This window comes from Nisaea nitritireducens, assembly GCF_014904795.1.
GTDB lineage: Bacteria > Pseudomonadota > Alphaproteobacteria > Thalassobaculales > Thalassobaculaceae > Nisaea > Nisaea nitritireducens.
The window spans coordinates 1-52,082 of sequence record NZ_JACZFS010000029.1 but is presented as its reverse complement, the minus strand read 5'-3'; the positions used below and the strand labels follow the sequence as shown (position 1 = coordinate 52,082).

47 protein-coding genes and 1 tRNA gene are annotated in these 52,082 nt (G+C 61.3%); 28 read left to right on the top strand and 20 right to left on the bottom strand.

Annotated elements, in window-relative coordinates:
* Positions 1-205 precede the first annotated feature (205 nt).
* Positions 206-2,284, top strand: coding sequence for a methyl-accepting chemotaxis protein (locus tag IG629_RS10425; protein ID WP_193171888.1), 2,079 nt, complete (start codon positions 206-208; stop codon positions 2,282-2,284).
* A gap of 225 nt (positions 2,285-2,509) precedes the next feature.
* The gene (locus tag IG629_RS10420) at positions 2,510-3,034 is read left to right on the top strand and encodes a GrpB family protein (protein ID WP_193171887.1); all 525 of its coding nucleotides are present in this window, start codon (positions 2,510-2,512) and stop codon (positions 3,032-3,034) included.
* A 29-nt stretch (positions 3,035-3,063) separates the two neighbouring features.
* Here the strand turns inward: IG629_RS10420 and IG629_RS22945 are convergent, their stop codons facing one another.
* The 3 genes from IG629_RS22945 to IG629_RS10405 all read right to left on the bottom strand — a co-directional run bounded on the left by IG629_RS22945 (position 3,064) and on the right by IG629_RS10405 (position 5,883).
* The gene (locus IG629_RS22945; RefSeq protein WP_193171886.1) at positions 3,064-4,215 is read right to left on the bottom strand and encodes a methyl-accepting chemotaxis protein; all 1,152 of its coding nucleotides are present in this window, start codon (positions 4,213-4,215) and stop codon (positions 3,064-3,066) included.
* The gene (locus IG629_RS10410; RefSeq protein WP_193171885.1) at positions 4,216-4,749 is read right to left on the bottom strand and encodes a PAS domain-containing protein; all 534 of its coding nucleotides are present in this window, start codon (positions 4,747-4,749) and stop codon (positions 4,216-4,218) included.
* 192 nt (positions 4,750-4,941) lie between these two features.
* Positions 4,942-5,883 (bottom strand): GlxA family transcriptional regulator, encoded by a 942-nt coding sequence (locus IG629_RS10405; RefSeq protein ID WP_193171884.1) that lies wholly within the window; start codon positions 5,881-5,883, stop codon positions 4,942-4,944.
* 84 nt (positions 5,884-5,967) lie between these two features.
* Here IG629_RS10405 and IG629_RS10400 point away from each other — a divergent pair, with 84 nt between their 5' ends.
* Genes IG629_RS10400 through IG629_RS10380 form a run of 5 tightly spaced genes read left to right on the top strand, consistent with a single transcriptional unit; the run spans position 5,968 to position 12,308 of the window.
* Positions 5,968-6,876, top strand: coding sequence for a BKACE family enzyme (locus IG629_RS10400; RefSeq protein ID WP_193171883.1), 909 nt, complete (start codon positions 5,968-5,970; stop codon positions 6,874-6,876).
* Positions 6,873-8,315: a carnitine 3-dehydrogenase gene (locus IG629_RS10395; RefSeq protein WP_193171882.1), complete on the top strand. Its 1,443-nt coding sequence runs from the start codon at positions 6,873-6,875 to the stop codon at positions 8,313-8,315. The genes IG629_RS10400 and IG629_RS10395 overlap by 4 nt, the downstream gene beginning before the upstream one ends.
* Positions 8,315-9,475: an acyl-CoA dehydrogenase family protein gene (locus IG629_RS10390; RefSeq protein ID WP_193171881.1), complete on the top strand. Its 1,161-nt coding sequence runs from the start codon at positions 8,315-8,317 to the stop codon at positions 9,473-9,475. Before IG629_RS10395 ends, IG629_RS10390 begins: the two co-directional genes overlap by 1 nt.
* 6 nt (positions 9,476-9,481) lie before the next feature.
* On the top strand, positions 9,482-11,530 hold the full coding sequence (locus IG629_RS10385) for an acetate--CoA ligase family protein (protein ID WP_193171880.1): 2,049 nt from the start codon (positions 9,482-9,484) through the stop codon (positions 11,528-11,530).
* On the top strand, positions 11,523-12,308 hold the full coding sequence (locus IG629_RS10380) for a carnitinyl-CoA dehydratase (RefSeq protein WP_193171879.1): 786 nt from the start codon (positions 11,523-11,525) through the stop codon (positions 12,306-12,308). Before IG629_RS10385 ends, IG629_RS10380 begins: the two co-directional genes overlap by 8 nt.
* Positions 12,309-12,315: 7 nt before the next feature.
* Here IG629_RS10380 and IG629_RS10375 read toward each other — a convergent pair whose 3' ends face one another.
* The 6 genes from IG629_RS10375 to IG629_RS10350 all read right to left on the bottom strand — a co-directional run bounded on the left by IG629_RS10375 (position 12,316) and on the right by IG629_RS10350 (position 18,282).
* Entirely contained in the window at positions 12,316-13,956 is a 1,641-nt protein-coding gene (locus IG629_RS10375; protein WP_193171878.1) for a Na/Pi cotransporter family protein, read from the bottom strand.
* 42 nt (positions 13,957-13,998) lie between these two features.
* Positions 13,999-14,823, bottom strand: a complete 825-nt coding sequence (gene phnE, locus IG629_RS10370) for a phosphonate ABC transporter, permease protein PhnE (RefSeq protein WP_193171877.1) — start codon at positions 14,821-14,823, stop codon at positions 13,999-14,001.
* Entirely contained in the window at positions 14,823-15,635 is an 813-nt protein-coding gene (phnE, locus tag IG629_RS10365) for a phosphonate ABC transporter, permease protein PhnE (protein ID WP_193171876.1), read from the bottom strand. Before phnE (IG629_RS10365) ends, phnE (IG629_RS10370) begins: the two co-directional genes overlap by 1 nt.
* A complete protein-coding gene (phnC, locus tag IG629_RS10360; RefSeq protein ID WP_193171875.1) occupies positions 15,632-16,477 on the bottom strand; it encodes a phosphonate ABC transporter ATP-binding protein in 846 nt (281 codons plus the stop codon). The genes phnE (IG629_RS10365) and phnC (IG629_RS10360) overlap by 4 nt, the downstream gene beginning before the upstream one ends.
* 68 nt (positions 16,478-16,545) lie before the next feature.
* Positions 16,546-17,505 carry a phosphate/phosphite/phosphonate ABC transporter substrate-binding protein gene (gene phnD / locus IG629_RS10355; protein WP_028467005.1) on the bottom strand — a complete coding sequence of 320 codons (960 nt, stop codon included), beginning with the start codon at positions 17,503-17,505 and terminating at the stop codon, positions 16,546-16,548.
* 297 nt (positions 17,506-17,802) lie between these two features.
* Complete coding sequence (locus tag IG629_RS10350; protein ID WP_193171874.1) at positions 17,803-18,282, bottom strand: MarR family winged helix-turn-helix transcriptional regulator; 480 nt, start codon at positions 18,280-18,282, stop codon at positions 17,803-17,805.
* A 340-nt stretch (positions 18,283-18,622) separates the two neighbouring features.
* Between IG629_RS10350 and ectA the strand changes: the two genes are divergently transcribed.
* From ectA to IG629_RS10325, 5 genes are all read left to right on the top strand, one after another.
* On the top strand, positions 18,623-19,123 hold the full coding sequence (gene ectA / locus IG629_RS10345; RefSeq protein ID WP_205620695.1) for a diaminobutyrate acetyltransferase: 501 nt from the start codon (positions 18,623-18,625) through the stop codon (positions 19,121-19,123).
* A 67-nt stretch (positions 19,124-19,190) separates the two neighbouring features.
* On the top strand, positions 19,191-20,465 hold the full coding sequence (gene ectB / locus IG629_RS10340) for a diaminobutyrate--2-oxoglutarate transaminase (protein ID WP_028467002.1): 1,275 nt from the start codon (positions 19,191-19,193) through the stop codon (positions 20,463-20,465).
* A 45-nt stretch (positions 20,466-20,510) separates the two neighbouring features.
* Positions 20,511-20,897: an ectoine synthase gene (locus IG629_RS10335; RefSeq protein ID WP_193171873.1), complete on the top strand. Its 387-nt coding sequence runs from the start codon at positions 20,511-20,513 to the stop codon at positions 20,895-20,897.
* A 55-nt stretch (positions 20,898-20,952) separates the two neighbouring features.
* Positions 20,953-22,413, top strand: coding sequence for an aspartate kinase (locus tag IG629_RS10330; RefSeq protein ID WP_193171872.1), 1,461 nt, complete (start codon positions 20,953-20,955; stop codon positions 22,411-22,413).
* A 118-nt stretch (positions 22,414-22,531) separates the two neighbouring features.
* Complete coding sequence (locus IG629_RS10325; RefSeq protein WP_193171871.1) at positions 22,532-23,575, top strand: ABC transporter ATP-binding protein; 1,044 nt, start codon at positions 22,532-22,534, stop codon at positions 23,573-23,575.
* A gap of 7 nt (positions 23,576-23,582) precedes the next feature.
* Here the strand turns inward: IG629_RS10325 and IG629_RS10320 are convergent, their stop codons facing one another.
* On the bottom strand, positions 23,583-24,149 hold the full coding sequence (locus IG629_RS10320) for a TetR/AcrR family transcriptional regulator (protein ID WP_193171870.1): 567 nt from the start codon (positions 24,147-24,149) through the stop codon (positions 23,583-23,585).
* Between the two features lie 75 nt (positions 24,150-24,224).
* Here IG629_RS10320 and IG629_RS10315 point away from each other — a divergent pair, with 75 nt between their 5' ends.
* Entirely contained in the window at positions 24,225-24,632 is a 408-nt protein-coding gene (locus IG629_RS10315) for a RidA family protein (RefSeq protein WP_193171869.1), read from the top strand.
* 134 nt (positions 24,633-24,766) lie between these two features.
* The gene (locus IG629_RS10310; RefSeq protein ID WP_193171868.1) at positions 24,767-25,279 is read left to right on the top strand and encodes an N-acetyltransferase; all 513 of its coding nucleotides are present in this window, start codon (positions 24,767-24,769) and stop codon (positions 25,277-25,279) included.
* Between the two features lie 95 nt (positions 25,280-25,374).
* Here the strand turns inward: IG629_RS10310 and IG629_RS10305 are convergent, their stop codons facing one another.
* From IG629_RS10305 to IG629_RS10285, 5 genes are all read right to left on the bottom strand, one after another.
* The gene (locus IG629_RS10305; RefSeq protein WP_193171867.1) at positions 25,375-26,664 is read right to left on the bottom strand and encodes an ABC transporter substrate-binding protein; all 1,290 of its coding nucleotides are present in this window, start codon (positions 26,662-26,664) and stop codon (positions 25,375-25,377) included.
* Positions 26,665-26,675: 11 nt separating this feature from the next.
* Positions 26,676-27,536, bottom strand: coding sequence for a carbohydrate ABC transporter permease (locus IG629_RS10300; protein ID WP_226886601.1), 861 nt, complete (start codon positions 27,534-27,536; stop codon positions 26,676-26,678).
* The gene (locus IG629_RS10295; protein WP_319025063.1) at positions 27,526-28,425 is read right to left on the bottom strand and encodes a carbohydrate ABC transporter permease; all 900 of its coding nucleotides are present in this window, start codon (positions 28,423-28,425) and stop codon (positions 27,526-27,528) included. Before IG629_RS10295 ends, IG629_RS10300 begins: the two co-directional genes overlap by 11 nt.
* Before the next feature lie 148 nt (positions 28,426-28,573).
* Positions 28,574-29,284, bottom strand: coding sequence for an aspartate/glutamate racemase family protein (locus tag IG629_RS10290; RefSeq protein WP_193171866.1), 711 nt, complete (start codon positions 29,282-29,284; stop codon positions 28,574-28,576).
* A 17-nt stretch (positions 29,285-29,301) separates the two neighbouring features.
* Entirely contained in the window at positions 29,302-30,003 is a 702-nt protein-coding gene (locus IG629_RS10285; RefSeq protein WP_193171865.1) for a GntR family transcriptional regulator, read from the bottom strand.
* 140 nt (positions 30,004-30,143) lie between these two features.
* On the opposite strand from IG629_RS10285, the gene IG629_RS10280 reads away from it, so the two are divergent.
* From IG629_RS10280 to IG629_RS10250, 7 genes are all read left to right on the top strand, one after another.
* Entirely contained in the window at positions 30,144-31,844 is a 1,701-nt protein-coding gene (locus tag IG629_RS10280) for a thiamine pyrophosphate-binding protein (protein ID WP_226886600.1), read from the top strand.
* 2 nt (positions 31,845-31,846) lie between these two features.
* On the top strand, positions 31,847-32,986 hold the full coding sequence (locus tag IG629_RS10275; RefSeq protein ID WP_193171864.1) for an enolase C-terminal domain-like protein: 1,140 nt from the start codon (positions 31,847-31,849) through the stop codon (positions 32,984-32,986).
* Positions 32,983-34,236, top strand: a complete 1,254-nt coding sequence (locus IG629_RS10270) for an NAD(P)/FAD-dependent oxidoreductase (protein ID WP_193171863.1) — start codon at positions 32,983-32,985, stop codon at positions 34,234-34,236. Before IG629_RS10275 ends, IG629_RS10270 begins: the two co-directional genes overlap by 4 nt.
* Positions 34,237-34,282: 46 nt before the next feature.
* Positions 34,283-35,260: a TRAP transporter substrate-binding protein gene (locus IG629_RS10265; protein ID WP_028466989.1), complete on the top strand. Its 978-nt coding sequence runs from the start codon at positions 34,283-34,285 to the stop codon at positions 35,258-35,260.
* 113 nt (positions 35,261-35,373) lie between these two features.
* Positions 35,374-35,904 (top strand): TRAP transporter small permease, encoded by a 531-nt coding sequence (locus tag IG629_RS10260; RefSeq protein WP_028466988.1) that lies wholly within the window; start codon positions 35,374-35,376, stop codon positions 35,902-35,904.
* A gap of 5 nt (positions 35,905-35,909) precedes the next feature.
* On the top strand, positions 35,910-37,220 hold the full coding sequence (locus IG629_RS10255; protein ID WP_193171862.1) for a TRAP transporter large permease: 1,311 nt from the start codon (positions 35,910-35,912) through the stop codon (positions 37,218-37,220).
* Positions 37,221-37,369: 149 nt separating this feature from the next.
* Positions 37,370-38,548, top strand: coding sequence for an acyl-CoA dehydrogenase family protein (locus IG629_RS10250; RefSeq protein ID WP_193171861.1), 1,179 nt, complete (start codon positions 37,370-37,372; stop codon positions 38,546-38,548).
* Positions 38,549-38,559: 11 nt separating this feature from the next.
* Here IG629_RS10250 and IG629_RS10245 read toward each other — a convergent pair whose 3' ends face one another.
* Together IG629_RS10245 and IG629_RS10240 are read right to left on the bottom strand one after the other, a co-directional pair.
* Positions 38,560-39,351 carry a DODA-type extradiol aromatic ring-opening family dioxygenase gene (locus IG629_RS10245; protein ID WP_193171860.1) on the bottom strand — a complete coding sequence of 264 codons (792 nt, stop codon included), beginning with the start codon at positions 39,349-39,351 and terminating at the stop codon, positions 38,560-38,562.
* Positions 39,352-39,355: 4 nt separating this feature from the next.
* The gene (locus IG629_RS10240) at positions 39,356-39,793 is read right to left on the bottom strand and encodes a DoxX family protein (protein ID WP_193171859.1); all 438 of its coding nucleotides are present in this window, start codon (positions 39,791-39,793) and stop codon (positions 39,356-39,358) included.
* Between the two features lie 126 nt (positions 39,794-39,919).
* Here IG629_RS10240 and IG629_RS10235 point away from each other — a divergent pair, with 126 nt between their 5' ends.
* The 7 genes from IG629_RS10235 (at position 39,920) to IG629_RS10205 (ending at position 46,396) form a co-directional block, all read left to right on the top strand.
* Complete coding sequence (locus IG629_RS10235) at positions 39,920-40,825, top strand: LysR family transcriptional regulator (RefSeq protein WP_226886599.1); 906 nt, start codon at positions 39,920-39,922, stop codon at positions 40,823-40,825.
* 125 nt (positions 40,826-40,950) lie between these two features.
* Positions 40,951-41,871: a phosphate/phosphite/phosphonate ABC transporter substrate-binding protein gene (locus IG629_RS10230; protein ID WP_193171857.1), complete on the top strand. Its 921-nt coding sequence runs from the start codon at positions 40,951-40,953 to the stop codon at positions 41,869-41,871.
* 201 nt (positions 41,872-42,072) lie between these two features.
* Positions 42,073-42,930 (top strand): phosphonate ABC transporter ATP-binding protein, encoded by an 858-nt coding sequence (gene phnC / locus IG629_RS10225; RefSeq protein WP_028466981.1) that lies wholly within the window; start codon positions 42,073-42,075, stop codon positions 42,928-42,930.
* Between the two features lie 57 nt (positions 42,931-42,987).
* Positions 42,988-43,905, top strand: coding sequence for a phosphonate ABC transporter substrate-binding protein (gene phnD, locus IG629_RS10220; RefSeq protein WP_028466980.1), 918 nt, complete (start codon positions 42,988-42,990; stop codon positions 43,903-43,905).
* A 110-nt stretch (positions 43,906-44,015) separates the two neighbouring features.
* Positions 44,016-44,855 carry a phosphonate ABC transporter, permease protein PhnE gene (gene phnE, locus IG629_RS10215; protein WP_036554759.1) on the top strand — a complete coding sequence of 280 codons (840 nt, stop codon included), beginning with the start codon at positions 44,016-44,018 and terminating at the stop codon, positions 44,853-44,855.
* A gap of 11 nt (positions 44,856-44,866) precedes the next feature.
* A complete protein-coding gene (phnE, locus tag IG629_RS10210; protein WP_193171856.1) occupies positions 44,867-46,207 on the top strand; it encodes a phosphonate ABC transporter, permease protein PhnE in 1,341 nt (446 codons plus the stop codon).
* Positions 46,208-46,319: 112 nt separating this feature from the next.
* Positions 46,320-46,396: transfer RNA gene (locus IG629_RS10205), tRNA-Met, on the top strand.
* A gap of 398 nt (positions 46,397-46,794) precedes the next feature.
* Here the strand turns inward: IG629_RS10205 and IG629_RS10200 are convergent.
* The 3 genes from IG629_RS10200 to IG629_RS10190 all read right to left on the bottom strand — a co-directional run.
* On the bottom strand, positions 46,795-50,367 hold the full coding sequence (locus IG629_RS10200) for a hydantoinase B/oxoprolinase family protein (protein WP_193171855.1): 3,573 nt from the start codon (positions 50,365-50,367) through the stop codon (positions 46,795-46,797).
* 65 nt (positions 50,368-50,432) lie between these two features.
* A complete protein-coding gene (locus tag IG629_RS10195; protein ID WP_193171854.1) occupies positions 50,433-51,716 on the bottom strand; it encodes a TRAP transporter large permease in 1,284 nt (427 codons plus the stop codon).
* Positions 51,716-52,082 (bottom strand): TRAP transporter small permease subunit (locus IG629_RS10190; RefSeq protein WP_193171853.1); only part of this gene is annotated, 367 nt, incomplete at its 5' end. The genes IG629_RS10195 and IG629_RS10190, both read right to left, overlap by 1 nt.

Genomic DNA, 52,082 nt, shown 5'->3' with positions numbered 1-52,082 from the left:
GGGCCGTTTTCTATTGTTCAGAATTAGTGGCGCGCAATAAAAAGCCAAGCTCTCGGGTGAAAGCCTGGCTTTGAGACAGCTAACGTGATTGTCCGGCGGCATTGTTATCAAATGGGCGTGCCGGTATGTCGGCATACGGGCTCCGTTTTACCGGTTCCAGTGTCGTCCTTTCAGCGTGAATGTCATCTCGAAACCTGCTAAGTCCATGACTCTTGGTAAAAAATCAGAATGTGATCCATCGGCCATGAAATTCAAACACAAGATCATGGGTGCGTTGCTGGCAGCGGGTATCCTGCCCATGATCGTAAATTCCGTGTTCGATATCTCCCGCACGTACAACATGGCCGAAGAAGCGGCCCGTGCAGAAATCGCCTCCGTCATCGACCTGAAAGGGGAGATGGTCGAAACCTATTTTGGAACACTTCTCAGCATTGCCCGCACGCTTGCAATTAATCCAGTCGTCACTGATGCAACGCGGGTTTTTACCGCCGCTGTTGACCAGCTAGACACGTCTGAAGATGTTGCCGTACGCACCCGGAACCTAAGGGAGCGTTATCTCTATCAACAGGAAAACACAACAGGGGCCACGTCGGCCGATCTGGCCCGATGGATGAAGATCGACCCGGTCGCGGAGAAGCTTCAACACCTTTACATTTCGGACAATCCCCGAAAAATTGGTGAGAAACACCTGCTTATGGCGGCTGACGATACGAGTCGATACTCAAGCCTGCATCAGCTCTATCACCCATTTTTTAAAGAGTACCTGGAAGAATTCGCGTTCTACGACATCTTTCTGTTCGAGCCCAAAGAAGGCCGTATCGTCTACTCTGTCTTCAAAGAGCTCGATTATGGCACCTCCTTCGTTGACGGTCCTTACAGCGGCTCGGCTTTTGGACGTGCAGTTCAACAAATTATTCGCGATCAGTCGGATGGCCTCGTCTTTGTAGACTTCGAACCCTACGAGCCATCATACAATCAGGATGCCTCATTCTTGCTTGCGCCCCTCAAGGACAATGGCGAGTTGATCGGTATTATTGCTTTCCAGATGCCGGTCGATCGTATCAACGCTATTGTAAACAAGGAAATTGCGGGCTTCGAGACCGCCGAAACCTTCCTTATCGGGTCAAACGGGCAACTCCGCTCCGTTCCGGAGAACGCTGACAACCTTGCCATTGGGTCATCTTTGTCCAGCGAAGTTGTCACAAAGGCCCTTGGTCGTTCGGAAGGACTTATTGCCGCGGAAAATCATAGAGGTGTACCGGTAATCGCCGGGTTTGAGCAGGTGAGCCTGCCTGGGCTTGACTGGAAAATCATCCTCTCCGTCAGGGATGAAGAGGCGATGGCGGATGCCTATGCCTCGGTCAGCGACGCCCTTATCAGACTTGGTGCGTTCAGCCTGCTCATCTTGGCTTGCGGCTATGGTTTGGGTGTTTATCTCCTGCGTCCTGTTCAGGCACTCGGCAGAGATTTTCATGAAACCGTCGTCGGCGCGATGAATGCTCTGCATAAAGCGTCAAAACAGTCCAAGATTGCAGCGGAATCGATGGTCACAATGGCGGAAGCAACAAGCCGTCAAGGTTCTGTTGTCAAAGAAAACTCGGTTGCGGCAGCTCAAAATGTTTCCGTCGTCGCGGCCGCGATGGATCAAATGGCATCCTCTATTCAAGAGACTGTCAAAGGCGTGACTAAGACCTCAAGCCTCACTGATGATGCGTCCGAAAGGGCGAACGTAGCGACGTCTTCGCTCCAGCATCTGGAAACCGCAACACAACGGATCGCCGGTGTGGTCACCTTAATCAAAGACATTGCCAACAAAACCGACCTTCTTGCTCTGAACGCCTCTATCGAGGCGGCCCGGGCAGGAGATGCCGGGCGCGGTTTTGCTGTTGTCGCGGAAGAGGTCAGAAAACTAGCAAACCAGACAACCAGTTCCACTGAGGAAATAGGCACAGAAGTCGACAATGTCACCAATGCTGTCCAGGAGAATGTTTCCTCCATTCTCGGGATCACTCAGGCCATCGAGCTTGTCCGTGACCAAGCAACGACCATGTCTGCCTCCGCCGAAGAGCAAGGCGCCGTGACGTCAGAGATCACCGGCAACATGCTTGATACGGCTCAACGTGTATCGGCTGTTGATGAAAATATAGGGGGTGTTGAATCGGCCTCAGCCGACGCGGCCGTTGCAGCAAGAGACGTGATGCAACAGATGCAAAGCGTCGATGAAGCCGAAAAGAAAGTTATTGAAGCAATTGATGCTTTCCTCAAGAAATTCAAAGATATTTAGCCTTGGGGAAAGCCTTGAAGGTCGCGTAATGCGAACTCTCGCAGATTTCGTCGGACTCTGTCACAGGAAAGCAGGTAGCGCCGATATGAGGATATAATCGTCTGACGCGATCAATCTTCTATGTGCGCATTCAGATCCCGGTGAAACGGCTCTGGCGGATAGGAAGGTCGTTCAGTTACGTTGCCGGATGCCGCGCAACACCAAGGCAGGAGCTGTGACACCGCGATGCGTGATGACGGCGAGTCGATCGGTCTGCGGCAGGGAACACTTGCCATTATGCGGTATGATCCCGTGTGGGCCGGGCTATTCGAAGAGGAGTGCGCAAGCATCTGCGCGGCCGTGCCGGAACTCGAACTGACTGTTGACCACATCGGAAGCACCGCTGTTCCAGGACTATCGGCGAAGCCGATCCTCGATATCGCTGTCCGTGCCTTGCCCATTCATGAAAACCGCATCGCGGCAGCGCTTGTACGCTTGGGCTATATCGATCGGGGCATCCGCAGCGGCCGTCTTTTCATCCGTCTCCGAGGGACTGATATTCGGACTCACAATCTTCACTTATATGCACCGGACGATCCGGACTGTCGCGATCAATTACTTTTCCGCGATGCTCTTAGACAAGATGCTCAACTCTGCAAGCGCTATGCCTCACTCAAGCACGATCTTGTGGATGCGCTTGGCGGGGCACGTGCCGGCTATGCTGACGGCAAGACCGACTTCGTCAGAGCCGTCCTTTCCTCAGCGGGTTGAAGATTTACTCCACCCCAGAAGGATGGAAATCAGACTACAGTCCGAACCCTGTTCAGGAAATCGCCGACGACGGATCTCAATGATTCCGCCTGCACTGACAGTTCGGTCGCCGCACCATTCACTTCGTGTGCCGTGCGGTTGGTTTCCTGTGCCGACGCGGTGACCGCGGTGATGTTTTCCGTCACTTCGGTGGTCCCAGCTGAGGCCTGCTCGATATTGCCGGCAATTTCCCGCGTGGCGGCGGACTGTTCCTCCACCGCAGCGGAGACGGCTGCGTTCGCTTCGCTGATCGTGTTTACCTGGGTGGAGATGTCGCGGATACCGGTGATGGTGTGTTTGCTTGCTTCCTCGATACTCCGGACGAAGCCGTTGATTTCCTCGGTTGCGCCGCTGGTCTGATTGGCCAGCGCCTTGACCTCGTTTGCAACCACGGCAAAGCCTTTGCCAGCTTCACCGGCCCGCGCAGCTTCAATTGTGGCGTTGAGTGCAAGCAGGTTCGTCTGTTCGGCGATCTCGCTGATGATCTTGAGGGCGCCGACGATGTTCGCGGTTGCCTGTTCCAGACTGTCCACGCGCTGGGTCACCTGACCCGTGAGAGCGGCGGCGTCATTGGCGACGCTGGATGCGTGCGAGACCTGCTGGCTGATTTCCGTGATCGAGGACGAGAGCTGCTCCGAGGCCGAGGCAACGGACTGGACATTGACCGAGGCTTCCTCGGCGGCAGCGGCCACTGAGGTCGCCCTCTCGCTCGTGTCCGACGCGATATTCTGCATCGACTCAGAAGAGGACATCAGCTCGGTCGACGCGGAGGCGACAGTCTCGACGATGCTCTGCACGGTCGCCTCGAAGGCAGCGGTCGCACCGGAAAAGTCCTGGACCCGCTTGTCGATTGCCGCCAGGGCGGTGTTGACGGAACGGGATGCGTTCAGGAAGTCTCCCTGCATCCCGGTCTCAATGATCTTGCGGTAATACTTGTTCTCGCTGACATGGGACATGCAGGCTGCGGATTCCCGAAGATAGGAATCGCAGCGGTCGACGAGATCGTTGATCAGGTGGAGCAGTTCCGCTGTCTCCGAATTTCCGGAGATCTGGGTAATCCGCTGATCGAAATCACCTTTTACGAGCTTCTTCAGGACGGGAATGGCGGCCTTGACGTCCTTGGTGCTGGCTGATCCGAACATCTAAACCCCCAATGCAAACATGAGTTCGTTGAATGACATGTTCTTCGAGCGGAGAAGGTCGAGGACATGCTTTTCGCCGGCTGCCAGGGCATCCTTCGGGCTGCCGGCACTGCGCTCTATCTTGAGCAGCTGTGTGTAGAGCGGCTGGATATGCTCGCGGATCACGTCGTGGTTCGGCGCGCGCCGGTTGCTGTGATAGCCGATGATCGACTTGTTCGCGCCAAAGTTCGGGGTCACATGGGCGAGGACCCAATAGTGATCGCCGTTCTTCGCCCTGTTATTCACGTAGGCGAAGATCTCGTCTCCGCCCTTGATGGTGTCCCACAAGAGTTTGAACACCGCGCGCGGCATCTCCGGGTGGCGGATGATGTTGTGCTGCACGCCGATGCATTCGGCAGGCGTGTAACCGGCGAATTTGTAAAATGTCCGGTTTGCGTACCGGATTTTTCCGGCGACATCCGTCTTGGTGACGATCAACTCGTCCGGCGCCAGCGATCGCTCGACGCGGGTTAGAGGCGCATTTTTATTGTGCATTTAACACCTGTCAGTACTGAAGCAAGCCGCGCCCCGTGTCGGGAGCAGCAGCGATAACCCAAGGAATCAGGGGGTAAGGCGGAAGGTCAGATTGTTCGGCATGCATAGCTGGAGATGCGGAAAATTGGAAGACGCATCATGGATTGAGATGTTTTGTCGCAATTTCTTCACTGTGGGATAAGGCTTTAGCCCTCATGCCCCGAGATTGCGGGGCGCCCGGCCGTGCGTGGCGCGGAATGCGCGTGTGAAAGCGCTCGGATCGGAATAGCCGCAGCGTAGGGAAATCTCGGCAATCGAGAGATCGCCGTCGCGCACCAGCCGCAGTGCTTCCGCCATGCGGAGCTGACGGTAGACGGTCCTCGGCGTTGCTCCGAAGGCCCGGCGGAAGCGGTCTTCCAGATCGCGTTGCCGGCATCCGGCAGCGCGGGCCAAATCGGCAACGGATAACGGTGTTTCCAGATTGCCTCGCATTACTGTCAGCGCCCTTTGCACCCGGCGGTCACCTGGCGTCGTCCCTCCGCGCGCGCCGGCATTCTCGTCTCCTTGCATGAAAAGGCCGGCGATTTCGATGGAGATTGCGGCGCCGTGTGTTGAGGCAATCAGGTGCTGCATCAGCTCGAAAGCGGTCGTGGCCCCGCCTGCACTCATCCGGTCCCGGTCGACGATCCAGCGCTCCCGGACGGCGGTCACGTCCGGAAAGCGTTCCGAAAAGCGCTCGAACTCGTCGAAATGAATGGTCGCACTGTAGCCGTTCAGCAGGCCCGCCTCCGCCAGCAACCAGCTCCCCGCATCAAGCCCGGCCAGCGTCTCGAACCGGTGTGCGGCCGCCCGGAGCGCGTCGAGGCAGGCAGGCGTGCCGTAGGTCCGGTAGGCGTAGCTTGGCAGGATGAACAATGCATCGCCGCCGGGCATGTCCGACAGTTTGCCGTCGGGCATCAGCTGCATGCCGCTTGAGGACGTGACCGGCCCACCATCGAGGCTAAGCAGGCGCCAGCGATAGGCGGTGCGGCCGAGAGCATCGTTCGCGGCCCGCATCGGCTCGACGGTGTTGGCGAGGCAGTAATTGGAAAAGCGGTTGAACAGCAGGACCGCGATTTCCTGGGTGCCGTCGCTCTGATTGATCCAAATGGGCATGATAAAGAGCTAAAACGGCATGATGACTTCTGTCAACGCATCCTAGGCTGGCGGCGTTTGAAAGACTGCTTATGGGAGTTTGCGATGCCGCTCGACATGAACCGCGAGGTTTTCATCACCTGTGCCGTAACCGGTTCCGGAGGCACGCAGGACCGCAGCCCGCATGTGCCGCGCAGCCCGCAGCAGATCGCCGAGAGCGCGATTGCCGCCGCCAAGGCGGGTGCGGCCGTGGTGCATTGCCATGTGCGCGATCCCGAAACCGGTGCGCCTGCCCGTGACCTGAAGCTCTATCGCGAACTGACAGACCGTATTCGCGATGCCGAGGTGGACATGGTGCTGAACCTGACATCCGGCATGGGCGGCGATCTGGTGTTCGGCAGCCCGTCCCAGCCGCTGCCGCTGGTCGAGGGCACGGACATGATCGGTGCCGAGGAACGTGTCGCCCATATCGCCGAGTGCCTGCCGGAGCTCTGCACGCTCGATTGCGGCACCATGAACTTCGCCGAAAAAGACTACGTCATGACCAACACGCCCGGCATGCTCGAGGCGATGGGCTCGATGATGACGAAGCTCGGCGTGAAGCCGGAGATCGAGGCTTTCGATACAGGTCATCTCTGGCTGGCCAAGAAGTTGGTCGATGACGGTGTGCTGGAAAGCCCCGCCCTGGTGCAGCTCTGCATGGGCGTGCCGTGGGGCGCGCCGGACGATCTGAACACGCTGATGGCAATGGTGAACAATGTGCCGGCTGACTGGAACTGGTCGGCCTTCGCGCTCGGCCGGCACCAGATGCCCTATGTCGCCGCTTCCGTGCTGGCTGGCGGCAATGTCCGCGTTGGCCTGGAAGACAATCTCTGGCTCGCCAAGAGACAGCTCGCGACCAACGCGCAGCTGGTCGAGAAGGCGGTCACCATCATCGAAAATCTCGGCGCGACCGTGATCGGCCCGGATGCCGTCCGCAAGAAGCTCGGCCTCGTGAAGCGGGCCCCGAAATGAGTGCTGCACGCAAAACAGCCGCCATTATTGGCGGCGGCGTCATCGGTGGCGCTTGGGCGGCGCGCTTCCTGCTGAACGGTTGGGACGTCCGGCTGTTCGATCCGGATGCGGAAGCCGAGCGAAAAATGGCGGAAGTACTGGGCAATGCCCGGCACGCCCTGCCGATGCTGTACGAGACCGCACTCCCGGCGGAAGGCACGTTGAGCCACGTCGAGACCATTGCGGATGCGGTCACCGGTGTTGACTGGATCCAGGAGAGCGTGCCCGAGCGGCTCGACCTGAAACACAAGGTCTTCGCGGAAATCGAGGCGGCCACCGGTGTGCAGACGCCGATCGGCTCTTCCACCTCCGGCTTCAAACCCTCGGAGCTGGGTGAGGGGGCTGTAAATCCGGGACGTATCTTTGTCGCCCATCCGTTCAACCCGGTCTATCTGCTGCCGCTGATCGAAGTGGTGCCGGGGCCGGGGGCGGACCTGGGAGTGATCGAGAAGGCCGAGGGCCTGTTGCGTTCCGTTGGTTGCTACCCGCTTCGGGTCCGGGCCGAGATCGACGCCCATATCGCCGACCGCTTCCTCGAAGCTGTCTGGCGGGAGGCGCTCTGGCTGGTGAAGGACGGTGTCGCGACCACCGAAGAGATCGACAATGCGATCCGCTACGGTTTCGGCCTGCGCTGGGCGCAGATGGGCCTGTTCGAGACATACCGGATTGCTGGCGGCGAAGCGGGCATGGCCCACTTCATCGCCCAGTTCGGCCCGTGCCTGCAATGGCCCTGGACCAAGCTGATGGACGTGCCGGAGCTGACCGACGATCTGGTGAAACAGATCGCGGACCAGTCCGACGCCCAGTCCGGCGCACTGTCGATCCGGGAACTGGAACGGCTGCGGGATAACAACCTCGTCGCCATGATGCGAGCGCTGAAGGGGCAGGGCGCCGCCGTCGGCAAGCTGATCGCCGAACATGAAGGCACGCTGGCCAAACCGGCGACGGAAGGCGCGCTGGTGCGCTCCGTGGACCGGATCGTGCCGGTCGACTGGACCGATTATAACGGCCACATGAACGAGAGCCGGTATGGCCAGGTCTTCTCGGACGCGGCTGACGCGATGATGAAGCTGGTCGGTGCGGATACCGCCTATATCGATAGCGGCAAAAGCTACTTCACGGTCGACAGCCGCATTCGCTACCTCAACGAAACCCTCGCCGGTCAGCGCATTCATGTCGACAGTCAGGTGCTTGAAGGCAAGGGCAAGAAATATCGCGTCTTCCACCGGATGAAGAACGAAGCGGGTGAGGAGCTGGCGACGGGCGAGCAGCTTATGATCCATGTGGATCTGACCACCCGCAGTTCTTCTGTGCCGGATGCCTCCGTTCTGGAAAAGCTCGAAGCCCTTGCGGCGGCTCATGCCACGCTGCCGCAACCGGATCCGTCGGAGGTGCTCTGATGCATTTCGGGCTGAGCGAAGAGCAGGAGATGATCGTCTCCACGGTGCGGGATTTCGTCGAGACCGAGATTTATCCACATGAAGCCGAGGTGGAGAGGACTGGCGAGGTGCGCCCGGAGTTGGCCGAGGCGATCAAGCAGAAATGCCTCGATATCGGTTTCTATGCCTCGAATTTCCCCGAAGAGGTTGGCGGCGGCGGGCTGAACCATCTCGATTTCGCGCTGGTCGAGCGTGAGCTTGGCCGTGGCTCCATGGCGTTGACCCATTTCTTCGGCCGTCCGCAGAATATCCTGATGGCCTGCAAGGGTGACCAGATCGAGCGTTACCTGACCCCGGCGGTTAAGGGCGAGCGGATGGATGCGCTTGCCATGACGGAGCCGGGGGCCGGGTCTGACGTGCGCGGCATGACCTGTTCGGCGAAGCGGGACGGCGGCGACTGGGTGCTGAACGGCAGCAAGCATTTCATCTCCGGCGCCGATCATGCGGATTTCATCATCGTCTTCGTGGCGACCGGTGAGGACGACACCCCGCGCGGCCCGAAAAAGCGGATCACGACCTTCCTTGTGGACCGGGGCACGCCGGGCTTCACCATCCGCGACGGCTACAAGTCCGTCAGCCATCGCGGTTACAAGAACATGATCCTCGAATTCGACGATTGCCGTCTGCCGGACGCCCAGGTTCTGGGCGAGGTCGATGGCGGGTTCGAGGTGATGAACGAATGGCTCTACGCCACCCGCATCACGGTCGCCACCATGGCCGTCGGCCGGGCCCGGCGTTGCTTCGACATGGGACTTGCCTATGCCGCCGAGCGCAAGCAGTTCGGCCAGGCCATCGGCAAGTTCCAGGGCATCAGCTTCCAGCTCGCCGACATGATCACAGAGATCGACGCGGCCGACTGGCTGACACTCGCGTCGGCCTGGAGGCTCGATCAGGGGCTGCCGGCCAACCGGGAGATCGCCAGCGCCAAGGTCTACGCCTCGGAGATGCTGGCACGGGTGACAGACGCCACGCTGCAGATCTATGGCGGCATGGGGCTGATGGACGATTTCCCGATCGAACGGTTCTGGCGCGATGCCCGGGTTGAGCGGATCTGGGACGGCACCTCGGAAATTCAGCGTCACATTATCAGCCGGGAACTTCTCCGGCCGCTGGGCGCCTGACGCATCATGACATCAGGTCTTGAACGGCTGCTCCGGCCCCAATCCATCGCAGTGATCGGGGGCGGCGCCTGGTGCACGAATGTCGTCGCCGAATGCCGCAAGATCGGCTTTGAAGGCGCGCTCTGGCCGATCCACCCGAAGCGGGAGGAGATCGCAGGCGTTCCGACCTATGCCTCGATCGCGGATCTGCCGGACGCGCCGGATGCCACTTTCATCGGCATTAACCGCCACGCCACCGTCGATGCCGTGGCGGAACTGTCGGAGGTGGGGGCGGGCGGCGCCGTTTGTTTCGCAAGCGGTTTTCGCGAGGCGGACAGGGAAACCGGTGACGGTGCGGCCCTGCAGGAGCGGTTGCTGGAGGTCGCGGGCGGCATGATCCTGCTCGGCCCGAACTGTTACGGGTTGATCAATTATCTCGACGGTGCGGCCCTCTGGCCGGACCTGCATGGCGGGAGCCCGGCCAAAAGCGGTGTGGCAATCGTCGCCCAGTCATCCAACATCGCCATCAATCTGACCATGCAGCGGCGTGGCCTGCCGCTGGCCTATGTGGTGACCGTCGGCAATCAGGCGCAGACCGGTTTCGCCGAAGTCGGCATGTGCCTGCTGGACGATCCTCGTGTAACAGCGCTTGGCCTTTATATCGAGGGTGTTGGCGATCTCAGGGCTTTCGAGGCGCTGTCGGAGAAGGCGCGCAGGCTCGGCAAGCCCATCGTTGCGCTCAAGGTCGGCCGGTCTGATGAAGCGCGGACGGGGGCTGTCTCTCACACCGCCTCCCTTGCGGGGAGCGATGCAGGCGCGACGGCGCTGCTGGAGCGGCTAGGCATTGCCGAAATACGCAGCCTTCCGGCCCTGCTGGAGACCCTGAAACTGCTGCATGTGACAGGGCCTTTGCCATCGAACAGGATCGCTTCCATGTCCTGCTCCGGCGGGGAGGCCAGTCTGATGGCCGACACCGGCTTGTCGCGCGGCGTTGTCTACCCGCCGCTGGAAGACGCGCAGCGCTCGGATCTTGCCGGTGCGCTCGGCCCGAAAGTGACGCTCGCCAATCCGCTCGATTATCACACCTATATCTGGGGCGACGAAGCGGCGGTCGAGAAGACCTTTACCGCCATGATGCAGGGCAGCGGTCTTGCGCTCGGGATCGTGGTGCTCGACTTTCCGAAGGTTGAGCTCGGCGGCGCCGCCGAATGGAATCAGGTGATCCGCGCTGTCCACAAGACAATGGCGAACAGCGGAAAGCCGATGGCGATCCTCGCGTCCCTGCCGGAGAACCTTCCGGAAAAGGTGGCGGAATCCCTGTTCGATCTCGGTATTGTGCCTTTCACCGGCATGGATGAGGCTCTGACCGCGATCGCTGCCGCGGCCTGGCTTGGGGCGGATCGCTCGCCTTCCGAGCCGCTGCTTCTTCCCGGGACGCCGGGAAATCTGCGCACTTATGCGGAGCGGGAGGCGAAAGAGGCTCTGGCCCGTCAGGGCCTTTCCGTGCCGAAGAGTATCGAGGCGTCTAATGCGGAAAGTGCGGCGGCGGCCGTCGGCGAAATCGGTTTTCCCCTGGTGCTGAAAGGCATCGGGATTGCGCACAAGACCGAGGCGGGGGCGGTCCGGCTAGGGCTCGCAAGTGCGGAAGATGTGCGTGTAGCGGCTTGCGCCATGCCGACGGAGCAGTTCCTTGTCGAGCAGATGGTCTCCGGGGCTGTCGCGGAATTGCTGGTCGGCGTGACGTTGGATCCGGCGCATGGTTATGTTCTGACGCTTGCCGCCGGCGGCGTGCAGACGGAGATATTGAAGGATAGCGCGATGCTGCTGCTGCCCGCCTCTGATGCGGAGATCGAGGCGGCGTTGGACAGGCTCCGGATCGCGCCGTTGCTTAACGGTTATCGCGGTGCGCCGCCTGCGGACAGGGTGGCGATTGTCGCCGCTGTACAGGCCGTGCAGGATTTCGTGGCCGCCCATGACGGGCGGGTCAGCGAAGTGGAAATCAACCCGCTGCTCTGCTTGCCCGAGGGCGCGGTTGCAGTGGATGCCCTGATCAGGATGGGAGACGACAATGAGTGAAGGCCCGATCAAGACCCGGCGCGATGGCCATGTGCTTGAAGTCACGCTGGACCGGCCGAAAGCCAATGCCATCGATCTCGCGACCAGCCGGATCATGGGGGATACCTTCGCCGCCTTTCGGGACGATCCGGAGCTGCGGGTCTGCATCGTCACCGGTGCGGGCGAGAAGTTCTTCTGCCCGGGCTGGGATCTGAAAGCGGCCGCCGCCGGTGATGAGGTCGACGGGGATTACGGTGTTGGCGGCTTTGGCGGTCTGCAGGAACTGCGCGGCTTGAACAAACCGGTGATCGCGGCTGTGAACGGGATCTGCTGCGGCGGCGGGTTGGAGCTCGCTCTCTCCGCCGACATCATCCTCGCCGCCGATCACGCGACCTTCGCGCTGCCGGAGATCCGCTCCGGTACCGTGGCTGACGCGGCGACGGTGAAGCTGCCGAAGCGCATTCCCCATCACATCGCCATGGAAATGTTGTTCACCGGGCGCTGGATTGAGGTCGAGGAGGCCGCGCGCTGGGGGCTGGTGAACCATGTCTACCCGGGCGCGTCCCTGATGGACGAGGCGCGGGCGCTCGCCAAGCATCTCGCCTCAGGCCCGCCCTTGGTCTTTTCCGCCATCAAGGAGATCGTCCGCGAGGCCGAGGACATGACCTTCCAGGACGCCATGAACCGGATCACCAAACGCCAGTTCGAGACCGTCGACCGGCTCTATTCATCGGAAGATAACCGGGAAGGCTACACCGCTTTCGCCGAAGGCCGCGATCCGATCTGGAAGGGGCGCTGACGCGGCTCTATTCGTCCCGCAGACGGCTTTCTGCGATCTGGCCTGTGGATTCCAGGATCGGATAGGCGACCGAGGTGATGTGGCTGTTTATCCGCTTCAGGTCCCGCAGCACGTCGAGATGCAGGGAAGAGCTGTTCAGCGACTCCGTCTTGCCATCGCGGATGCGATTGTAGTGCGCTTCTGAGTATTTCTGCTCCAGCTCGCGGATATGGACCTTCTGCTCCATCAGGCGTCTGGCGAGACGCGCATCGCCGGTCATGAAGATGCTGAGCGCCAGCTTCAGGTTGGCCAGCACGTCGCTGTGCAGTGCCTCCAGCTCCTCCAGCCCGTCCTTGGAGAAGACGCTGCCGTCTTTCAGCTTCTTGGCCGCAAGTTCCAGCAGGTTCTTGTCGATGATGTCGCCGATATGCTCGAGATTCGTGGTGAAAGTCAGGATCTCGACAACGCGGCGGCTTTCCGCCGGGTCCAGTTCCTGCCGGGACAGTTTGGTCAGATAGATCTTCACGGCTTCGTGCAGGGAGTCGACGATGTCGTCCTCGCGCTCGATCTCCTTGATCTGGTCGAGGGTGCCGTTGCGCAGCACGTCCATGGTCCGGGACAGCATGTATTCGACGGTGTCGCCCATCCTAAGGGTTTCCCGGGCGGCGGCGGAAAGCGCCACTGACGGCGTGTCGAGGCTTTCCTCTTCCAGATGCTTCGGGGCGAGGACGTCGTCCGGCCCGGCCCGGTCCGGCAGGATGCGGACGACGAGACGCGCCACCCAGCCGACGAACGGTAGGAAGATTATGGCGACCACGAGGTTGAAGCCGGTATGGACGTTGGCGATCAGGTGCGCTGAATCGACCGAAAAGTCCGCAAAATACGGCACGATCCAGGGGATGAAACCGAAGGTCAGAATGACCCCGGTTGCGCGCATCAGGAGATTGCCGACAGGCACTCTGCGAGCAGCGGGATCAGAGCCCCAGTTCATCGCCACGGGGGTGATGGCGCTGCCGATATTCGCGCCGAGCACCATCGCGATGGCCAGATGTATCTCCATCACGCCAAGCGAAACCATCGTCATGATCAGGACAACCACGGTCAGGCTCGAATGGGCGATCCAGGTCAATAGCGCAGCGAACAGGATCGCCAGCAGCGGCTCGCTCTGCAGCGGGGCAAGCAGGAGGGACACAGTCGGCCCCTCGCGCAGTGGAACCGATGCCAGCATGACCATCTTGATCGCCAGCAGCATCAGGCCGAGGCCGATGAAGAACCGCGCGATCGCCCGGCGGCGGGAGTTTTCCGACGACAGGAAAGCGGTGACGCCGATGAACAGGAAGACCGGCGACATCCAGGAGACGTCGAAAGCCAGAACCTGAACAACGATGGTGCTGCCGACATCCGCACCGAGCATGAGAGCCAGGCCGGCAGGAACGGCAATCATCCTGCGGCCGCCGAACGACCCGACGATCAGGGCCGTTGCCGTGCTGCTCTGCAGGATGGTTGTGACGCCGAGGCCGGTGAAGAACGAGCTGAACCGGTTCCGTGTGGCCGCAGAGACACCTCGGCGAATCCCGGAGCCGAAGGCCCGTGTCACTCCCGTACGCACCATGCGGACGCCCCAAAGAAGCAGGGCGACTCCGCCGGCAATGTTGATCAGTAGTTCCATGGGCCTGTCCGCGCCTCGGCCGGGCGCTGTTTGATAACGCTGCTAGATAATTGCGTGCCGCACTTTGGCCGACACCCACTCGCTGACCAGCACCGTGATCAGGATCAGGATGAAGATTATGGTCACCTGGGGCCAAGCGAGGACATTCAGCGACTCTTGCAGTCGCAGTCCGAGCCCGCCGGCACCGACCAGCCCGAGAACTGTTGATTCCCGAATATTGATGTCCCAGCGGAACACAGTGATCCCGGCGAAGGCGGGAAGGATTTGCGGCACGACCGCGTAATCCATGATCTGCGCCTTGCTGGCCCCGGTGGCGGAAACAGCCTCGACCTGGGTAGCGTCGATTTCCTCGATGGCTTCATACAGAAGCTTCGCAACGAAACCGATGGACCGGAAGGCGATGGCGACAATGCCGGCCATCACGCCGGGACCGATGATTGCCACCAGCAACAGGGCCCAGATCAAGGAGTTGATCGAGCGGCTGGATACAATGATCAGCAGGGCGACGGGCCGAATGAAGCGCGTGCTGGGCGTGGTGTTGCGGGCAGCGAGAAAGGCAACGGGGACTGCCATGAAGAGCGCCAGCAGGGTGCCGAGCGTGGCAATCGCGATGGTGTCCCAGAGCGGCTCCAGCAGGTTGGGAAGGTACTCCCAGCGCGGCGGGACCATCCGCGATCCGATATCCAGCGCTTGACGTGGAGCGTCATAGACGAAGGCCCAAATCGTGGTCTTCGTCATAATCTGCCAGCAGAATATGAAGAAAGCGGCCAGTACCAGCCAACCCAGCCAGAGAGCAAGCTCCTGCTTGGTCGTGCGTTTGCGCCAGACCGGCCCGGACGTCACTTGTTCGGATGAAGTATCTGTCATCACTGGAGCCATTTCCGCACGTAGCCTGATGAATATTCAGCCGCCATCACGATCAGGATGATCAGGATCAGAATTGCGGCGGCGGAGTCGTATTCGTACCGGTCCATCGCCGTATTCAGCGTGGCGCCGACACCGCCGGCCCCGACAATGCCGATGACGGCGGACTCGCGGAAATTGATGTCCAGGCGATAGAGGCTGAGCCCGATCAGGCGCGGCATGACCTGCGGCTGGATCGCGTAGGTCACGATCTGCCACCAGCCGGCGCCGGTTGCACGGACGGCCTCGGCCTGACTCTCGTCGATATCCTCGATATCCTCGGCCAGCAGTTTGGCGAGGAAGCCGATGGTGGCGAAGGAAAGGGTCAGGAACCCGGCAAAGGGCCCGAAGCCGAACATCGCGACGAATAGAATAGCGATGATGATTTCCTGAAAGCTCCTGGACAGGGCAATGATCGCCCGGCAGACAGCATAAACAGGTAAGGGGGCGATGTTCCGGGCGGCACCGATCCCGATCGGGACCGAGATAGCGACGCCGGCCACGGTCGAGGTGACAGCCATCGTCAGGCTTTCTTCCATGCCGATCAGGATGTCTTCCCAGCGGCTGGTGAAGTCAGGCAGGAGGAAGCCCTGAATGAAGCGGAGGCCGCGGTCGAGACCTTCCCAGACGCGCATCCAGTTGACCTCGACCGAGCCTACGGCGAGGACCATGTAGAGCAGCGCGCCGAGATAGAGCGTCCAGCGCAGCCAGGCGCGCTTGATGAAGGGGGGACGCGACCAGGTGGTCGGAAAGGCGGGTGCGGTGGCCGTCGTCATGTCAGCCCCGCAAGACGTTCGCGGTCGAGTGCGGCGGCAATTTCCTCGGCACTGTCTTCTGTGCCTTCAGCATCTTCGTCGACCTTGCGGATTGTCGCGGACCAGTCTTCTTCACCGTAGATCCGGGTCAGCACGTCCGCATCCAGCTCATCCGGGCTGCCGTCGAAGACGACTTTGCCGCCCTGCAGGCCGATGATGCGTTGCACAAATTGCTGAGCGAGAGCCACGTCATGAATGTTGATGATGGCGGGCAGGCCGCGCTCGTCGCAGATCTCGATGATGAGACGCATGATCTGGCGTGAGGTTTTCGGATCGAGCGAGGCTGTCGGCTCGTCGATCAGTAGCAGGTCCGGATCCTGCTCGAGCGCCCGGGCAATGCCGACGCGCTGGCGCTGGCCGCCGGACAGGGCATCGGCCCGCTTGTTTACATGCGCGCTCAGACCGACTCGGTCGAGCAGGCGGTAGGCGTTCTCGACGGATTCCGGCGGGAATTTGCGAAAGAAGCTGCGCCAGAAACCGACATAGCCGAGACGTCCGGAAAGCACGTTCTCCATGACGGTGAGGCGTTCGACCAGGGCGTATTCCTGGAAGATCATACCGATCCGCCGCCGGGCCTGACGCAGGCCGCCGCGGCTCAGTTGCGTGATATCAAGATCGCCCAGAGAGATTTTCCCGGCCGATGGCTCAACCAGCCGGTTGATGCACCGGATCAGCGTGGATTTACCGGCTCCCGATGGCCCGATCAGGCCAACGACCTGACCGGGCTCGACCGTGAAACTCACGTCGGTGAGCGCCCGATCGCCTGTCCCATAGACTTTTGACAGACCTTCAAGTCGCAACATTAAGGGCGCTCCTCAACTCATTTTGGCGATCGCTTGGAGCGATCGCCTGTCAGGTTCAATCGGGTGGATTACTTGCAGGCGTAGGAAACGCCGTTGGCCGTGTCGATCTTCCGGATCACGTCCCAGTATTCCTTGTAGGTGATCGGGATGAACTGCTCTTCACCGGAGCGCTTGAACTCTTCTTTAAGAGCCGAGCCTTCCCAGTTGAAGCTGAAGAACGCTTCCTTGATCTTTTCCTGCAGTTCCGGCTTCAGGTTATAGGCATAGCCGAAGCCGGTGGTCGGGAAGGTCTGCGACTTGTAGATCGAGACAACCTGATCCTGCTTGATCACGTCGCGGGCGACCATGCGGTGCCATACGGAGTTGGCGATGGCGGCAGCCGGGTAATCCTTGTTGGCAACGCCGAGGATGGAGTTGTCGTGCTTGCCGGAGAAGACCGGCTCGAAATCGCGCTCCGGAATCATATTGTAGTCGGCTTTCAGGATGGCGGAGGGTGCCTTGAAGCCGGAGTTCGAGGTCTGCGAGGTGAAGGCCATCTTCTTGCCCTTGATATCCTCGACCTTCTCAATACCGCTGCCCGGATAGGTGATGATTTCCATGTTGTAGCCGAAGTTACCGTCCTTCGACGCCATCATGGCGAAGGAAACGAAACCGGCGCAGTTCACGGCGAGTGGGTTGGAGCCGGTGTTGAAGCCCGCGACATGCAGGCGGCCGGCGCGCATGGCTTCAATCTGGGCGGCGTTGGACTGAACCGGGAAAAACTGGACCTTCTTGCCGGTCACGTCTTCCATATGGCGCAGGAAGCCGTCCCACACCTTGGCATAAACGGCCGGATCTTCGACCGGCGTATAGGCGAAGATGAGGGTGCTTGGGTCGACCTGCTGGCTCGGATCGGTCGGCGTATCGGCGACCAGATCGCCATTCTTGTCCTGGAACCGCGCATCGAGGGCGAAAGACATGCCCGACCATCCCATGGTCACGGCGCCGAAAGCTGCGGCTGCAAAACCGATAATCCCGCGTCTATCCATAACGGGTAACCTCCCTGTTTTTCCGATTGGCCCTTCCTTTAGCGGAAGTGCGGTTTCATTTGAAGATGTAGGCTTTCGTTCGAAAGCAAACTTTTCGACAGAATGAGCGAATTGTCGAGAGGAACCGTAGAGCGGGGTGTAGAATCTTCCGGCGAAAAGGCGCGCCAGCAGGACATCTCCCTCCTTCCGTAAGCCGTTATCCGGGATTTAGGCAAATCAACGGTGCGTTCGAATCGCACCGTTTGCTGGGGAAGGCTTGTTTCTGGGGAAGGCTTGCGGACTCGGTTTTGCAGTGGGTCAGGCTTCGCGGTCGAGTTCGCCGATATCCAGCACCGGCGCCGCGTCTATTTCCTCGGCGTCGAGCATCGTGGCGATCCGCTCCAGGCTGGCCACCAGCATCATCTGCTCCCAGTCCTTGAGCTTGTCGAAACGCTGCCGGAAGACTTCCTGCAGGTCGTCCGGCGCCTTGGCGAGCTTGATGTGTCCACTGTCGCTCAGGCGAAGCCAGACCTGACGGCGATCACTGGAGCCGCGCTGCTTTACCACCAGCCCCTTGGCTTCAAGCTTGTGGACCAGGGATGTTGTTGTCGCCTGGGTGATGCCGAGCCGGGCTGCGATGGTCCCTGCTGTGCACTCACCTTCGTCGGCAAGGGTTTGCAGCAGCAGAAGCTGAGACGCGGTCAGGCCGGATTCCCGGGATAGCGCCCGGGCCCGGTTTTCAGTGGCCCGCAGGATGCGCCGCAGAACGACCAGGGCGTGTTGTGATTGGTGGTCCATCGTGACTCCGAAAGCTCGCGGCGCGACTATGAACCGTGTCGGCGATAGCGAGAATTTATTTTAGTTTTACGGGCTAAATATATTTACGAATTTTGCGATGCTCTCTTTCTTGTTGGCGCCATTTGGGGGCGTAATTACGACATGAATCCAGTGCGTGGCGACTGAAAAACAGTGGGTTTTTGAATGTGAATTTTTATAGTGTTCTAATTGCGACGCAGTGTCGGACATTGACAAAATTAGTTTGTCTAACTAAATAACGGCCACCTACTCAAGAGGGGTGGCTATGAAGATCGAGATATCTAAAGACGGATCCCGCCATAAAGCGGGCCGAAAAAATGGTGTGACCTTTCGTCGTCCGACATCGACGGACGGTGCGTCAGTGTGGAACCTGATAGGTGACCTGGACGCACTCGACGATAATTCCATGTACTGCAACCTCCTGCAGTGCACGCATTTCGCGGAGACCTGCGTGGTTGCGGAGTTGGACGGGGACGTGATCGGCTGGGTATCGGCCTATCTTCCGCCCGCCAAGTCCGGAACCCTGTTTGTCTGGCAGGTCGCGGTTGCTCCCCAGGCGCGCGGACGAGGGCTTGCGAAAGCCATGCTGCGCGACCTGCTGAAGCGGGGCGCCTGCGAGGATGTCACGCATATGGAGAGCACGATTACCAAGGACAACGAAGCGTCCTGGGCTCTCTTCCGGTCGATTGCCGGGGAGATCGAAGGCGATCTCAATCACAATCCCCATTTCCGGCGCGATCAGCATTTCGATGGTGAACACGCGACGGAACATCTGGTCCGCATCGGGCCAATCGAGCGCGAACGCTACGCCAGCGCGGCCTGATCGCCGCTGCCGTGCCTTCTCCCGGCGCTCGCCCAGCAAAAAAATATCAGGCTACAAGGAGCCGACAATGACAACGGATCTCTCCATTTACGAGAATGTCGAATCGAACGTGCGCAGCTACTGCCGCAGTTTTCCGACGACCTTTACCAGTGCCTCCGGCGCGGAAATCACCGGCGCGGACGGCAAGACCTATATCGACTTCCTGGCCGGCTGCTCATCCCTGAATTACGGGCATAACGACGAGGACATGAAGCAGGCGCTGGTCGACTACATCACCAGCGACGGCATCACCCACGGTCTCGATTTCCATACCGAAGCCAAGGGCGCCTTCCTGGAAGCGTTCGACCGGATCATCCTGCAGCCGCGCGAGATGGATTATCGGCTGCAATTTACCGGCCCGACCGGCGCCAATGCCGTCGAAGCGGCATTGAAGCTCGCACGGAAGGTCACCGGGCGTGACCGGATCGTTGCTTTCACCAACGGCTTCCACGGCGTGACGCTCGGTGCGCTTGCCTGCACCGGCAACGGCTATCATCGCAAGGGCGCGTCCCGCCCGCTCGATGGTGTCGACCGCATGCCGTACGAGGGCGCGCTCGGCAATGGTATCGACTCCCTCAAGGTGCTTGAGGAAATGTATCGCAATCCGTCCAGCGGTTTCGAGGCGCCGGCAGCCTTTATCCTGGAAACAGTCCAAGGCGAGGGCGGTCTGAACGATGCCAGCGCCGAATGGCTGCAGGGCGTCGAACGACTGGCCCGCGAGCTCGGCTCGTTGCTGATCATCGATGATATTCAGGCCGGTTGCGGCCGGACGGGCACCTTCTTTTCCTTCGAGAAGATGGGCATTGCGCCGGACATCGTGACCATGGCGAAGTCGCTCTCCGGCATGGGCCTGCCCTTTGCCATGGTGCTGCTGCGTCCGGATCTCGATATCTGGTCGCCGGCTGAGCACAACGGCACGTTCCGCGGCAACAATCACGCCTTCGTCACGGCCCGGGTCACTCTGGAGAAATTCTGGTCCGACGCGAGCTTCTCCCAGAAGGTCGAGGCAAAAGCTGAGTTGCTGGAAGAGCGGCTCAAGAAAATCGCCATCAAGACCGGCGGCAAGGTCAAGGGCCGTGGCATGTTCCGCGGCGTCGATGTCGGCTCCGGCGAGCTGGCGGACGAGATCTGCCGGGAATGTTTCGAGAACGGCCTGATCATCGAGACCTCCGGCGCCTTTGGCGAAGTGGTCAAGGTGCTGGCGCCGCTGAGCATCGATGTTGGACTTTTTGAGCAGGGCCTCGACATTATGGCCAATGCTGCCGATAGCGTGATCAAGGCTCGGCAATCCAAAGCAGCCTGATCTCCAGATCCGATTTCAAATAACCTGAATAAACGAGAGTTAAAGATGATTGTCCGTACCTATGACGAATGCCGCGACACCGACCGCCATGTTGTGACGGAAGGTTGGGAAAGCGTTCGCATGCTGCTGAAGGACGACAAGATGGGCTTCAGCTTCCATATCACGACCATCTTCCCGAACAGCGAGCACACGTTCGAATACAAGAACCATTTCGAGTCCGTCTATTGCGTGTCCGGCGGCGGTTCGATCACCGATCTTGCCAAGAACGAAACCCACGAGATCAAGGTGGGGACCATGTATGCCCTGAACCTGCATGACCGGCATGTCCTGAGGGGCGGCCCGGAAGGCATGGTCGTGGCCTGCTGCTTCAATCCGCCGGTATCCGGCCGCGAAGTGCATGACGAGACCGGCGCCTACGCCGCTGATGTCTAGGACGCGGCCTGATCGGGCCGCGCCGCATCGCAGACGAAACTCCTCGGGGGACATCATGTTAGAGCCAGTCGAGCCGTATCATAGTCATACGGTGGAGAAGATCGGCGGTACGTCGATTGCCAACACTGAAGCGATCCTGAAAAACGTGTTCCTGCGCAGCCACACCGATGCGGAGCCTTACGGCCGCATCTTCGTGGTCTCGGCCTATGCCGGGATGACCGACCGGTTGCTGGAACACAAAAAGACCGGCGCGCCGGGTGTGTTCGCTCATTATGCCGGGTCGGAGTCCGACTGGGCATGGGGTGATTCCCTGACCGAGCTCGCCGAGGCAATGATTGCCAAGAACGCCGACGTGCTGGCCGACCCGGCCTCGCGCCGTCTGGCCGATGGTTTCGTCCGCGACCGGGTCGAGGGCGTGCGAAATTGCCTGCTCGATCTGCAGCGGCTGTGCAGTCACGGCCATTTCCGCCTCGATCACCACATGGAAACGGTGCGCGAAATGCTGGCTGGGCTTGGCGAGGCGCATAGCGCTTTCAACACAAGCCTGCTGCTGAAGGATAATGGCATCAATGCCGTCTTCATCGACCTGACCGGCTGGCGTGACGAGAGAGACCTGCAGTTGGACGAGCGGATTTCAGGGGCGCTCGACGGCATCGACTTCGCTCGTGAATTGCCGATCGTGACCGGCTATGCACATTGCCGCGAAGGCATGGTGCGCCGGTTCGACCGTGGCTATACCGAGGTCACTTTTTCCCGCCTGGCGGTGGTGACCAAGGCGCGGGAAGCTGTAATCCACAAGGAATTTCACCTGTCCAGCGCCGATCCGAAGTTGGTGGGCGAAGGTAAGGTCCGGACCATCGGTCACACGAATTACGATGTGGCGGACCAGCTCTCCAACATGGGTATGGAAGCGGTGCATCCGAACGCGGCGAAGGGGCTTCGCCAGGCTGGCATCCCGCTGCGGGTCCGGAACACGTTCGATCCGGCCGATCCTGGGACGATGTTCGAAGGCGATTATGTCTCCGAAGAGCCGCGTGTCGAGATTGTCACCGGTCTGAAGGACGTGCACGCTCTGGAGTTTTTCGAGCAGGAAATGGTCGGTGTCAAAGGCTATGACACCGGTATTCTGGAGGCGCTGAAGCGGCATAACGTCCGCATCGTCACCAAGACCTCGAACGCCAATACCATCACGCATTTTCTGGCCGGCTCGCGCAAGGCGGTGAAGCGGGTAATCGCGGATCTCGGCGCAGCCTTCCCGACGGCGGAAATCTCCACGCGGAACGTCGCCATCGTCTCGGCCATCGGTAGCGACATGTCGGTGCCGGGGCTCGACGCAACGGCGCTTGTGGCATTGACGGAAGCCGGCATCGAGTTGCTCGGTGTGCACCGCCTGTCCCGCAAGGTGGACATGATGTTCATCCTGGAAGAGAGCCAGTTCGAGACGGCCATCGCAGCTCTGCATGCGGCGCTGGTCGAAACAGATACGGATACCGCGGCTGAACGCGCCGCCGCCTGAAAACACCGATAGAGACTTTACGGCAAAGGCCGGCCCGCATTGCGAGCCGGCCTTTGCACGTTCATAAGCCTGTAGTCTGTTTTCGCTAGAAAGATCACTTCGAAACCGGGAGTGATCAATGAGCGGAATTCGCTATCAGGGTGTGTCGAAAAATTTCGGCGATGTCGAGGTCATCAAAAGTCTCGATCTGGAAATCGCCGATGGCGAGTTCGTGGTTTATGTCGGCCCGTCCGGCTGCGGCAAGACGACCCTGCTCCGGATGATGGCCGGGCTTGAGACAGTCTCCGCCGGACGGATCTTTATCGGCGAGACGGACGTTACCGATGTGCCGCCGAAGGACCGGAACATCTCCATGGTGTTCCAGAACTACGCCCTCTATCCGCATATGAGCGTGGCCCAGAATATCGGCTTCGGCCTGCGCCTGAAGGGTGTGCCGCGCGCCGAGCGCGATGCGGCGGTCCGCGAGACGGCGGAGCTGCTCGGCCTCGGCGGATTGCTGGAGCGCAAACCCCGCGCCCTCTCCGGCGGCCAGCGTCAGCGGGTGGCGATGGGCCGGGCGATCATCCGGCATCCCGAGGTCTTCCTGATGGATGAGCCGCTTTCCAACCTCGACGCCCAGCTCCGCAATCACATGCGCACGGAGATCAAGGCCCTGCAGAGCCGGCTCGGCGTGACCACGATCTATGTGACGCACGATCAGGTCGAGGCCATGACCATGGCAGACCGGATCGTGGTGCTGAACGGCGGCGAGATCCAGCAGGTCGGCACCCCTGATGAGCTTTACTCACATCCGGCGAACAAGTTCGTCGCGGGCTTCATCGGCGCCCCGGTGATGAATTTCTTTCCGGCGGGCTGGCTGCAGAAAGCCGACGCGGGACGGCTCGCGGACGGCGCGTCCGAGATCGGCATCCGGCCGGATCGCCTGCGCCTTTGCCAGAGCGAGGGGCCGCTGCCTGTGCAATGGCGCGCGCGGGTGGAGCTTGTTGAACCGCTCGGTGGCGAGGCGCTGGTCCATGTCGCTTTCGACGGCCAGCGCGCCTGCCTGAAACAGCGTGACAGTGTCCGGCCCGCTGCGGGGGATGAGATAGAGATCGGGTTCGATCTCGGAGATGCACATCTGTTTGCAGCGGATGGAGTGGCGCGGCCTGTGGCTGCTGGCTGAGTGGCCCCTACAATATAGACCTAAACACCGCCGCGACCTGTTCGGTGGTGGGCTTCGGGCCCTGGCCGGTGGCATGCATCAGCCCGATCCCGTCGATCAGCCCGGCACAGGTCTCGATCGGGACATCGGCCCGGCCATCCGAGATCAGTCTCAGGAAGAACTCGATCGGCCGCCGCGCCGCCGCGGTCAACTGGGCGCCAACATCTGCCAGATCCTCGCGGCGGGCTGAGGCCATGGTGAGCTCGATCCGGGCCAGAAACAGGTTCCGGGAGTTGTCCGCATAACTGACGACTTCTTCGGCGACATACTGAACCGCCGCATCCATGCCGTCTTTTGCCGCGATCTGCGCGAAGCCGACCTGAAGCTCTTCGCAATCCTTTGCCAGAAGCTCCGCAAGATGCTGTGAGGCAGCGACGAGGAGCGAAGCCTTTTTGGGGAAATAGTAGGACGAAGAGCCTTGCGGCAGCCCCGCAACCTCATCGACCGCGCGATGCGTGACGCCTTCCAGGCCCTTGCTGGCGAGCAGGTCGATCACCCCATTCAGAATGGCATCGCGGCGCGCGGGCTTTTGCATTGAAAATTATCCTCTACACATGTAGAGATTAAATGCGCAGTCGCAGTAAAATCTCTATCGAAACCGGAGCAAATTATGACGCAATCCATCACCCGATTGAACCCTCCGTCTCTGCCCGATGCCGGGGAGATGGGCTATTCGCAGATCTCGATCGCCGAGCCGGGCCGCATAGCCTTCATTTCTGGTCAGGTTGCCTGGCGCCCGAATGGTGAGCCGGTTCCGGAAAGCCTGACCGAGCAGATGGAGATCGTCGCGATCAATGCAAAGGCTGCTCTGGATGCGATTGGCGCGACGCCGCAGGACGTGCTGATCGCGCGCGTCTATTTGGTGAACCTGACGCCTGAACGACTGGAGGAACTGATGCCGCCATTTCTGGCCATTTTCGAGGGCGCGCAGCCGAGCGTCACCGGCGTTGGCGTCGCGGCCCTTGCCGCTCCGGACCTGCAGGTCGAGATGGAAATGACTGTCCGATTGCCAGACTGATCGCAGGTCCTTCGTTCTGCAGGAACATGATCGCTCTCTGTAATAACCCCAGCTACGGAACCTTCGTCGCTTATTGTCTGTTCCTTTTTCATGCGGCACCATTTTCTTCGGGTGTCAGTTAAAGGAATAGGTCGATGTCTCAAACCGCCCCTAAGGCTCACGTCCGTCTTGCCGAGACGCGAGATCTCGATGCAGTCGTTCTGATGACCGAAAGCCGACGGATACAATATCAGGAGTACCAGCCAGTATTTTGGCGTAAAGCCAAAGACTCCACGGAACAGGCTTATGAATTTCTGGAAAAGCTCCTTACCTGGGATAAGGCGGTTTTCTTGGTGTCCGAGCAAGCTGGAAAGGTGAACGGGTTTCTCGTCGCGACAGAAGTAAAAGCGCCTCCCGTTTATGATCCGCAAGGTGCGACATATCAGGTCGATGATTTTTGTGTGATCTCACCAGACTTGTGGTTGGTGGCTGGCCGCCCTCTGTTGGCGGAAACACGGAGAAGGGTCCGGGAACGAGGAGCTGTTCAGATTGTGGTCGTTTGTGGAGATCGCGATATTGCCAAGGCCGAATTGTTGCGCAGGGAGAAACTCTCCATCGCGTCAAACTGGTGGACACAGCCTTTGTGTGATCGACCGCTGATGATGTGAAGCGGAATTCGCTCCATTGCAGGTGGGCCGGCGCACGAAAAGCCCCACCATCTCTGGCGGGGCTTCGTGGTTCAATTAGGTGAGCTGAGCCGCGCTTACTTCAGCGTCAGCGCGGTCTGTTCTGCGTAGGGAGCGAGAACCGCGTCGGCGTTCTTCTGCGCACGGGCGGCAGCTTCACGGAAGGTCAGCTCCGGATCGGAGAGCAGGGCCTGCATCTCGTCTTCCACGGCTTTGCGGACGGCGACGGTGTTGTAGGTCGCGATCCACGGACCGGCATAGGCGAGCTGCTCGACGGCGCGCAGCGCGTCCGGGTGCTCGGCGGTGAACTTCTTCATTTCCGGCAGATCGTAGGCGGTCTGGCGCGGGGCGAAGTAACCGGTGAAGCGGGACCAGTGGCCGATTTTTTCAGCCGAAGTCAGCCAGGAGATGAATTCCCACGCACCCTTTTTCTGGGCGTCGGTGGTGCCTTTGAAGGAGACCAGAGACGCGCCGCCGATCGGAACTGAATTGCGGATGTTGCGCGGCATGAAGGCGACGTCATAGTCGAATTTCGCGTTTTCGCGGACGAAGGTGAGCGCGCCGGTGGAGAGCACGATCATCGAGGCTTTGCCGGAGAAGAAGGAGGTGGAGACCTGCTTGGAGTTGGTCACGCCCGTCGGCATCGCTTTGTGCTGATGCGCGAAGTCGCGCCAGAACTTCAGAGCGCCCTGTGTGGAGGCGTGGTCGTAGAAGATCTCGCCCGGATAGACCGTGTTGTAGAACTGACCGCCATTGGCCATGGTCAGGGCCTGCACGAGCCAGCCGTTATAATCGTAGTTGGACGGCATCATGATGCCCCAACGCTCGCCTTCCGGCTTGGTCAGCTTCTTCGCAGCATCGACCCATTCGGCCCAGGTTTCCGGTGCCTTGGTGATGCCGGCTTCGGCGAAATGCTCTTTGTTGTAGTAAAGGATCGGAGTCGAGTTCTGGAACGGGATGGAATAGACGTCGCCGTTGAAATAGGCGTTCGGACGCACGGCCGGCCAGAATTCCTGCATCAGGCCGTCGAGGTCGGTGTCGCCTGCCAGCTCTTTGATCGGAACGATCAGGTCGTTCATCGCAAGTTCGGTGGCGAAGTTGGCGCTCATCAGCACCACTGCCGGAGGCTTGCCTGCTTCGGCGGCAGCCTGGGATTTCACCTTGGTGTCGTCATAGCTGCCGGTAAAGACGCCGACCACTTCGACGCCGTCCTGGGAAGAATTGAATTCCTTCACCAGCTTCTGCATTTCGCGGGACAGCTTGCCCTGAACCGGGGCCGGGAACATGAATTCGATACGCTCGGCCGCAACGGCGGACGAGGCGATGAGACCGGCGCAGAGCGCGCCAACCGCAGACCTGATGAACATCGTTAAGCTCCTTACTTCACGCCGGATGACATGAAACTGTTGACGAATTGCCGCTGGAAGGCCGTGAAGGCGATGAACAGCGGCGCCATGATGAAGAGCGTCCCGGCGGCAATTAGCCCCCAGTCCGACGCTCCCTCCGCGCCTTGCGCGAAGCTGACGAGGCCCACGGTCAGAACCATCTTGTCCGGATCGTTGATGACCATCAGGGGCCAGAGAAATTCGTTCCAGTGATAGACCACCGAAACGATGGAAAAGGCGGTGAGCCCGGGCAGCGAGAGCGGGATCAGGACGTAACGCAGCACCTGCCACCAGGAAGCGCCGTCGATGATCGCGGCTTCCTCGAAATCCTTCGGGATCGTGCGGAAGGTCTGGCGCATCAGGAAGGTGCCGAAGGCCGAGCCCCAATAGGGCGCCATGACGCCGATCAGGCTGTCATAGAGACCGAGATGCACCAGCGTCGTCAGGTTCGGCACGATCAGCACCGGCGGCGCAAGCATCAGCTGCAGCAGGAAGATGTAGAAGATCGCTTCCTTGCCGGGAAAATTGATCCGCGCGAAGGCATAGCCGGCGAGGCTGATCGTCACCAGTTGCACCACCAGCGTGCCGATGACGAGGATGGTCGAGTTCAGGAACCAGAGCGGCCAGTAGCCATCCTCGATGGCGTACCGGTAGCTCTGCAGCGTCGGCACGAAATCCGGGAACAGTGAGGCCATGCCGAGCCCGCCACCCGGATCCGGCCGGAAGCTGGCGATCAACATCCAGAGAAATGGCGTCGACCAGAGGAAAACAACAGCACACATGGCGGCCGCAAGCAGCGCGCCGGGGGCAAGCCACTGCCCGGGAACGGCCCATTGCTTGAGATCAGGTTTCATAATGCACCTTGCGTTCGACGGTGCGCATGGACAGGAAGGAGAGTGTCAGCAGGGCGATCAGGGTGACGACGGTTGCCGCGGTCGCCTTGCCCAGATCGTAGAATTCATGGGCCTGCTGGTAGATGTAGTAGAGCAGCAGGCTGGTCGAATTGTTCGGCCCGCCGTCGGTCATGACAATGACATGGTCGATCTGGCTGACCGCGCTGATCAGGGCAATGACCATGACGAAGGCGAAGGTCGGCCCGAGCATCGGGATGATCACGAAATAGAGTCGCTGCAGCCAGTTCGCGCCCTCGATCTTTGCCGCTTCCTCCGCGTCCTGCGGCACGCCCTGCAATCCGGCGAGGAAGAACAGCATGTAGTAGCCCGCATTCTTCCAGGTGGTCAGCGCCATCAGGGAGACGAGCGCGAGGTCCGGATTGCCGAGCCAGTTGGTGGCGGAGACCCCGAGCTTGGCGAGGTAATAGTCCAGCAGGCCGATATCCGGCATGAAGACGAAGATGAAGACGGCCGCCGCGCCGACCAGTGGCACAAGGGTGGGGAAGAACAGAACGGAGCGGAGGATCGAGGAGAGGTTCGTCGTCTCGCGCAGGGCCAGCGCGAACAGAAAGCCAAAAAGTACGCTCGGGATCACCGTGCCGGCGGCATAGAGCGCATTGTTCGCGAGCGCACCGAGAAAATGTGCATCCTGGAAGATCCGGAAATAATTCTCCGCGCCGACGAAAGTACCGCTGTCGCCGACACGCTTCTTGTCCGAGAGTGAGGCCAGAAGAACCTGCAGCATCGGCCAGTAGGTGAAGGCGGCGAGACACAGAAACGCTGGCAGCAGCAACAGATACGGCCGCGCCGATCTGAAGGATCTCGGCGTTTCTCGGGTGGGCTTGTTCACGATCCTCAACACTCCTCGTCACGTGAGGAGGAGTGGGTATCACCCTCATTCGAACAGTCGTGTCACCGCCATGTGAACATTATGGGAATGATTGAAGTCGGAACGAAGATGGGGTTGCATCTTCGTTCGAACATTCGTGTTTTGAGCCTCAGAACCGGCGCGGCACGAGCCCGGACTGGAACCAGGAAACGAAGCTCAGCATGGAATAAACGGGCAGGCCGGTGGCGTCCCGGATATCGGCCGCATAGGGCAGCATGTTGGTGCATTCGAGAACGAGCGCACCGATGTCCGGATGGTCCCGCTGCATTTTCAGGGCGGCCTCGACATTGTCCTTGCAGGCAGCGTCGACATCGAGCTCGAGTTCATTGTTGAGGATCGCACGGGTGAATTCCCGGCCATCTTCGGTGCTGCCAATCGGCGTGCCTTCGGGCACGCGGGCTTGTTCCAGATGGACGGGAGTGAGGGTCGAGGCGGAGATTGTGAGCACACCGGCCCGCTTCCCGGCGGGCAGCAGCCGGTTCACCATGTCGACCTGCATCAGCGAGGAGGTGGCGACAGGCACGCCGACCGCGCTCGCGAGTTCATCCTGGAAGAGCGAGAGAAAGCCGCAATTGGTGGTGATGCCGTCGACACCGTCAGCGACCAGGCCTTTTGCGGCCTCGATGAAATTGTCCAGCAGGCCTGCGGCGCCGCGCCTTACCACCCGGTCGGGGGAGGCATCGCGGACCACGCGGTAATGTACCGGGAAGTCCCAGGTCAGCGCGTTGCCCATGTCTCCCGGAATGCGGGGAAATTGCGCTTCCAGCATGAGGATGCCGACCGAGGCGCCGTAAATTGCCTTCCCGCCGCGTACTTTCATTTCCGCTCTCCTGATCTTCAATCTTTCTGGGGTTCGAACTGCCGGTCGAACAGCTCTTCGGGGCCGGCCATGTATATGTTGGAGAAACTTTCTTTAACGGAGGCGACGATCTGGTCCATCCGGCGGCGAATATGCTTGCCGAGGATCTCGGCTGCGAGGTCTGCGTTACGGTCCAGCATCGCCTCCATGATCGCCCTGTGTTCGCCCTTGGTCTCCTTCACCCGGCTCGCCATGTCGAGCCAGCGGATGAAGCGGATGCGTTGATTGATCTGCCCGAGATGGCGAGCGAGTTCGTGATTGCCGGAGAGTTCGGCGATGGCGATGTGGAAAGCTTCGTCCCGGTCGGTCACCTCGCGCACGGTCTTGCCAACATAACTCAGGCCGTTGGCATGAAGATCGTCACTCAGGGCCTTCAAATCAGTGTCGCTGGCGCTCTCGCAGGCTTTGCGAACGGCGGCCAGTTCCAGGATCTCGCGCAGCTCGTACAGCTCATAGACGGAACGTGCATCCAGCTCCCGGCAGAAGAAGCCAAGGCCCGGCTTGAAGTCGATCAGCTGTTCCGTGACGAGGCGGTTCAGCGCTTCGCGCAGCGGCGTCCGGCTGACCGCCAGCTCCCGTGATATGCCGATCTCGTTGATCCGCTCGCCCGGCCGGAACTGGAAATTTACGGCTCGCTCTTTCAGCCGCATATAGGCCTCTTCGACCCGTCCTTCACTCATGACGTTTCATCCGAACAGTTTCTTGCCGAGGCGCCTTGACTCCGGTGCCGCTCTTTTACAACATGCAGGCCTGTATACAATACTGTGTTCAAAAATATCCCACCAGCGCATTCCGCGCGCCACCCGAGGAAAATGATACAATGGACAAGTCGATGGGCAACCGGATGACCGGCGCGGAAGCCATGGTCCGAATGCTCGAAGCCCATGGCGTGAAGCACATGTTCGGGCTATGCGGCGACACCACGTTGCCCTTCTACGACGCGATGGCCCGGCTCGATCACGGGATCAAGCACATCCTGACCAGGGACGAGCGTCATGCCGGCTATATGGCGGATGCCTATGCCCGTGTGACCGGCCGTCCTGGCGTCTGCGAGGGGCCGTCCGGCGGTGGAGCGACCTATATCCTTCCGGGCGTGGTCGAGGCGAATGAAAGCTCGGTGCCGATCATGGCGATCACCACCGACGTCTCGACGACGGCGCGGGGGCGTTATCCGCTGACCGAACTCGACCAGGTCGCGATGTTCCGGCCGCTGACCAAATGGAACACCTCTCTGGACGATGCCTCACGCCTGCCGGCGATGATGCGCACCGCCTTCCGGGCGATGACGACGGGCCGCCCGGGTGCAGTTCATCTGGCCCTGCCGTTCGACACACAGAAAGGCGCCGTTGAGGATGCCGAGATCTGGGCCGATCCGGGCCACCGCACTTATCCGGCGGAGCCGTCCGGCCCGGACTTGGCAGCGGTGAAGGAAGCAGCGAGAATTCTCGCCGGTGCGAAATCTGCCGTGGCCGTTTGTGGTGGCGGGCCGGTGATCGCGGGCGCGACCGAAGCCCTCGGCCGTTTGGCTGCTTTGCTCGACCTGCCGATCGCGACCAGCGTTTCCGGGCAGGGTGCGATTGCAGAGACCGATCCCTACGCGGTCGGTGTCGTTGGCTCCAATGGCGGCGTGCCCACCTCCCGCGCGGTTACGGACGAGGCGGATGTGATCCTGTTCATCGGTTGCCGGGCCGGGTCCGTGACCACGGAACGCTGGCGCTCTCCCGCCCAGGACAAGACCATCATCCATATCGACAGCGACCCGATGGTGATCGGCGCCAATTACAACACCGCCGTCTCCATCGTTTCCGACGCCCGTCTGGCGCTTGAGGCGCTGAACGTGGAAGTCGAGGCGATTGCCGACCGCAACATGCAGAACGGCAAGACCCGCGCCGCGTCCGCCTGGGAAGGCAAGCTGAAGAACTTCCTGCCGTTGGCGACCACGACGGAGCGGCCGATCCGGCCGGAACGGGTGATCGCGGATCTGATGGACCTGTTGGATGACGATGCCACTATCGTCGCCGATCCGGGCACGCCGTGCCCGTATTTCTCCGCGCACTATCGCTGGCCCCAGGCAGGCCGGCATTTCATCACCAACCGGGCGCACGGCGCGCTCGGCTACTCTCTCGCTGCCGCGATGGGGGCCTATATCGGCCGTCCGTCCTCCCAGACCCTCGCGGTCATGGGTGATGGTTCCTTCAACTTCTGCTGTGGCGAGTTCGAGACCATCGTGCGCGAGAAAATGCCGATCAAGAGCATCGTCTTCTCCAACTCGGTCTTCGGCTGGATCAAGGCCGGGCAGGATTCAGGTTTCGGCAAGCGCTTCTACAATGTTGACTTCAGCCGCACCAACCATGCCGCCGTCGCTAGCGCCTTCGGCATAAAGTCCTGGACGGTGGAAGATCCTGCGGAATTCAGGTCGGTGATGAAGCAGGCATTGGAACATGACGGGCCGACACTGGTCGATGTCATCTCCCAGCCGCTGCACGAAGCCGCGGCACCGGTATCGGAGTGGATTGCCTGACCATGTTCAGCGCGGACGAAAAGATCACCGGTCTCGACCTCTGGCATCTCGCCTTGCCGGTGGTCTCCCGACGGGATCACGGCATCGGGTCCGTGGAAGGTGCGGTCGAAATCGTTGTGGTCCGGCTGACTTCGGAAAGCGGTGCGGTTGGCTTCGGCGAGGCATCGCCCTGGTCCGTCTTCACTGGTTCTCCGGAGGCCAGCTATGCCGCGCTTGATCGCTACATCCGTCCGCATGTCGTCGGCAAAAAGGTTGGCGGCATCGCGGCGATCATGGAGATTGCCGCCAAGGCGGTAGCCCATTGCACGGAAGCGAAGGCGGCGCTTGAAAGTGCGTTGCTGGATCTTAACGGGCGGATCGCGGGCGTACCGGTCTGGGCGTTGCTCGGCGGCAAGGCGCGGGACACGATCCCGCTCTCCGTCTCGCTTGCCGATCCGGATTTCAATGCCGACCTGGCCTTGCTCGAACGGCTTGCCGATGACGGTGTCGGGATCGTCAAAATGAAGGCCGGCTTCAAGGAGCATGCTTTCGACATCATGCGGCTGGAGAAGATCCGCGCCAACTGGCCGGATCTGGATGTCCGAGTCGATTTCAACCGGGGCCTCGCGATTGAGGGCGCTGTTGCCAAGGTCCGCGATGTTGCCAGCTTCGAGCCGACCTTTATCGAGCAACCGGTGGCCCATCATCATTTCGACCTGATGGCCGAGATTCGCGCCTCAATCGACGTGCCGTTGATCGCCGACGAGAGTGTCTTCGGCCCGGAAGACATGGTGCGCGCCATTGCCGAAGGGATTTGCGACGGGGTTTCCATCAAGATCATGAAGGCGGGCGGAATGCGCCGCGGGCAGACGGTTGCCCGCATGGCGGCGGCTGCTGGGCTTTCGGCTTATGGGGGCGACATGTTCGAGAGCGGGCTCGCCCATCTCGCAGGTGCGCACATGATCGCGGCGACACCGGAAATCAGGCTCGGCTGCGAGTTCTACCAAGCGCAATATTACCTGAAGGACGACATTCTCGCCGAAAGCTTCCCGAGCCAGGGCGGTGTTGTCACAATTCCCGACACACCCGGTCTGGGAATACTTCCGGATGTGGAAAAGCTGGCGCACTATGCGGTCCAATCGACCGTGGGGGCGGGCAAGTGAGTGATACGAAGAAGCATGTAATTGTCGTTGGGGCCGGGATCGTCGGGGTTTCAACTGCGATCTGGCTGCAGCGCGACGGGCATCAGGTGACGCTGGTCGACCGGGAAGGTCCGGCAGCGGGTACCAGCTATGGCAATGCAGGGCTTCTGGCCTCCGGCTCCATCGTTCCAGTCACTGGGCCGGGGCTGATCGGCAAGGCGCCGAAGATGCTGTTCGATCCGGACCAGCCGCTGTTCCTGCGCTGGTCCTACCTGCCGAAATTGTTGCCCTGGCTGTTCAAGTATCTGGGCCATGCGAATGCCGCGGATACAAAGCGGATCGCCAGCGCGTTGCACGACATCATCGGCGATAGCGTGACCGATCATCAGGCGCTGGCAGCCGGCACCGGGGCGGAGCAGTGGATCAAGCCGCAGGAATACATGGTCGCCTACAACGACCGGGCGCATTACGAGGGCGACGCCTTCGCCTGGTCGATCCGGCGCGCGCATGGCGTCCAGTTCGAGGAACTGGAAGGCGCCGCGCTGGCCGAGCAGGAATCGGTCCTGAGCGACGACATCAAGTTCGGCGTTCGGGTTCTGAACCATGGCCGGATCTCCGACCCCGGCGCCTATGTGAAAGCGCTCGCGGCTCATGTCGTCGCGGAAGGCGGCAAGCTGGTGCAGGCCGAGGTGTCGGATATCGTCCGCGAAAATGGCGTGGCGACCGGTGTGCGCGCGGGGGGCGAGACGATTTCCGGTGATGCCGTGGTGGTGGCCATGGGCGCCTGGTCCGGCAAGCTCTCGAAACTGCTCGGGATGGATATCCCGCTTGAGTCCGAGCGCGGCTATCACCTTGAGTTCTGGGAACCGTCGGCGATGCCGAAGACGCCGATCATGGTCGCCTCCGGCAAGTTCGTGCTGACCCCGATGGAAGGGCGTCTCCGGGCGGCCGGTGTGGTCGAGTTCGGCGGCCTTGAAGCGGGACCGTCCAGGGCGCCGTTCGAGCTGCTGCGCCGCGCGGTACGCAAGGCAATGCCGGATCTGACGTTCAAGGAAGAAACCGAATGGATGGGGCATCGGCCGGCAACGACGGACTCGATCCCGTTGATCGGGGAAGTTCCCGGCACCCGGGGGGCTTACCTCGGCTATGGGCACCAGCATGTCGGGCTTACGGGGGGACCGAAAACGGGGCGGATCCTCGCTCAACTCATCGGCGGCAAAAAGCCGAACATGGACTTAACGCGTTACTCTCCTTCACGCTTCGCGGGGTGAGGGGAGTATGACTGGCCGAACAGGGTCATAAACTGGGAGACTTGAGATGAAAAAACTTTCGACAGCAATTGCCGCGGCTGCGTTCGCGGTTGCCGGTTCTGCCGGTGCGATGGCGGAAAAATGGGATATGCCGATGGCCTATTCCGGCTCCAACTTCCATTCCGCCACCGGCGCTGAGTTTGCGAAATGCGTGACAACCGGCACGGGCGGCGACATCGAGATCGTGACGCACCCGTCCGGCTCCCTCTTCAAGGGCAATGACATCAAGCGTGCTGTTCAGACCGGCCAGGCGCCGATCGGCGAGCGTCTGCTGTCCGCGCACCAGAACGAGAACGTCGTGTTCGCTTTCGACTCGATCCCGTTCCTCGCGACCTCCTTCGACGATGCGGCGAAGCTCTGGAAAGCGGCGAAGCCGACGCTTGAAAAGATCCTCGCCGACCAGAATCTGGTCCTGCTTTATGCCGTTCCGTGGCCGCCGCAGGGTCTCTACTTCAAGAAGGAAGTGAACGCGGTTGCCGACATGAAAGGCATCAAGTTCCGCTCCTACAACAACGCCACTGCGCGGCTCGCCGAGCTGACCGGGATGCTTCCGGTGCAGATCGAGGCTGCTGAAATCAGCCAGGCCTTCGCGACTGGTGTGGCCGATTCAATGATCTCATCCGGCGCGACCGGCTATGACCGCAAGGTCTGGGAGAGCCTGACCCATTTCTACGAAGTCGATGGCTGGCTGCCGCGTAACTCGGTCATGGTGAATGGCGACGTCTGGAACGGTCTCGACGATGCCAAGAAGGGCGTCCTGCGGGGCTGCGCAGAGCTTGCCGAATATGCAGGCACCTGGCGCGCGATCGAGTACACGCAGTTCACCCTGAATGGTCTGAAAGCCGGCGGCATGACTGTCGGTCCGGCAAGCGACACTCTCCAAGCCGAATTGCGGGCGATCGGTGAGACCATGACCAAGGAGTGGCTGGAATCCGCCGGTGCCGAAGGCAAGGCCATTGTCGATGCTTACAAGGCGATGAAGTAACTCCTCATCTTTAGACCGGGGGCGAAGCAATTTCGCCCCCGGTTGAATATCGACCCGACGCTCCGACCTACTGATACCTGTTCCGGAGCTGGCATACCTCCCGAGGAGACCTCATGGTTTTTCTGGCAAAACTCAGAGCCGGGCTGGACCGGCTTTATCTTGTATCCGGCGCGATCGGCGCGTTGTTCCTGATCGCCATATTGAGTTTGATCGTCCTGCAGATGCTGGCGCGCTGGACCGGTGAGGTGTTTCCGGGAGCCGCTGAATATGTCGGGTACTGCATGGCTGCCGCTTCGTTCTTCGCCTTTGCGCACACCCTGCAGCGCGGCGCGCATATCCGTGTTTCGATGCTGCTGAATGTGGTCCCGGCCGGTGTCCGCCGCGTGCTCGAAATCTGGTGCTTTGCGATCGGAACGGCGCTCGGCTGGTATTTCGTCTGGTATGCCGTGAAGTTCGTCTACTGGTCCTGGAAGTTCAAGGATATCAGCCAGGGGCAGGATGCGACCCTGCTCTGGATGCCGCAGACCGGCATGGTCATCGGCGCGGTCATCCTGGCGATCTCGCTGACCGATTTTCTCATTCACATGGTCTTCACCGGACGGCACAGGATCGTGCACGAGTCGGTCGAATCCCACGCGGAGTAGGGCATATGGAAGATATCTCGATTATTGCCCTGTTCCTGTTCGTCCTCTTCATGCTTCTCGGCACGGGCGTCTGGATCGGGTTGGCACTTCTTGGCGTCGCTTTCGTCGGCATGGAGCTGTTCACCACACGTCCGGTGGGCGACGTGATGATCACCACCGTCTGGACCCACTCCTCATCCTGGACCCTGGCTGCCTTGCCGCTGTTCATCTGGATGGGGGAGGTGCTGTACCGCACGCGCCTGTCTGAGGACATGTTCAGGGGGCTGGCACCGTGGCTGGCGAAACTGCCCGGCGGTCTGATCCACACCAACATCGTCGGCTGTACCGTCTTCGCGGCGGTCTCCGGCTCGTCGGCAGCAACGCTCACCACGGTCGGCAAGATGTCGATCCCGGAGCTGCGCAAGCGGAACTATCCGGAGAAGGTGGTGATTGGAACGCTGGCCGGAGCGGCGACTCTCGGCCTGATGATCCCGCCCTCGCTGACCCTGATCGTCTATGGCGTGACCATCAACGAGTCGATCACCAAACTGTTCATCGCGGGCATCGTTCCGGGCATGGTGCTGGCCTCCATGTTCATGGCGTATGTGGCGATCTATTCGAAAGTTTCGAAGGATTATCATCCGGATGAAGAGCCGGAGATGAGTTTCGCCGCCAAGGTGAAGAACTCGCGTTTCCTGATCCCGGTTCTCTGCCTGATCACGGTGGTGATCGGCTCGATGTATCTCGGTCTCGCCACGGCGACTGAGGCGGCGGCTTTCGGTGTCATCGGCTCGCTCATCCTGGCGGCAAGCCAGGGCTCGCTTTCCTGGCGCACGTTTCGGGAAAGCCTGATGGGGGCAACCCGGACCTCGGCCATGATCGCCCTGATCCTTGCCGGTGCCTCCTTCCTGTCTCTGGCGATGGGCTTCACCGGCCTGCCGCGCGGGCTTGCCAACCTGATTGCCGACATGAATCTCAGCCGGTTCGAGCTGCTGATGGCACTGCTGGTCTTCTACATCGTGCTCGGCTGTTTCCTCGACGGTATCTCGTCGGTGGTGCTGACCATGGCGGTGGTGGAGCCGATGATCCGGCAGGCGGGCATCGACCTGCTCTGGTTCGGCATCTTCATCGTCGTGGTGGTCGAGATGGCACAGATCACGCCGCCGATCGGCTTCAACCTGTTCGTGCTGCAGGGCATGACACGGCACGAGATGGGCTTCATCGCCCGCTGCGCGATCCCGATGTTCCTGATCATGGTGCTGATGGTGTTCGTGCTGATCGGGTTCCCGGAAATCGCCACCTGGCTGCCGGACAACATGCGGCAAGGTCCTTCCTGACCAGCCGACTTCCCACTTCCTGAAAAGGGCGGTCTTCGGGCCGCCTTTTTTATTGCCGCCCCTCCTGCTGGACGGGAACGGAGGAGAGGGTATTCTCTGGCCCCAGAAAGGTCCGGGCCGGAAGTGCGCGGACAGGGGAGGGAGTAACAATGGAATTCTCAACACCGCCGCATATCGCAGATCTGGCGGAAAAGACGCGCCGTTTTATCGCCGAGAAGGTGATCCCGTTCGAGAGCGATCCGCGCTGGACCGCGCACGGGCCGACGGAGGAATTGCGCAAGGAGCTGACGGATCTCGGCAAGGCCGCCGGGCTGTTCGCCCCGCATGCGCCGAAGGAATTCGGTGGCCTCGGCCTCGGGCATCTGGAGCGGGCCTTTGTCTTCGAGGAAGCGGGCTACTCGCTGCTGGGCCCGACGGCCCTGCATTGCGGTGCGCCGGACGAGGGCAACACCCATCTGCTGGAAGTTGCCGCCAGCCCGTCACAGCGGGAGCAGTTTCTTGCTCCATTGGCGAAGGGCGCGCGCTCCTGCTTCGCGATGACCGAGCCGGACGGCGCAGGCGCCGACCCCTCTCTGCTGGCGACCACGGCGAAGGTGGATGGAAACGGCTATGTCATCAATGGCCGGAAATGGTTCATCACCGGTGCCGAGGGCGCGGATTTCGTCATCATCATGGCGAAGATCGAGGATGGCCCGGCGGACGGTGGGGCGACGATGTTCATCGTGCCGAGCGACCGGGCGGGCATCCATCTGGAAACGCAGATGGACACGCTCGACAGCTCCTTTGCCGGTGGGCACTGGGAGATGCGGTTCGAGGATCTCCGGGTGGATCAGGAAGACGTTCTGGGTGAGCCCGGCGGCGGCTTCCGGCAAGCCCAGGTCCGGCTCGCCCCGGCCCGACTGACCCATTGCATGCGCTGGCTCGGCTCCGCCCGCCGGGCGCACGATACGGCGCTGGACTATGCGAACCGCCGGGAAGTGTTCGGCCAGAAGCTCGGCAAGCACGAGGGTGTCGGCTTCATGCTGGCGGATAACGAGATGGATATCCGCACCGCCCGGCTGTCCCTGATGCAGGCGGCCTGGCTGCTGGATCAGGGTGACAATGCGGCGGAAGAAAGCTCGATGGCCAAGGTGCAATGCTCCGAGGCGATCTGGCGTATCGTCGACAATGCGGTGCAGATCCTCGGCGGCGCCGGCACCAGTGCCCACCTGCCGGTGGAGCGGATCTTCCGCGAGGTGCGGGGCTTCCGGATCTATGACGGTCCGTCTGAGGTGCATCGCTGGTCACTCGCCCGCAAGGCCCTGAAGCGGGCCGACGGGCGAGCGTAGAAGGTCTTTGCCTAGGCGGCAGCCTGGCTGCCGCCGAAAGCATAGGCCGACATGCTGATGGAGCCGTGGCTGTAGCTGCCATGCAGCTTGCGCCCGGCTTCTCCGGCCCCGGCCCCTGCAGCGACATAAAAAGGCAGGAAATGTTCCGGCGTCGGATGCGCCCGGCGGCTGGTCTCCGGTGCTTCCGGGAACTGCATCAGGCTGTCCCAGTCCCCGGCTTCGACCGCAGAGGAGACCCAATCATCGAAGGCGGTGGCCCAGACCGGGGGCGGTGTGCCCTCGGCACCAAGTTCCCGCAGATTATGGGTCACAGAGCCGGAGCCGACGATCAACACGTCCCGGTCACGCAGCGGGGCGAGCGCACGGCCGATCTCGAAATGTTGCCGCGCCGTGCCGCCCTGCACCAGCGAGAGCTGGACAACGGGGATATCGGCATCCGGATAGGCCAGAGAGAGCGGAACCCAGGCACCGTGGTCGAAACCGCGTTCCGGGTCCCTTGCCGCCGCGACCCCTTGATCTGCCAGAAGATGATCCACCCAGTCGACCAGGTCGGAGGCTGTCCGGGCGGGATACCGGATGCGGTAAAGCGCGTCCGGAAACCCGAAGAAGTCATGCACCGTTTCCGGGGCTTCGGCTGTGGTCAGAGTAGGCTGTGCCGCTTCCCAATGGGCCGAGACGATGAGGATCGCCGCCGGGCGCTCGACCCGGCTGCCCAGCGTCCCGAGAAAGTCTTTCGAGACGTGAGTGCTGAGCAGCAGGTCGGGGGCGCCGTGCGGCAGAAAGAGGCTGGGCAGGCTTGCCATGGATCTAGCTCTGCCGGGCGAAGCTGTCGGGTGTCAGGGTCAGGATCTTCGGCGTGCGCACTGCATAGGCGCCGTCACCGAGCAGGGCCTGAACCACGAGAGTAGCCGCCCAGAATGCCGGGAATTCCCAGCCGCCGTTCGGGTTCGTGTAGAGCCAGCCGTTCGCGCCATGCACCATGAAGACGGCACCGAGCAGGATCGGCAGGGTGGCGATGGAGACCAGCCGGGTGGCGAAACCGGCTATCAGCGCGATACCGCCACCGACTTCGGCGAGGATGGTCAGGTAGGCGAAGATGGCCGGCAGGCCGATGCTGTCGAAAAAGCCAACAGTGCCGGCCGGGGTGAAGACAAAGATCTTGAGAGCGCCATGGGCGAGGAAGAGCACGCCGAGGGAGACGCGGAGGATGAGCGCTGCATAAGGCGCGGTGTTCTGGTTGGTCATCGGATCGTCCTTTCGTTCAGGTGAAAGGGCGGCACACCGCGCCGCCTGTCCGACATAGTTAATTGCTATCCATTATCGCCATAAGCGCTCTATTGATTGAATTAATATAAACGTTATGTTGCCAATATGGATTCCATAGAGCAAATGCGGATGTTCTCGGCCGTGGCCGGCACGATGTCCTTCTCGAAGGCAGCCGCTCGCCTCGGTACCAGTGCCCAGAATGTCAGCAAGAACATCCGGGCGCTTGAAGATAGCCTTGGGGTTCTGCTGCTGAACCGGACGACGCGGGTCGTCACCCTTACGGAAAGCGGCAGAGCCTATCTGCCCCGCTGCAACCGGGTGGTCGAGGAGTTCGACGAGTTGCGTTCGGTGATGCGGGATGAAGGCGCCGCGCCGAGCGGTAATCTCGTCGTCACCGCACCGGTGCTGTTCGGCGAGATGTATCTGATGGCGGCGGTCGAGAAATATCTGGCGGCCAATCCAGCCGTGAGCATCGATCTCCGGCTGAGCGACCAGCATTTGTCCCTGATCGACGAGGGCGTCGACCTTTCGGTCCGTATCGGCGTTCTGCAGGATTCGACACTGATCGCGAAACGGCTCGGCGAAACCCGGCTGATCACCTGCGCGGCGCCTTCCTATCTGGATCAGGCTGGCCGCCCGGCGCATCCGGACGAGCTTCCGGCGCACAGCTGCGTTTTCGACACCAACCGCCGGACGCCGGGACAATGGTCGTTTTGCGATGGCGGGAAAAGCCTGACAGTGAACATCCGGCCGCGTGTCCGGGTGAACAGTGCTTCCGCCGTCAGGAGGTTGCTGCTGTCCGGCGAGGGCATCGGGATCGTGCCGAGTTTCGTCGTCGCTGACGACTTGCGCAGCGGGCGTCTGGAGGCATTGCTGGAGCCGTTTGAGGACCGCAGTCTGCCAGTGTCTTTGCTATACCTCGCCAACCGCCACCTGTCGCGGAAGGTCCGGTCCTTCATCGGCTTCATAGAAGCCGAAATCGCGGCCATGGAAGACTGGAACGCGGTCTGACGCAACGATTCCGGCACCGTCATCAAACGGTCAAGCTCTTCGGTTAAAGTCTTCCGACTTGCAGGGTGTATTCCGTATCCCGGAGCTGGTATGCGGCTGGCTTCCGAACGAGAATGGATGGAACGATGCGACAGGCATTTGCGCGTGCAGTGATTGCGGCGACCAGCATTGCCGCTTTTGCAGGGTTTCTGTTTTCAGCTCCGGCAGCCGAAGCCGACGTTCTCCGGATCGGCGTGCTGGGCGGCAAGGCTGTCTCGGACGATTTCGCCGCCCAGAAATGTCTGGCGCATGACCTTGCGGACGGTCTCGCCGCGCCGGTGCAGATCCTGGCCCTGGCTTCCGGAGACGAATTGAGGCAGGCGCTGATCGTCGGCGCTGTCGATATGACTGTCCTCTCGACCCGGGAATACAGCGCTCTCTGGCGGACGAACCCGGGGTCGGTGCAGCCAGTGCTGGCCACGCTCGGTCGTGGTGGCTCCATGGGATACCGCGCGGTGGCGCTGTCCCGTCCCGATGCCCTTATCGCCGGGCTCGAAAACCTGAAAGGCAAGAACATCGGATTTGCGGATCGGCGCTCCATGCCGGGCTATTTCGTGCCGTCCGTCGCGCTCGAACGCGCGGGTCTGAATACCGAACGGGATCTGAAGTCAGTTCAGTTCGGCGGTGGCTATCACGCTACGCTCACAGCGCTGGAAAGCGGCGCCGTTGATGCGGCGCTGACCTGGCGCTCCGATGCAGGCTCCGATTCTGTATCAGGGGCCGGGCCGCTGCAGCGTTTCCAGGTCACCTCGGATGCGAACTTTACTGAATTCTGGCGCTCGCCGCTGATGCCGAACGGTCCCGTGGTTCTGCGCAAGGCGCTCCCGGAAGAGATCAAAAAGATCGTGACCGATCGGATCGCGGCCCTTGGCGAGACGGCGCCGGATTGCCTGGCAATGGCTTTCGGCCTGCCGGTTACGGGGGTGTTCCCGGTCACGCATGCCGACTACGAGACTTTCATCGCCGCCGACCACAAGCGCATTTCGCTGTCCGTCGCAAGCAACTGAACTCCCGCCTCACTCTGACGGCTTCATGAAACTGAAGCAAAAGAGTCACGAGAACGACCCGCTCGATTGATACCAACGCTGCAATCGGATCTCGCGCGGTGTGATCTCTCCAGCCGTGTTGTCCGAGTTGCCGGTCGCCCTTGTGACCGGTCCAGACGGGCTGTTCTCAGCCCCGCACGGCGCGAGACTCAGAGGTAAGGCATGATCGAATTCAAAAACGTTACCAAGGCTTTCGGCAACATGGTCGCGGTTGATTCCGTGACTTTCACTGTCGACAAACCGCAGATGATCGGCGTCATCGGCCGCTCCGGCGCCGGGAAGTCGACCTTCCTGCGGCTGTTCAACCGTCTGACTTCCGCCACGTCCGGGCAGATCCTCGTAGAGGGTACCGACGTGCTCAGTCTGAAAGGCAATGCCAAGCGGCGTTGGCAGAAGGACTGTGCGATGATTTTCCAGCAGTTCAATCTGGTTCCGCGCCTCGATGTCGTCACCAATGTGATGCTCGGCCGGCTGAACCAGCAGGGCACGCTGCGTTCCATGTTCAAGATCTTCTCCCAGCAGGATATCGACGATGCGCTGGCCGCTCTCGACCGCCTCGGCCTGGCCGAGCGGGCCTTGCAGCGGGTGGAGACCATGTCCGGCGGACAGCAGCAGCGCGTGGCTATCGCCCGTGGCCTGATGCAGGCGCCGAAGATCATTCTTGCCGACGAGCCGATTGCCTCGCTCGATCCGTTGAGCGCCGAGGTGGTCATGGGCTCGCTCCGGGAGATCCATGACCGCGACGGTATTACCGTGATGTGCAACCTGCACACACTCGATACCGCGCGCAGCTATTGCGACCGGGTTATCGGCATGAGCCAGGGCAAGGTGGTTTTCGACGGCACGGCCGACGAGCTGACCCCGGAAGCGGCGCGCGAGATTTATGGCGCCGACGAGGCTCTGAACGAGGCGGTGACCTCCACAAGCATTTCGGCCGGCGCCTCCGCGCGGGCCAAATCCGATCCCTCAGTACCGGGCCATGGGGCCACGGTTGCTGAGGCGAATGCTGCCACGGCCTGATTAGCGGCTACCGCCGGTGTTCCGTGACAGCAATTCCAACCTAGGGAGTATTTAGGGATGAATTTCGTTCGCAATTTTGCGGTGGCCGCAGCCGTCGCCATGACGACGTTCGGCGCCGTCAATGTCCATGCCGAAGACAAGATCTCCGAGTTCCGCATCGGCGTGCTCGGCGGTGAGAACCAGTCCGACCGTATGCGCTCCAACGAGTGCGTCCGGAGCAAAGTCGAAGCGCTGCTCGGCGTGCCGACGAAGATCTTCGCACCGGCCGACTATAACGGTGTCATCGAAGGCCTGATCGGCCGTAACCTCGACATGGCCTGGCTCGGCGCGTCCGGTTATGCCAAGACCTACATCACGGACCCGGAAGCTGTTGAGCCGGTCCTGGTGAAGATCAATGTCGACGGTTCCATGGGCTACCACTCGATCGGCTTTGCCCGCGTTGACAGCAACATCACGTCCCTCGACGATATGAAGGGCAAGAAGTTCGGTTTCGGCGATCCGAACTCCACCTCCGGCTACCTGATCCCGTCCATCGAAATCCCGGCTGCCGGTTTCCCGATGGAAAGCGGCAAGTATTTCGGTGAAGTCGTCTTCACCGGCGGTCACGAGCAGACCATCGTTGCGGTCGCCAACGGCGACATCGACGCCGGCGTGACCTGGGCCGACGGCCTGGGTGCCTGGGAAGAAGGCTACAACAGCGGCGCCCTGCGCAAAGCTGCCGATGCCGGTCTCGTCGACATGACCCAGCTCGTGCAGATCTGGAAGTCCAAGGTGATCCCGGAAGGCCCGGTCGTGCTCCGCAAGGATCTGCCGTCCGACGTCAAGCTGAAGGTGACGGGCCTGATCGCCGGTCTCTCTTCCCTCGATCCGGAATGCGCTTACAGCTTCATGGCCGGTGAAATCAAGGGCATGGCCCCGGTTTCCCACGAGACCTACGAAGTCATCATCGAAGCGCGCAAGCGGAAGATGAAGTAAGGCACTGCCTTACTGACTGAACACGGGCCGGGATCGCCAATGTGCGGTCCCGGCCACGTTCCGGACCCCGGGTCCGAAAATCTCAAGTTTCCAAATTGCAGGACATACTCATGGTCGAAGTGATGCGCCAGGAAGTGCTCGCGCTCGAAGGGCGCCGACGGCTTTATACCGGGCTTTCCCTCGCGCTGCTGCTCGCCGTCGTGCTCTCCGGCTACAGCGAGGCCTCGGCACTCAATTCCGGCGGTTTCCTGCAGGGGCTGTCCAAGTTCTTCGACTACCCGGCGCAGATCGTCATGCAGGCCTGGGATCAGGGATGGGCCTTCTGGGCCCTCTTCCCGAAATTCCTGCCGGCCCTGATCGAGACCCTGAACATCGCGGCCGTGGCCACGCTTATCGGCGCTGTCTTCGCCATGATCCTGTCGCTGCTTTCCAGCCGTAACCTGGAGGTCCCTCCGGCCGTCATTCCGGTCGTGCGGCGCATCATGGATATCATGCGCGCCTTCCCGGAGCTGATCATCGCCCTGTTCCTTATCTTCGTGCTCGGCGCCAGCCCGGTGCCGGCCGCCATAGCGGTTGCCTTCCACACCTCCGGCGCGCTCGGCAAGCTGTTCTCCGAGGTGAACGAAAATATCGACGTGAAGCCGCTGGAAGGCCTGAAGGCCGTCGGCGGTAACTGGCTGCAGCGTGTCCGCTTCGGGGTCATCCCGCAGGTTCTGCCGAACTACAGTAGCTATTTCCTGCTGCGTTTCGAGATCAATGTGCGCGCTTCCGCCATCCTCGGCTTTGTCGGCGCCGGTGGTATCGGCACCGAGTTGAGCCGGGCCATCGGCTGGGGCGCCGGGTCCGAGACCGCTGCACTCTTCCTCATGCTGTTCCTGTCGATCGTCGCCATCGACCAGCTCTCATCCTATCTCCGTCGGCATTTCGTCGGCGCCGACAATTTCAGCTAGGGGAGGCGGATATGGCTGTCATTTCCGATCAGGGCGCCGCTGTTATGGCCGAGCCGGTTCGTATCTCGGTGAAAAAGGCCTCTGCCGTGCCGATGCTGTTGCTGGCTGGCGTGGTGCTTTACCTGTTCTATGCCTGGACCGCGTTCGATATCACGGCACTGCTCGCCCGCGCCCAGCTCTCGAAGGGCGCGCTGCTGATTTCCGATGCTGTCGCCTACAAGACCCACGTGACCAAGAATTTCCGCCGGGGTGACTTTGAAGTCGCCATCGAAGGGGAACGGCACGCGACTTTCAAGACGTTGCCGGACTGGGTGACGGGGGATGCCAATAAATTCACTGTTGATCTCGGCGAGGGCTATGTCGTCCGGGTCGAGGACAAGAGTCTCGCTTTCGAGGTGCCGGATTACGGCATCATCCGGTCGAAACTTGTGGATGGGAAGATCGTCACACAGGTGCCGGACGGCCCGGTGCCGGAGTGGCTGAAAATCCGTGACGTGAAATTCGAGGCCCGCCCGACCTTCTCCCGCAGGGTGCAGTTCACCCGGGCCAAGCTGGAGATCCACAAGTTCCAGTATGGCTGGGAAAATTTCTGGTTTCCTTTCACCTCCGAGCTGCACGGCAAGAGCTTTGGAGAGCTGGTCTCGCTCGCCACCTCGGATGATCGGCTGAACCCGGACCAGGCGAACTGGCAATACATCCTGTCGAGTTTCTGGGGCAATCCGGAATGGCAGCACGGCCATGTCGCCGTGGCCCTGTTCGAAACGATCCTGATGGCGGTTCTCGGCACCGTGACGGCGGCCTTCTGTGGCCTGCCGCTGGCCTTCGTGGCGGCTTCGAACTTCAATCCAAACAGCACAGTCCGCTTCGTGGTGCGCCGGGTATTCGATTTCGTCCGCGGCATCGACATGCTGATCTGGTCACTGATCTTCATCCGGGCCTTCGGTCTGGGCCCGCTGACCGGCTCGCTCGCCATCGCCTTCACCGACACCGGCTCGCTCGGCAAGCTGTTCTCGGAGGCACTGGAGAATATCGACCGTAAGCAGGTGGAGGGCGTCGGCGCCACGGGTGCGAACCGCTGGCAGCGCTACCGCTTCGGCGTGATCCCGCAAATCCTGCCGGTCTTCACCTCGCAGTTCCTCTATTACGTGGAATCCAATACCCGTTCGGCCACGGTGATCGGCGCGCTCGGCGCCGGCGGCATCGGCCTTGTCCTGGTGGAGACCATGCGGACCTCGCGGGACTGGGAAAACACCTTCTATATCATCAGCCTGATCATCGTCATGGTGTTCATGATGGACGGTGCCTCAAGCTGGCTGCGGCGCAAGCTGATCGCTGGCGGGGAGAGCCGGTAAAGAATTCAGCCGGGCAGGGCACCCCTCTGTTGACAAGCCCCGCCCGGCTCGCCTATATGCGTGCTTCCGCGCGGACAAGACGGCTTCGGCCATGCCCTCGCGAGCCCCATGGGGCGGAGTAGCTCAGCTGGTTAGAGCAGCGGAATCATAATCCGCGTGTCGGGGGTTCAAGTCCCTCCTCCGCTACCATTTTTCTTCCTATGCATTGTTTTATAAAGCTAGTTTTCTATTCTGGAATGTTGTCCCAACATTTTCACCAACGAAGACGCGCCCGTCTGAACTGGTCCTCGGCATCTTGTTTCCAGCTTTTCAGATCGCCGGTCGATCAAGTGACCGGGGCTCCTGATCGCCATCAGCGCTCGATGACCGGGGGGCTGGGGATTCCTGATTCCGAGCCCAGTGGAAACATGGGGTGGAAATGCGGCCATCGGCCTCTGACCGCACCCCTAGTCGTGTCGTGGTCCCCAGACCTTGCAAGCTCGGTACGCACCAATCTCACGATTGGGTGCCGTCCGGGACTGGTGGCGGCGACCAAAGCATAATTCCCTGTGTCCCGGCCTAGGCGTGTGCACCGTATCTGGATTATATTAGGACGACGGCGCTCCCCATCCGCCACCGGACGGGGTTTGCATGACGAAAAGGTCACCGGCGTGGACCTCGTTCTGATCGTTGCCGGCATGTTCTACCCGGGTTCCGTCAGCTCTGACGATCCATTCGCGGCCCACTTCGCCGGGTCCGCCGCCAGGCCCGGCAAAGGGCGGTATGCGGCGATGCGAGCAGAGCGTTGTGACCGTCATGTCTTCGAAAAAGCGCATCTTGCGGGTAATCCCGTCACCGCCGTGCCAGCGCCCGGTGCCGCCCGAGCCGCGCCGGATTGACCATTCTTCCAGCCTTACGGGGAAGCGATGTTCCAGGACCTCCGGGTCCGTCCCCCTTGTATTGGTCATATGTGTCTGCACGGCCGAGCAGCCGTCAAAGCCTGGGCCCGCGCCCGTGCCGCCGCAGATTGTCTCGTAGTTCTGGATATGATCGTTGCCCCAGACATAATTGTTCATGGTCGCCTGGGAGCCTGCCATGGCGCCAAGTGCGCCCATTAGGGCATTGCAGGCAAGCTGGCTGACTTCGGTGTTGCCGGCAATCACCGCCGAGGGGTAGCGGGCATTCACCATCGAGCCTTCCGGGGCGATGATCTTCAGCGGCTTGAAGCAGCCCTCGTTCAGGGGAATAGGAGCGCCGACAAGGGTGCGGAATACATAGAGGACGACAGCGTGACACACGGCGAGCGGGGCGTTGTAGTTCAAGGCGTTTGACGCCGTGCCAGTGAAATCGATTTCCGCCGCGCGCCGCTCATGATCGACCCGGACGGCGACGCGGATGAAGGAACCGTTATCAAGCTCGTAGTCGAAAGACCCGTCCTTCAGGGCGTCGATCACACGGCGCACGCATTCCTCGGCATTGTCCTGCACGTGCCCCATATAGGCATGCACCGTTTCCAGTCCGAACTGGGAGATCATCTTCGCGACTTCCCGCGCGCCGGTTTCGTTCGCCGCCACCTGGGCCGCTAGATCGGCCATGTTCTCATTGATGTTCCGGCACGGGTAGGGGCCGGACCCAAGCAGAGCGCGGGTTTCGGCTTCCCGGAACCGGCCGCCGTCGATCATCTTGAAATTGTCGATCAGCACGCCTTCTTCCTCGATGTGACGGCTGTCGGGCGGCGCGGAGCCGGGCGTCTTGCCGCCGATATCCGCATGGTGGCCGCGGGAGGCGACATAGAAGATCGGTTTTCCGTTGTCGAAGACCGGCGTGACGACGGTCACATCGGGAAGGTGTGTGCCGCCGTTGAACGGCGCGTTGAGAACGTAAACGTCGCCTTCCTTCATGTCCGGATTGAGCCGGATCACGGTGCGTATGGATTCGGACATGGACCCGAGATGCACCGGCACATGTGGCGCATTCGCGACGAGGTCTCCGCCAGGTCCAAAGAGGGCGCAGGAGAAATCGAGCCTTTCCTTGATATTCACCGAATAGGCCGTGTTCGCCAGGGTCGCGCCCATCTGCTCGGCAATGGACATGAAGAGATTGTTGAATACCTCGAGCATCACGGGATCGGCGCTGGAGCCGACAGCTTCCGCCCGGATCATCGGAACGGTACGCGTGAGAATGAGATGCCCCCATTCGTCGACCGCGGCTTGCCAGCCCCGTTCGATCACATTGGTGCCTGTCGGCTCCTTGATGATTGCTGGCCCGTCGACGGTCTGACCGGACGTCATGCTTTCACGGTCATAGAGCGGCGTCGCCTTGCCGCCGAAATGGCTGTCGATCTGATCGACGGCAGACGGCGTGCCTTCGCCGGCCGGAAATGTCTCGGCGGTGATTTCCGCCGCGCCGCCGACGGCCTCGACGGCGAGTGCCTCGAAAACCAGCTCGCGCTCACCTGCGGCGAAGCCGAAGCGGGCCCGGTGCGCTACTTCGAATCCCGCACGCAACGCAGCTTCGTCGCCGAACGGGACTTCCAAGGCCTGGTGCGAGCCGCGATAGCGCAGATGCGCCCGTCGTTCAACGCGGATCGCCGTGCTGGCGACGCCCTGTCTCTCGACCTCTGAGACGGCCTCTGCGGCGGCCTCCTTGAGCGCGGCCTCAGCCGCGGTGACTGATGAGATCGGCGCATCGAACTGGCGCTCACGCAGGGCGCGGATCTCCGCCAGACCCATGCCATAGGCAGAAAGCACACCGGCGAAGGGGTGCACGAAGACGGTCTCCATGCCGAGGGCGTCCGCAACGGCACAGGCATGCTGACCGCCGGCGCCGCCAAAGCATTGCAGCGTGTATTTCGTGACATCGTATCCGCGCTGAACGCTGATCTTCTTGATCGCGTTCGCCATGTTCTCCACGGCAATCCGCAGGAAGCCCTCGGCAAGGTCCTCCGGCGTCCGGACGGCAGCACCGGTCTCGGCGGCGATGTCCCTGGAAAGCGCCTCGAACTTTTCCCGCACGATGACGGCATCCAGAGGCTGATCCGCGTCGGGGCCGAAGACGGCGGGAAAATGCGATGGCTGCAGCTTGCCGAGCATCACATTGCAGTCGGTCACGGTCAGCGGTCCGCCACGCCGGTAGCAGGCCGGGCCCGGATCGGCGCCGGCACTGTCCGGACCGACCTGGAAGCGTCCGTCGCGGAAATGCAGGATCGATCCGCCGCCTGCCGCCACCGTGTGAATGTTCATCATCGGAGCCCGCATGCGGACGCCCGCGACTTCGGTCTCAAAGGACCTCTCGTAGGTTCCTGCATAATGGCAGACATCCGTCGAGGTGCCGCCCATATCGAACCCGATCAGGCGGTCATAACCGGCAAGCGCGCCGGTCTTCACCATTCCGACGACGCCGCCGGCCGGCCCGGACAGGATGGCGTCCTTGCCCTGGAACAGCGTCGCGTCCGTCAGACCGCCGTTCGATTGCATGAACATCAGCTTTCCCTCGCCCCCGAGCGCGTCGGAAACCTGGTTCACATAGCGGAGGAGGATCGGCGAGAGATAGGCGTCAACCACGGTCGTGTCGCCACGCGGGACGAGTTTCATCAGCGGCGAGACCTGGTGCGATGCGCTGATCTGCCCGAAACCTTCCTCGGCGGCGATGGCGGCGATGCGGGCCTCGTGCACCGGATTGAGGTAGCTGTGCATGAAGGCGATGGCGACACTGTCGATGCCGTCTGTCTTCGCCTTTCTGAGCGCGGCGCGCGCACTCTCCTCGTCGAGCGGCGTCACAGTCTCGCCATCGGCATCCAGCCGCTCGTGAACTTCGACCACCCGTTCATAGAGCAGTTCCGGCAGCGTGATGTGAAGGTCGAAGATCCGCGGGCGCGCCTGGTGTCCGATCCGGAGCAGATCACCGAAGCCCTCGGTGATAAGGAGCAAGGTGCGGTCGCCCTTGCGCTCGAGAAGGGCATTGGTGGCAACGGTCGTTCCCATCTTCACGGACTCGATGGTGCCCGCGGGGACGGGGGCGCCTTTGGTCAATCCCAGAAGGTCCCGGATACCCTGAACGGCGGCGTCTCTGTAGCGCTCGGGGTTTTCGGACAGCAGCTTGTGGGTGACGAGTGTCCCGTCTGGTTTCTGCGCCACGATATCGGTGAAGGTGCCGCCGCGGTCGACCCAGAATTGCCACATCACAGAATTCCTCCGTTGCGCTTCTTGCGCACGATTTTAGAGAGTTTGGTCAGGTAGATAATTGCTTAATAGAAGAGGCTGGGAAGCCAGAGAGCGACATCGGGAAACATCAACAGCACAGCGATCATCGCAAACATCGTCAAGACAAAAGGCGCCGCTCCGATCATGACATCGGTCAATTCGCCGCGTTCGCGCACGCCCTGAACCACGTAAAGATTGATGCCGATCGGCGGCGTGATAAGCGCGGTCTCCAGCAGGACCATGAGCAGGATCCCGAACCAGACCGGATCGAACCCGAGCGTTATCACGATCGGTGTGATCAGCGGGGCGACGGTGAGAAGCATGGAAAGTGTCTCCATGAAACAGCCGACGACGATGAGAACCCCGATCAGCATCAGCATCGTTTGCATCGGCGAGAGACCGAGGCCGGTGACGAAATCCGCGAGTGCCTGGGTCAGGCCGATCACCGACAGGACAAAGTTCAGAAAGACGGCGGCGAGGATGATCAGCAGGATCATCGAGGTTGTCCGCATGGTGCCCTCGACTGCCACCCTGATCATATCCAGCGACAGCGAGCCGTTCGCCCAAGAGAGCCCCAGAGCGGCGACGACGCCCAGCGCAGCGGCTTCCGTCGGTGTCGCGACGCCCGCATATATCGAGCCGACCACAACCAGGAAGATGCCGATCGGCGGCAAGAGCGAGGGCAGAGCGTCGATCCGGTCATCCCACGTGGCCACGACGGGTTCTCCACCCCATGCCGGCTTCGCAATGCAGAGTAAGATGACCGTCACCATGAAGAGCGCGGCCAGCAGGAAGCCGGGAATGAAACCTGCGAGGTAGAGTTCCGGAACCGAAGTGTCCGTCAGCAGACCGAAGAGTATCAGGTTGATCGAAGGGGGGATGAGAATGCCAAGCGTGCCCCCCGCGGCAATGGTCCCGAGAAATATACGCTCGTTGTAACCGCGCTTCTCGATCTCCGGGATGGCGACTGTGCCGATGGTCGCAGCAGTTGCGACGGAGGAGCCGGATGTTGCGGCAAAGAGCGCGCACGAGCCGGTATTGGCGTGCATCAGCCCGCCGGGCAACCAGCCGAGCCAGGTGACGATGCCGGCATACATCTTCGCAGCGATTCCGGAACGCAGCAGGATTTCACCAAGCAGGACAAACATGGGGATCGCGACCAGCAGGAAGTCGGTCCCTGTCTGCCAGACCATGTCGCCCAGCGCGCGATGCAGCGGCATCGGGCTTTCGAGGTACTGCAGGGTCAGACCGAGCCAGCCCAGCGCGGCTGCGACGGGAACGGCCAGTGCGATGAGGCCCAGAAGGATCAGAAGCGTCTTGGCAAGCATCAGGCTGTCTCGTCTTTGATCTGTTCGTCCAGGGTTTTCACGCCGATCCGCCGCTCCGCCTCGGCCATCCCCCCCGTGAGCGTGGTGAACAGCATGCCGAAGAACAGCAAAAGGCCGCAGGCGACAAAGTAGATCCAGCCTGCCAGCCAGGGGATCTGGGGGATGGCGAGAGGCGTGCGCATTGGCGTGATCGAGCGGGAGCCATGCTGCAATGTGTCGGCGACAAGTCCCCAAGCCATCCAGGTTACAATTCCGGCAAAGCCGATGAGCAGTGCGAGCCCGAAGAAATTGAGAAACATCCTTAAAGAGCGCGGCAGGATCAGAAAAAGGGCGTCGATCCGAATATGGGCGCGCTCGAAGAGCGCG

Excerpts from the sequence above, each read along its gene's own strand:
- IG629_RS10420 (WP_193171887.1), top strand. The coding sequence starts at position 2,510 with ATGCGTGATGACGGCGAGTCGATCGGTCTGCGGCAGGGAACACTTGCC.
- IG629_RS10425 (WP_193171888.1), top strand. The coding sequence starts at position 206 with ATGACTCTTGGTAAAAAATCAGAATGTGATCCATCGGCCATGAAATTC.
- IG629_RS10250 (WP_193171861.1), top strand. The coding sequence starts at position 37,370 with ATGGAATTCTCAACACCGCCGCATATCGCAGATCTGGCGGAAAAGACG.
- IG629_RS10290 (WP_193171866.1), bottom strand. The coding sequence starts at position 29,284 with ATGAAAGTACGCGGCGGGAAGGCAATTTACGGCGCCTCGGTCGGCATC.
- phnE (WP_193171877.1), bottom strand. The coding sequence starts at position 14,823 with ATGACAGATACTTCATCCGAACAAGTGACGTCCGGGCCGGTCTGGCGC.
- phnC (WP_028466981.1), top strand. The coding sequence starts at position 42,073 with ATGATCGAATTCAAAAACGTTACCAAGGCTTTCGGCAACATGGTCGCG.
- IG629_RS10325 (WP_193171871.1), top strand. The coding sequence starts at position 22,532 with ATGAGCGGAATTCGCTATCAGGGTGTGTCGAAAAATTTCGGCGATGTC.
- IG629_RS10200 (WP_193171855.1), bottom strand. The coding sequence starts at position 50,367 with ATGTGGCAATTCTGGGTCGACCGCGGCGGCACCTTCACCGATATCGTG.
- IG629_RS10405 (WP_193171884.1), bottom strand. The coding sequence starts at position 5,883 with ATGCCCATTTGGATCAATCAGAGCGACGGCACCCAGGAAATCGCGGTC.
- IG629_RS10385 (WP_193171880.1), top strand. The coding sequence starts at position 9,482 with ATGACATCAGGTCTTGAACGGCTGCTCCGGCCCCAATCCATCGCAGTG.
- phnE (WP_193171856.1), top strand. The coding sequence starts at position 44,867 with ATGGCTGTCATTTCCGATCAGGGCGCCGCTGTTATGGCCGAGCCGGTT.
- IG629_RS10410 (WP_193171885.1), bottom strand. The coding sequence starts at position 4,749 with ATGCACAATAAAAATGCGCCTCTAACCCGCGTCGAGCGATCGCTGGCG.
- IG629_RS10330 (WP_193171872.1), top strand. The coding sequence starts at position 20,953 with ATGTTAGAGCCAGTCGAGCCGTATCATAGTCATACGGTGGAGAAGATC.
- IG629_RS10280 (WP_226886600.1), top strand. The coding sequence starts at position 30,144 with ATGGACAAGTCGATGGGCAACCGGATGACCGGCGCGGAAGCCATGGTC.
- phnE (WP_193171876.1), bottom strand. The coding sequence starts at position 15,635 with ATGACGACGGCCACCGCACCCGCCTTTCCGACCACCTGGTCGCGTCCC.
- IG629_RS10380 (WP_193171879.1), top strand. The coding sequence starts at position 11,523 with ATGAGTGAAGGCCCGATCAAGACCCGGCGCGATGGCCATGTGCTTGAA.
- IG629_RS10350 (WP_193171874.1), bottom strand. The coding sequence starts at position 18,282 with ATGGACCACCAATCACAACACGCCCTGGTCGTTCTGCGGCGCATCCTG.
- IG629_RS10300 (WP_226886601.1), bottom strand. The coding sequence starts at position 27,536 with ATGAAACCTGATCTCAAGCAATGGGCCGTTCCCGGGCAGTGGCTTGCC.
- phnD (WP_028467005.1), bottom strand. The coding sequence starts at position 17,505 with ATGGATAGACGCGGGATTATCGGTTTTGCAGCCGCAGCTTTCGGCGCC.
- IG629_RS10335 (WP_193171873.1), top strand. The coding sequence starts at position 20,511 with ATGATTGTCCGTACCTATGACGAATGCCGCGACACCGACCGCCATGTT.
- IG629_RS10320 (WP_193171870.1), bottom strand. The coding sequence starts at position 24,149 with ATGCAAAAGCCCGCGCGCCGCGATGCCATTCTGAATGGGGTGATCGAC.
- IG629_RS10400 (WP_193171883.1), top strand. The coding sequence starts at position 5,968 with ATGCCGCTCGACATGAACCGCGAGGTTTTCATCACCTGTGCCGTAACC.
- IG629_RS10255 (WP_193171862.1), top strand. The coding sequence starts at position 35,910 with ATGGAAGATATCTCGATTATTGCCCTGTTCCTGTTCGTCCTCTTCATG.
- IG629_RS10395 (WP_193171882.1), top strand. The coding sequence starts at position 6,873 with ATGAGTGCTGCACGCAAAACAGCCGCCATTATTGGCGGCGGCGTCATC.
- IG629_RS10305 (WP_193171867.1), bottom strand. The coding sequence starts at position 26,664 with ATGTTCATCAGGTCTGCGGTTGGCGCGCTCTGCGCCGGTCTCATCGCC.
- phnC (WP_193171875.1), bottom strand. The coding sequence starts at position 16,477 with ATGTTGCGACTTGAAGGTCTGTCAAAAGTCTATGGGACAGGCGATCGG.
- IG629_RS10390 (WP_193171881.1), top strand. The coding sequence starts at position 8,315 with ATGCATTTCGGGCTGAGCGAAGAGCAGGAGATGATCGTCTCCACGGTG.
- IG629_RS10245 (WP_193171860.1), bottom strand. The coding sequence starts at position 39,351 with ATGGCAAGCCTGCCCAGCCTCTTTCTGCCGCACGGCGCCCCCGACCTG.
- ectB (WP_028467002.1), top strand. The coding sequence starts at position 19,191 with ATGACAACGGATCTCTCCATTTACGAGAATGTCGAATCGAACGTGCGC.
- IG629_RS10310 (WP_193171868.1), top strand. The coding sequence starts at position 24,767 with ATGTCTCAAACCGCCCCTAAGGCTCACGTCCGTCTTGCCGAGACGCGA.
- IG629_RS10195 (WP_193171854.1), bottom strand. The coding sequence starts at position 51,716 with ATGCTTGCCAAGACGCTTCTGATCCTTCTGGGCCTCATCGCACTGGCC.
- IG629_RS10275 (WP_193171864.1), top strand. The coding sequence starts at position 31,847 with ATGTTCAGCGCGGACGAAAAGATCACCGGTCTCGACCTCTGGCATCTC.
- IG629_RS10265 (WP_028466989.1), top strand. The coding sequence starts at position 34,283 with ATGAAAAAACTTTCGACAGCAATTGCCGCGGCTGCGTTCGCGGTTGCC.
- IG629_RS10260 (WP_028466988.1), top strand. The coding sequence starts at position 35,374 with ATGGTTTTTCTGGCAAAACTCAGAGCCGGGCTGGACCGGCTTTATCTT.
- IG629_RS10375 (WP_193171878.1), bottom strand. The coding sequence starts at position 13,956 with ATGGAACTACTGATCAACATTGCCGGCGGAGTCGCCCTGCTTCTTTGG.
- IG629_RS10235 (WP_226886599.1), top strand. The coding sequence starts at position 39,920 with ATGGATTCCATAGAGCAAATGCGGATGTTCTCGGCCGTGGCCGGCACG.
- phnD (WP_028466980.1), top strand. The coding sequence starts at position 42,988 with ATGAATTTCGTTCGCAATTTTGCGGTGGCCGCAGCCGTCGCCATGACG.
- IG629_RS10230 (WP_193171857.1), top strand. The coding sequence starts at position 40,951 with ATGCGACAGGCATTTGCGCGTGCAGTGATTGCGGCGACCAGCATTGCC.
- IG629_RS10285 (WP_193171865.1), bottom strand. The coding sequence starts at position 30,003 with ATGAGTGAAGGACGGGTCGAAGAGGCCTATATGCGGCTGAAAGAGCGA.
- IG629_RS10240 (WP_193171859.1), bottom strand. The coding sequence starts at position 39,793 with ATGACCAACCAGAACACCGCGCCTTATGCAGCGCTCATCCTCCGCGTC.
- IG629_RS10315 (WP_193171869.1), top strand. The coding sequence starts at position 24,225 with ATGACGCAATCCATCACCCGATTGAACCCTCCGTCTCTGCCCGATGCC.
- phnE (WP_036554759.1), top strand. The coding sequence starts at position 44,016 with ATGGTCGAAGTGATGCGCCAGGAAGTGCTCGCGCTCGAAGGGCGCCGA.
- IG629_RS22945 (WP_193171886.1), bottom strand. The coding sequence starts at position 4,215 with ATGTTCGGATCAGCCAGCACCAAGGACGTCAAGGCCGCCATTCCCGTC.